Genomic DNA, 57,671 nt, shown 5'->3' with positions numbered 1-57,671 from the left:
GAGCGCGAGCTTGCCCGACTCGCGGTCCCGCGCGTCACACCACACGAGCGGCACCCGCTCGTCGAGCTCCAGCGCTCCACGGACCTCGTCCTCGGTGTACGCGCACTCGCCGAAGAACCGGTTGACCGCGGTGATGAACGGGATGCCCCGCCGCTCGAAGTAGTCGACGGCGGGGAAGCTGGAGTCGAGCCGCCGGGTGTCGACCAGCACGATGGCCCCGACCGCGCCCTGGGCCAGCTCGTCCCACATGAACCAGAAGCGGTCCTGCCCCGGCGTGCCGAACAGATAGAGCACCACGTCCGGGCTGATCGTGATGCGCCCGAAGTCCAGGGCCACGGTGGTGGTTGTCTTGCCCTCCACCCCCGTGGTGTCGTCCACCCCGAGACTCGCCTCGGTCAGGATCTCCTCCGTGGTCAGCGGCGGGATCTCACTCACCGAGGCCACCAGCGTCGTCTTGCCGGTGCCGAAACCGCCGGCCACGACCACCTTGACCGATGTCCGGTCCACGTTGCGTCCCTTCCGTCCTACAGGCGTTCCAGGCCGGCGATCACCTGGTCGAGGAGGTGCTTGTCGATGATCTTCTGTTGGGCCGGAGTGCCCACGGCGAGATAGCCCTGCTCGACCAGCACGTCCACCATCACCTTGGCGATAGCGAGCGGAAGCCGCAGGTACGCGCCGATCTCGGCCACCGAGATCCAGCCCGAGCACCGCCGCACGATCTCGAGGTATTCCGGTTCCAGCCGGCGGGTGTCCACCGGCAGCGCCACCACCTGGGTGGCCAGGTCGAGCGTGGAGTCGCGCGGGGCCGTGCGGCCGTTCACCAGCACGTACAGGGGCACGAAGCGCCCCGCGGCCGACTCGTCGTCGCCGTCCCAGGTTTCCGGACTCACGAGTCGACCGGCGCCGCGGTTCTCGCTCCGGTGCCCAGGTAGTCACCGATGCGGGTCACGAGCCGGCTCACCTCGTACGCCACCAGGCCCATGTCGACGTCCTGCTCGCACAGCACGGCCAGGCGCGCGTTCTGTCCGGCGGCCGCGATGAACAGGGTGTGCTCGCCGTACTCGATGATGACCTGGTGCACCGGGCCGCTCTTGAAACGGCGGCCGGTGCCGGCGGCCACGCTGTACATCGAGGACGCGCCCGCGGCCAGGATCTCGGCCAGATCCTGAGCCATGAGCGACGACTTCTGGATGATCAGCCCGTCCGTCGAGAGCACCACGACGGAGACGACGTGGGGAACCTCGACGAGGTCGTCCAGCATCCAGGGAAGGTCGGTCGGGGTGGTCGGCTCGGTCACGCGTTCCCGCCTTGCTCAGCGTCGGTGGTGTTCTCGTCGTCGTTGCGGTCCGCCGCCGCGCCCTCGGCCCAGCCCCGCTGGTAGCGGGCGAACCGTTGGCGGGCCTCCTCGGGCGAGCGGACCGGGATGGCCGCCGTGTCCTCTTCCTCGTCGGCGTCCAGCAGCTCCGGTGCGAGGTGCTGCTGCGGGCGACGATGCGGCAGTGGGGGTTTGCCGGACGTCGGCTTCACGGGCTTCTCGGCCACCGGCTCCAACACGCCGACAGCGGCCCGGACGGGTTGCGCCTCCGGTTCGGCCGGGGCGGGGCGGGCGGGCTCGGCGCGCTGGGCGGCGGGCACGATCGGCATGTCGCGGGGGTCGCCCGAGCTGTCGTTGTCGGCGCCGACCAGGATGCGCTCCGGCAGCAGCACGATGGCCAGCAGACCGCCGTACGCCGAACGCCGCAGGCTGATCTGGACGCCCTCCCGCTTGGCGAGCTCGGCCACCACGTGCAGACCGATCTGGGCGCCGTCCCGCAACTCGGTCACGTCCGGCGTCGGAGCGGTCGCGAGCAGGGTGTTGGCCCGGTCGACGGCCTCGGCCGACATGCCCACGCCGGCGTCCTCGATCTCGATCGCCACCCCGTGCTGGACCCGGCTCGACGTCACCCAGACGGTCGTGTCCGGCGGCGAGAACGCCAGCGCGTTGTCGAGCAGCTCGGCCAGCAGGTGGATGACCTCGGCCACCGCGTGCCCGGCGAGCGACACGTCGTCGGCCCGGCGCAGCGTGATCCGCTGGTAGTTGCGGGCCTCGGCGAACGAGGCCAGCAGCACCCGGCGCAGCGCCACCGGCTTGGGGAACCGCCGGCCGATCTGACCGCCGGCCAGGATCACCAGGTTCTCCAGGAAGCGGCGGGTCTGGTTGAGCTGGTGGTGGATGTCGAACAGGTTGGTCAGCAGCTTCTCGTCGCCGACCTGGGCCTGCAGGTCCTCGACCACCTTGAGGCCGCGCTGCAGCGGGCGCTGCGGGCGGCGGGCGACGCCCATCAGCATCGCCGTGCCGGCCGTGCGGGCCTTGGCCTCGTCGACCGCGGCCCCGGCGGCTGCCTGCAACGACCGGTTGATGACCCGCGCCACCTGGCCGATCTCGTCGCCGCCGTAGTCGGCCGCGGCGAACTCGGTCGCCAGGTCCACCTGCTCGCGGCGGCGCAGCCGCTCCATGACGGCGGGCAGGCGCTGGTCGACCAGGGTGCCGGCGTCGCTGCCGAGGCGGGCCAGCCGGACCGACAGGGCCCGGTCGACCAGCACCCGCGACTGGCGGACGGCCCACAGGATCGCCCCCAGCGCGACGGCGAGCGCCAGCAGCGAGCCCAGCGTGGCCGTGAGCAGCTGGGTGTTGCCGGTGCGCAGGGTGCGGGCGGAGACCTGGTCAGCCTGCCGGACGGTCAGGTCGATCAGGTCGCCCGAGACGGCCGCGGTGAGCTGTGACCACCGGTCCACGCCGACGCCGAGGCTGGGCGACACCCGCTTGGCCCACGGGCCTCCGGCGGTGATGCCGCCCTCGAGCTGGGTCAGCTGCTTCCACTCGGGGCTCGCCTCGATCTCGGCGTACCGGGTCCGGACGGCGGGTTCGACATGCGGGGCGTTGCTGGTGAGTGCGAAGTGGTAAGCGCCGACGAGCCGGACGAACTCGAGGTGGTCGGCCCGGCTGAGCGGGCCCGAGGCGAGCGCGCCGTCGATGAGCGAGCCGGCCCGCGACATCAGGTCGCTGGCCCGGAACACCTCGGTGGCGGCGATGCCGCCCTGGGTGGCGGTCACGTCGGGCACGACGCGGGCCTGGTTGTCGAACAGGTCGGTGGCGGCGTCGAGCAGGCTGTTGTAGAAGGCGTACGCCTCCCGGCCGGTCATCGTCCGGGCGTCGATGGCGCTGCGCGTGGTGGCCAGCCGGTCGAGGTAGCCGGTCAGCTCGGTCCAGCGGTCCTTGATGGATTGCGGGGCCTGCCCGAGCGCGCCGTCGGCCGCCCGGCGCAGGGTGTCCACCTGCTGGTCGGTCTGCCGGCGGCGGTCCAGCAGGGCGGTCAGGCCGTTCGAGGGACGGGCCAGGTACGCCACACTCAGCCGGCGCTCCTGCTGCACGGAGGAGAGCGCGACCACGGCCGGGATGGACACCTGCCGTACCGAGTTGGCCACGGCGCGGTTGTAGAAGCCCTGGAAGACCAGGTAGCCGGAGGCGGCGAACCAGATCAGCAGGGCCACCACACTGGGCACCAGCACGAGCCGGACCACCCGCCGGGCGATGGACTGCTGCCGCGGGTTGACCGCCGCCTGACCAGCCGATGGGGACGTCAAAGGTCGATCCAATCCGGGTTGGAAGGGGTGGCGCGCGGCGCCCCGAGGCCGGCGGAATGTCCGCGCCGGCCCGCCGTCGATCAAGCGGTCCAAACCCTAGCGCCGCATGATCGGCGGCACCAGTCGTCAGACGTATCGGCGGATCCAAAGTAGATCACAATATGATCGACACCCCGGCGACCTGGGCCGTTGCGGTCATCGACCTGGCGCCGGATGTGGCGGAGGATGGGTAGCCGTGAGCATCGGGTTGCTCGTCGTCCTGGCCGTCGGGCTCGCGGTGGTGTTCCAGCGGGTGGTGCGGCCCCGGCTGCGCCCGGCCGACTGGAATTGGCGGGTCCGCCCCGAGCCGCTGCCCGAGCAGATCGACGAGGCGCACGAGCGGGAGGCCTGGCGCGTGAGGTACGACGCCGTCTGGTCGCGCAACACCCTCGAGAGAAGGTGCTGCTGCTCGGCCTGGTCTGCGCCATCTTCGGCGAGATGCTGCCCGACTACACCGGCTCGGTGAGCAACCTGTTCGCCGGTGTGGCCCTCGTCGTCCTCAACACCATGACGTCGCTGGCCATCGCCCGCCGGGCCTGGACCATCAAGACGATCGCCGCCACGTTCGCCGCCCGGCTGGCGCTGAACATCGCCTTCGCCACCGTCGCCAACTGGATCCTCGACAACCAGATCGACGGCTGGGACACGCTGTTCTTCCTGACCATGATCTCGCTGATCACCACGCTGCACGACCGCTGGCGGCCGATCCACGAGTTCCGTACCCGTGAACCGGCCGCCGGCCGCTTGGCCTAGGGTCGTCAGCGCTGCCGGGTCAGCAGGCCGGGACGGTAGGGCAGCAGGCCGTAGTCTCCGCCCGAGCTGGGGGAACGGCCCTGGTAGAGCAGTTGCAGGTTGCATGGGTCGATCGTGTTGGTCTGATCAGCGCTGGTGCGCAGCAGCTCGCCGTGGCTGATGTCGTTGGTCCAGGTGGCCCCGCTGTTGGCCTTGCCCGCGAACGGGTTGTTGTAGGTCGCCGCGTTCGGGGTCCAGGTGCCGCTCAGGCTGGTCGCCGTGAACGAGCGGAAGTAGCGCTCCCAGGAGCTGGTCCTGGCCTCGACGATCATCAGGTACTGGTTGCTGCCCTGCACCTTGTAGACCTGCGGCCCCTCGAACAGGTTCTCCGAGGTGTCGCTCATGATCGTCGTGTAGTTGGAGCCGAAGCTGCCCGGGAAGTTCCCGATCGGCATGATCTGGCGGTAGATCTTGCCGTTGTCACCGGCGAAGAACAGGTACATGTTCTGGTCGTCGCCGATGATCGTCTGGTCGATCACGCCGGTGCTGGAGCCGGTGATCGTCGCGGTCGACAAGGTCTGCGGGGCGGACCAGCCGTTGGCGTTGGCCGGATTGGTGGAGGTCCGGTAGGAGAACGCGGGGCCACCCCACTGGTGGGCGAGGACCCAGATGTTCTTCGGTGCGAAGTAGAACAGCGACGGCGCGACGGTGCTCTGGTTCATGGTGTTCTGGCTGGCCGAGCCGAGCTGGCTGAGGTTGTCGACCAGACCGAAGTTCATCGAACCCCAGCCGCCGGTGGCGCTGCTGCTGTGGGTGGTGGCGTACACCAGTTGCTTGCCCTGATAGGGGGCGATGGTGAAGTCCTTGAGGGACGCCCACCCGGACTTCGGCTGGGCCAGCGGGCCGGTTGACGACCAGCGGTACGACGACGGCAGGGAGCAGGATCCGCCCGGTGGCGTCGTCGGCGGTGTGGTCGGGGTGCTGCCGACCCGGGCCAGCTGCCACTGCTGGTTCGTCCCGCCCCAGTCGTCGTACTGCACGACGTTGGCGCCGTCGTTGGTGGCGGCGCCCTGCACCTCGACCGCCTTGTTGCTGTGGCGAGCGATCAGGCGGACGTAGCCGCCGTCCGAGTCGGCCAGCCGGAACTGCTGATTGGTCCCGTTGGCGTCGCTCCACTGGTGGATGGCGGCGCCGTTGGCGGTGGACGCGCCGGCGACGTCGAGGACCTTGCCGCTGAGCCGGGATTTGAGGCGGTAGTAGCCGCCGCCGGAGTCGACGAACTGCCACTGCTGCTGGCTGCCGTCGTTGCGGGCCCATTGGGTGATCCGGGCGCCGTCGGTGGTGGCCAGGTTGTAGACGTCGAGGGCCTTGCCGCTGTTGCGGTTGACCAGCACGTACGACGCGCTGGTGTCGACGGTCGCGGCCGAGGCGGCCGGGGCGGTGACGACGGCGGCGACACCGCCGGCGAGGGCGGTGACCGCGACGACCAGCGCCGAGATCAATCGGCGTCGGGGCATGACGTACTCCTTCGATCAGGGGGAGGGACATTCTCTGTGAGCGTTAACATTCAGCGCCGACCGGAACAGAAAATGGGTCGAGGGGATGTCGCGAATGCTGCCAGAACATTTCGGCTGGTTCAAGATGCTTTGCCGGGACCATTTATGCCGTACCGGCGTAACACTTTTTCATCTTCTTGAATGCGTCGATCCCCTCTCTTACGATCCGGTCGCGGGTTGGTGAGCGCTCACCCCGCCCGGCGCAGGAAGGAGGGCACCCGATGGCTGTACCTCGGCCCGTCCGCGACGACGAGGTGGTGCTCGCGGCCCGGGCCGGCGACCGCGAGGCGCTGAACGAGCTCTCCCGTCGTCATCTGCCGCTGGTCTACAACCTCGTCCGCCGGGTGCTGCACGACGACGCGCAGGTCGACGACGTGGTGCAGGACGTCATGGTGCGCGCGCTGCGGCAGCTGGGGGACCTGCGATCGCCGGGCAGCTTCCGGTCGTGGCTCACGGCCATCGCCGTCCACCAGGTCGGCACCCACGTGGCCCGCGAGAACGCGGTGGCCGGGCGGGCCGCCCCCCTGGAGGCGGCGGACGACCGCGAGGACGCCGCCGCCGAGGTGGAGGGGCCGGCCGTCCTGCGAGCGGCGCTGTCCGGTCAGCGTCGTCAGGTGCGGCTCGCGACCGCCTGGCTCGGCGCGGAGGAGCGCACGGTCTTCTCGTTGTGGTGGCTCGAGCTGGCCGGCGAGCTCACCCGGGCCGAGGTCGCGGACGCCCTGGACGTCAGCGTGGCTCATGCCGGCGTACGAATCCAGCGCATGCGCGAACAGCTGGGGACCAGCCGCGGCATCGTCGCGGCACTCGAGGCCGTGCCCGGCTGCGAGGTGCTCGGCGCGGCCGTGGCCGGCTGGGACGGGACGGCGAGCCCGTACTGGCGCAAACGGCTCGGCCGGCACGTGCGGTCGTGCCCCGTGTGTGCCCGCGCGACCGGCGAACTGGTGCCCGACGACCGGCTGTTGCTGACCCTCGCGCTGCTCCCCGTGCCGATCGCGCTCACCGGGGCCGCCCTGGTCAATGCCGCTGCCTACGGCGAAGCAGCGACGGCGGCCCTGGCCAAGACGCTGACCGCGGCCTCGTGGGCGGGCCGCGCAGCGCATGCGGCCGCCGCGCATCCGCTGGTGGCCGTGGTCGGCGCGGGTGTCCTGGCCGTCGGTGTCACGGTGCCCGCGACGGGCTGGGCTACCGGGACGCAACCCCCTCCGGGTGCTGCCGTGGGGTCGCCGCAGCCCCGGACGTCCGCGGGACCGTTGGCCCCCGGGTCGGTGTCGCTCGAGTCGGCTGCCGCGCCGGGTCGCTTCGTGGCCGTCTCCGGCGACGAGGGCGTGCTCGAAAAGGTCGGCCCGGCCGACGCACCCGCCGACCGGCAGCGAGCAACCCTCCAGGTGGTGCCGGGCCTGGCCGACCCGTTGTGCGTGTCCTTGCGTAGTTCCGGTGGCCGCTACCTCCGCCACCAGAACTTCCGCCTGCGGTTGAGCGGGGACGACGGCACCGTCCTGTTCCGGCGCGATGCCACCTTCTGCAGCCAGGCCGGCTACGTCCCGGGCGGCATCTCGCTCGAGTCGTACAACTTCCGCGGCTTCTTCGTCCGCCGGGTCGGCGGCCAGCTGGGGATCGACCAGTTCGACGGCAGCGCCGAGTTCCGGGCCGACAGCTCGCTGTTCGTGCGGCCGGGCTTGATCTGACGTTTTCTTCAGCTCGACGGGTTCCCGGCCGATTGTGCCGGGGTCGAGAGCTGAGTGGGAGGTCGGGTGAAGTCGCTGCGGCGGGATGCGGTCCTGATGGCGCTGGTGGCCGTGACCGTCACCGGGTTCGTGCTGTTCGCGCTGTTCGAGGGCGACCCGCACCGCCAGTCGCAGGTCTTCTGGTGCGCGCAGGTGCCGATGGACGCGGCCCTGGCGTACGGGGCCTGGCGCCTGCGCGCTCTCGTGCCGCACTACCGCAGGTTCTGGACGGCGATCGCCTTCGCCGGTTCCTCGTTCACCGTCGGCGACGGCTTCCAGGCCGGGTACGTCCTGCTGCATCCGGCCATCGCGTCGACCAGCGGCACCGCCGTGCAGTCGGCGTTCTTCATCGTCGGCATGCTGAGCAACGTCCTCGCCTGCCTGCTCTTCCCGCACGGTCTGCGCTCGGCCCGCGAGCGGCTCGTGTTCTGGCTGGACGCGACGACCGTGCTGGTCGGCGGCGGCGCCATGGCCTGGGTCTTCGCGGTCTACCCGGTCACCGCGCCGGCCGACCGGGTCACCGCCAGCATCACGGCCGCCCTGGTCGTGGTGGGCGCGTTCGCGGCGACGAAGGCGGCGCTGGTGCCCCGGCCGCCGATGGCCCGGATCGCGGCCTGGCCGATGGTCGCGGCGCCGGTCGTCCAGGGCCTCGTGGCGTTCCTGCCCGGCCCGTTCCAGGCTCAGGACCGGTCGTACGTCTTCATGGTGCTGCTGCTGCCGTCCCTGCTCATCGCGATCGGCCCCCGCATCCAGGAGCGGGTGGTGCGCGCCGACGGCCCGGCGCCTGCGGTCAAGCGCAAGCCCTACAGCCTTCTTCCGTACGGAATGATCGCCGTGACCTTCGCGGTGTTCCTGATATCGCTGCCGGACGACGTGTCGACCCGCTTCTGGGGCGCCACCGCCGGTGTCGTCGTCATCACCGCGCTGGTCGCGGCGCGGCAGCTGATCGCCTTCCAGGACAACGTGCGCCTGATCCGGCGCCTCGACGTCGCGCTCGACCACCTCACCGACCAGGAGGTGCTGCTGCGCGAGCAGGCGTCGACCGACGGGCTCACCGGGCTGGCCAACCGGACCCACTTCACCGACCAGCTCCAGCAGCACCTGGAAGCCGGCCGGTCGCCGTCCGTCCTGCTGATCGACCTGGACGACTTCAAGACGGTCAACGACACGATGGGGCACGCCGCCGGCGACGCTCTGCTGGTCGAGGTGGCCGAGCGGCTGCGGGCCACGGTCCGCGCCGACGACCTGGTCTCCCGCCTCGGCGGCGACGAGTTCACCATCCTGCTGCCGGGCACCGGGTCCGAGGACGCGCGCCGGATCGCCGACGAGCTCCAGTCCGTACTGGCCGGGCACACCCGGGCCAGCATCGGCGTGGCCTGGGCCCGGCCCGGCGACGAGCCGGCCACCCTGCTCAGCAACGCCGACATCGCGATGTACGAGGCGAAGCGGCGCGGCAAGGGCACCTCGGTCAGCTTCAGCGACGAGATGGGCGCCCGTACGGCGGCCGACGCCGAGATCACGCGAGACCTCGCCACGGCGGTCGACGCCGGCGAGTTCACGCTCGTCTACCAGCCGATCGTGTCGCTCGACGACCTGCGGATGACCGGCGTCGAGGCGCTGATCCGCTGGAACCACCCGACCCGCGGCCTGGTCTCGCCGGCCGAGTTCATCCCGCTCGCCGAACGCTCCGGGCACATCGTGGCGATCGGCGCCTGGGCCCTGCGCGAGGCCTGCCGGCAGGTCGCCCGGTGGCGGGCCGACTTCCCGGGCGCCTACGACCTGACCGTCGGCGTTAACGTGGCCGGCCGCCAGCTGCGCAGCCCCGGCTTCGTCGACGAGGTGGCCGCGGTGCTGCGCGACACCGGCCTGCCCCCGAACCAGTTGAGCATCGAGGTCACCGAGACGGCGGTGCTCGACGACGAGGAGTCGTCCGCCGCGCTGCTGGGCCTGCGCGCCCTTGGCCTGCGGCTCGCCCTGGACGACTTCGGCACCGCCGCGTCCTCGCTCGGCCTGCTGCTGACCGTCCCGGTGACCACCCTCAAGCTGGACCGGTCCTTCGTCGAGTCGATCACCACCGTCGGCCGGCAGGCGGCCGTGGCCAACGCGGTCAGCCAGATGGCGACCGCGCTCGACTTCTCCTCGGTCGCCGAGGGCATCGAGACCGAGGAGCAGCGCGAGCTGATCCGGAGCCTGGGTTACGAGTACGGCCAGGGCTACCTGTTCGGCCGCCCCCTGCCCCCGAGCCAGGTCGTGGCCCGCCTGGAGGCGCTCGACGGCGTCGTGGTGTGAGCGCCGAGGCTGGTTCGCGCCTCGCGCAGGGCTCCGCCGGGGAGTGACGTCGGGCCGGTATCCGGTGAAGGCGGGCCGCGTGGTCGTTACGGTGACCACTGTGAAGTCCGCTGACCTGCCCCACGGCACAACCGCCCACGACACCACCCTCGACCGCTGGTACGTCAAGAAACTCGCCGGGATGTTCCCCTGGCGGGCGGCCAACGGAGAGAAGCTGACCGAGTACGAGGTTGACAATTTTCTGCGATCTGGTCGAATTGCCGTCATGTTGCCGGACCAAGACCCCATGACCCGCGCCCACAGCCTCAGGTGATGACGTCTCTTGACCTGCAGGGCCTTCGATCAGGCGACCTCGAGAGCCGCGAAGCGCACGTACATCAGCTGCTCGACCGGGCCCGCGAACACGGCGACGAGTCAGCCATCGCGGCGCTGCACGCCCTCGTCCGCGACTACCGGGACTATCACCGGTCGCTGTACTCGCGGGCGATGAACCAGGCCGCCGTCTTCGCCGACCCCGGACTGGAAGAACCGTTGCTGGCCGCGCTCGGCGACACCCGCTACAACTGCCAGGCCTGGGCCGCGATGGGTTGCGCCGCCATGGACGTCCGAGCCGCGGTGCCCCAGCTCGTCAAGCTGCTCGACCACCCGCAGTGGATCGTCCGCGACGAGTCGGTGACCGCGCTCGGCCGGCTCGGCGACGCCTCCGCCGTCCCCGCCCTGCAACCGCTGCTGGCCGACGAGGCCGACTGGATGCGCCAGCGAACCGCCGACGCCCTGGCCCGCATCGGCGGCGACGCGGCGCTGGAGGCGCTCTGGCACGAGTTCGAGCACCGGCGTTTCCCCCGCATCGGCTACCTCGCGAGCACACTGGCCCTGTTCACCCCGGCGGTGATACCCCGCCTGCTGGCCGCAACCGAGAGCGCCGACCCGGACCAGCGGTACTGGGCCGCCGTCGCCCTCGGCTCAACCGGCGACGACCGCGCCGTACCGACGCTGGAGCGGCTGATGGCCGAAGACCGAGGCACGACGGTGTTCGACGGCGAGGTGCGCGTCGCGGCGAAGAAAGCCTTGCGCACGCTCCGGCGCATCCAGACGGCAATCGCGGAACGGTCGGTAGCCGGAGGGTCGATTGACCCACCGTGATCCAGACCAGGCTCGATCTCGACCGGATCCGCGCGGCCCGCGAGGTGATCGACCCGGTCTTCCTGAACTCGCCGCTGTAAGCGCCGATCGTCGACCGCGGCAGATCAATGCGCCTGATCGGGCACGTCCTGTACTGCTGTGTCAGTGACGGGAGCCACCAGGTCGAGCAGATAGCTGCTGGCATCGCGGGTGTGACGGATCGCCTCTACCTCTTGCGGACGGGTGTGCTGCATGCCGTTCCGGTAGCCGGTCGGCACCAACCGTACGATGCGATGCACCCGCCAGAGCCGTTGCACACTCCGTTGCAACGCCTGCTCCACCTCATCAACCACGTAGCCGTCGGCGACGCTGACGTTACCTCGCACCCGCACCCAGGCGCCTCGGTCCGGAATTGGCTCTTCCGGGTCGGAAGCGGGATCGCGGTCGTTGATGCCGGCGATGACACCCGGCCCGGCTGTGGCCGAGGCTTCGGTGACGTGTACGGGGATGCCGGCAACCTGCAGCACCCATCCGCCGAGCCGGCACGGGCCCTCGAACGGAACTGCGACGCCGGTGAGGATCAGCTCGTCGGTCGATCCAACGTCGGCAGAGCGGCTTACCGACGCTTGGTGGCCGCCTTGGTCCGAAACATGCACTCGGTGGCGGCAATAGATTTCCAGCGCCAGAAGCACTTCAGCGTCCAGTTTCGTGCGGAAGTCAGAGCTTCCGACCAACCCGGGCCCGACAAGGACCCTGGGCACAATCAATGACATCCGCACATTCTCCGGCAGCGAAATGCGTATCGACGCGTCAGACACGTTCGGCGACCAGCTGGTACACCTCCTTCAGGAAAACATGACTCTCGAACGGCTTGCGGATCAGCGGGGCGTCGGCCGGTAGTTCCTGACCGCCCGGCGCCGGGCCGCTGGTGTAGCCGGACATGAAGAGCACCGGCAAACCGGGGCGGTCTCGTCGTAGCTCGGCGAACAGCTGTGTGCCCGACATGCCGGGCATGATCACGTCGGTGACCAGCACGTCGAAGGCCAGCGCACCGTCGCGGCACATGCGGAGAGCTTCGGCGGGATGCTGAGCGGCGAAGACCTTGTAGCCGCCTTTCACGAGCAGCCGGCAGACGATGTCGCGGACCGCTTCCTCGTCCTCGACGACCAGGATCCGCTGGCCGTTGCCGGTCAGGGCGGATGCCTCCGATACGGCCGGGCTGACGGTGGGCGCCTCCTCGTCGCTGGCGGGCAGGCGGACCCGCAGAGTTGTGCCACCGCCCACCTTCGACTCCAGGCTGATCGTGCCGCCCGCTTCGGTGACCACGCCGTACGTGGTGGCGAGCCCCAGGCCGGTGCCGCTGCCGCGGCCCTTGGTGGTGAAAAACGGCTCGAAGGCGCGGGCCAGGACCTCCGGCGTCATCCCGCTGCCGGTGTCGGCCACCGCCAGGCCGACCAGCTTGCCGCCTTCACCGCCGTGTTCGAGGCTGGTGCTGATCGTCAGCCGGCCTCCGGACGTCATCGCGGCACGGGCGTTGAGCACCGCGTTCATCAGGACCTGCTCGAACTTGCTGCGGTCCATGACCACCGGGGGAAGATCCGGGGCCAGCACCGTGGAAAGCTCGATGTCCTCGCCGAGTGTCCGGTCGAGCAGCAACAGCATTTCGGCCGTGACGGTGTTGAGGTCCAGCAGTTCCGCTTTCGACGGTTCGGAGTGGCTGAACAGGAGCAGTTGGCGGGTCAACGCGGTGCCCCGGTCCGCAGCCTGTTTGATACTGGCCGCGTCCGGCCGGCTGGGATGGTTGTCGCCGAGCTCATCGACGAGCATGTCAGCGTATCCGGAGATCACCGCGAGGATGTTGTTGAAGTCGTGGGCGACTCCGCCGGCGAGTTGTCCGAGGGAGTCGAGCCGTTCCGCTTGGCGCAGCTGTTGCTCGAGTTGGGAGCGTTCCTGTTCGGCGGCCATCCGTTCGGTGACGTCGCGCAGAATTCCCTCGACGGCGACGAGTTCGCCGGCCTCATCGGTGACCGCGCTGGCTCGCTGCTCCATCCAGACCACCTCGCCGTCGCGGCGGCGCAGGCGAAAGGTGGTGGTCCCGGAACGGGGTGCCTGCCAGGACTGCTCGAACATCAGCTGGTCCTCGGGCTCGATCCGGCTCACGAGCAGCTGGGGATCGGCGTAGAAGTCCTCGGCCGCGAAGCCGGTGATCGACTCGACGGCTCGGCTCAGGTACTCCATCGACGGATCTGAACCCAGCCGGTACCGGAAGATGATGTCCTGGGCGTGTTCGGCGAGCAGGCGGAACCGTTCCTCGCTGTCGCGCAGTGCGGCCTCGGCCCGGCTGCGTTCGGTGATGTCGGTGGAGATGCCGGCTACCGCGTACGGGATGCCGTGCTCGTCGATCAGAGGGAACTTGACAGTCAGGTAGGTCCGCACGCCGTCGTCGCCGGGCACGAACTCCTCCAGCTGGATCGGAACACCTCCGGCCAGCGCCTGCCGATCATTCTCACGAAACGCGTCAGCGACCTCGCGGGGGAACAGGTCGTGGTCGGTCAGGCCCACGATTTCCTCGCGACGCAGGTCGAACAGCCGTTCGTATTCCCGGTTCACCAGCAGATAGCGCCCGTCGGATCTTCGCATGTAGATCACTGCCGACGTGTGATCGATCAGCGCCATCAACTGGTCGTGGCCGACCTCAGGCGTCGACTGACGCGCGCTCTGGTCTCCTCCGGCTCTGGTCGGTGCTTGCACTCGGCTGCCGTCTCCTTCGTCCGTTGCGCTCATCCGGTCAGCTCCAGCACGACCGGCGCGGCGTCTGCTTGTCCGCGACCCATCTGCGCGAGGGGTGTCCTTGCCCGGCCATCAGAGGTCAACACCGGGCGAAGCGCGGCCAGGCTGTGCCGCTGGCGGGCTCGCGTGAGGCGCTCCAGGAACGACTCGGTCATGCCGGTGGTGCCGGCTCGGTTCGACACCAGACGCCGGTCACCGAGTCCGGCCTCGTCGCGCATGCGCTGAGGATGAAAGAGGAAACGCTTGCTCAGCATCAGGTGCGCGCCGGAGACCTGGGCATGCATGGCGAGCAGCCGGTACCAGTCGATCAGCGCCGGATACTGGGCGACGAGCCGCCGTAGCTCCGCGTCGCCGGCAAGTCTCAATGCGGACTCGTCCCACCCGATCTCGTCGAGCAGTCTCTGCGGCAGCGTCGGAGCGCACATCAGGCCGCCGATGTCGGCGCGTTCCTGTTCGAGCAACGCCGGGAACAGCCGCTGGGCCAACCGGTCGTAGCCGGGCTCGGCGATTCCCAGCAGGAAGTCACGTTTCAGCGCTTCCGGGTCCAGAGCGCCGCTGGGCGGGATGTCATCCGGTGTCCAATGCGCGGCGAACTGGCGGAACACGTCCATGAACATCTCGGCGGCCATGGTCTGGTCGGGCGGCGACGCCGCGAAGTCGACGAGTAAGCGGCGCAAGGCGCCGAGCAGAATTGTGGCTTCCCGGACCCGGTGACGGGCATTCTCGCCGGTCAGGTCGGCGTCGTCGCGCATGAGGGGCAACAGGGTGCAGTTGACCGCGAGCTCGATAGCCTCTCCCTGCTTGACCAGAAGGAAGAAACGGTGCTCACCGGGCGTGCCGGTATAGCTGCGGATATGCCCGTCGTCGAAAACGCCGGGCAGTTCAGCCACGACCTCACCGTATCGGCGCACCAGCACGGTGCCGACATTCCACCGCACCAGTGAGGCGTAACTGTCGCGCACGTAGTGACCGGCGCCGGTCTGATCCGCCAGGGCCGCGAAATAGCGCCGGAACGGAAGCTGATCACGGCCGACGGCAAGCCCGGTGAACGCGCGTTCCGGATGCTCCGTGCCGCCGGGACTGCGTTCCTGGTAGTGACGAGCAACCGAGGCGCCGACAAACCCCAGATGCACCACCAGCCGCTGAGCCTCCACCGGCGTCAGCCGGTTGACATCGGGCAGATGGTGCAGGACGTGCTGGCGTGACTCGGCGACCAGTACCTCGAGCGGCGCGTGATCCTGCAGAATCGCCTCGTTGAGCCGGGGCAGTTCGTGCAGCACCCAGTCACCAACCTGTTGCGGAACCATCCGGACCATCACCTCCGCGAACGCCTCCCCTTTCTGTTCGGCCCGGAACGGTCGGAGCTAAGGCGGTCTTCAACGACACGTCCGGGGAGCCGGCGCGTCAGCGCTGTCCAGATCGACGGCCGAGCGCGCGCTCGGCGGCTGGAAGAGGACGCACATGCAGGTCAGGCATGCAGCGGATACAGAACGGGTCTGGGACGCAAGGGAGTGGCGTTCGTAGCGTCGACCCCATGTTCTCCCCGTTCAGGTCTGGTACGTCGCTGACAGCGGATCCGGTCCGCAAGGCCGTTGATCCTCGGGCACGAAGGGGCCGGCGAGCGGGCGGGCCTGAACGTCGTCCAGTGCTTCCTGCCGCCGGGCCTCAATGAACACGAGCCGCTGACCGGGCCGGAGGGCTCGAATCCGTGGCTGGACCGGGAGGGGCCGTGCAGCGGTCAGGCGGCTCGATGGCGGCCGTAGTCGGCCAGGGCGTGGAAGGCGGCCTTCGGGGTCCACGAACCGTCCGGCTGTACGCGGACGATGCCGCGGGCGGCCAGGTCGTAGTCGTGGTCCGGGTCGTCGGTGGTGGGCAGGTGGCGGTTGGCGAACGTGTAGACGAAGGCCGCTTCCACACCGCCGGCCTCGTAGTCGCGCAGCAGGTTCAGGATGTAGCGGGCCTGGCCCTCCTCGTCGCGCGAAAGGTCGGCGGTGAGCTTCGCTGCGCGGCCGTTGTTGTCGAAGGCGACCGGTTCGGTGGCGCCGGCTACTTCGGCTGCGCCGTGGAAGGTGCAGCAGCCGAATTCGGTTACGGCGTACGGCTTGCCCTGGCTCACCGCTGCGGCCAATGTCTGGGGGAACGTGGCGGCGTTGCTCGCGTCGCGGTAGCCGGCGTCGCCGGCGATGATGTCGAACAACGTCCAGTCGACATCCTCCAGCGGGATCGAGGCATAGCTGATCGGACCGCCGAAGCGCTTCCGCACGACGGGCACCAGCTCGGCGAAGAAGTCACGTACGGCGGCTCGCGCGGCGGGGACTGCCTCGCGCATGCGCATCGGGTCGGTGAACAGCGCCATGCGTTCGGGTAGGTCCCGGCCCGGCAGGAAGCCGTCGGTGAACAGGGAGATCTCGGAACCCGTCAGGTAGACGACCGAGGCGCCGCCGCGGCGCAGGCGTTCGGCTCGGTCGGCGCCGTCCAGCACGAACGCGCGCAGTCCTTCGCGGTCGAGGCCGTTGGTGAATGGGCAGTACCAGACCTCCAGGCCGGCTTCGGCGGCGTAGCGTGCGGCGAGTTCGAGTCTCTCCTGCACGCCGCCGGTGATCCGTACGGCGTCGCAGCGTAGTTCGTCGCGGATGACGTGGAGGTCGCGCCGCACCGTCGCGGCGTCGAACGGCTCGTGGGTCGTGGATCCGGCGCTCACGAAGCCGGTGTCGTAGTTCATGCCGAAGACGCGCATGGGGCCTTCTCTCGCTCGTAGGGTACGTCGCGTACCCTATAGCGCGTGGGTGCGCGACGGCGAGGCGAGGAACTGGAACAGGCGATCCTGCGCGCGGCGGCCGAGGAACTGCGCGAATCCGGTTACGCCGGCCTGACCATGGACAAGGTGGCTGTCCGAGCCGGCACCAACAAGAACGCCATCTACCGCCGGTGGCCGCATCGGGCGGCGCTGGGCATCGCCGCCTACCGCCACCTGACCGACGCCGCCATGCCCGACCCCGACACGGGCACGCTGCGCGGCGACGCGCTCGAGATGTTGCGGGCGGCCAACGAGACGTGGTCCTCCCCGTACGGCGCGGTCCTGCGCAGTCTGCTGGCGGCTGCAGCCGACGAACCGGAATTGCTCGATCTCATGCGCGAACGCTCAGGCGCCGACACGATGGACCGGGCGTGGCTGACGATGCTCGAACGAGCAGTCGCCCGCGGCGAGGCGCCGGCCGCGGCCGTCCACCCGCTGGTCGCCGCGATGCCGATGATGCTGCTGCGAGCCGAGTACGCGACGCGTGGCAGCCCCACCGTCCCCGACCGGACGCTGGTCGACATCGTCGACGAGCTTTTCGTCCCGCTCGTGCGCGGACGCGGGGCGCCGCCGGGCTGATCAGACGGTGGGGGCCGGCGCGGGCCGGCAGGTCAAGGCCAGCATGGTGGGGATGGTCGCGAACCAGCGCTCGTAGTCGGTCCACTGGGCGAGCCGCCGATAGAACGAGTCGCTGGTTCCGTTCACGTGCTCGGCGTACCGGTCGGCGGCACTGTCCCAGAGGTGGATATCGCGTCGGCCCGACATGGCGGCCATGCTCGCACATTCAGCGAAGAGCGGCGGCGGACAGAGTCCACAGGCGGTCCGCGCCGCGAGAAGTCGGCCGGTCAGGTGCTGATCGTCTGTCACGTCGGGTCGGCAGCCCGACGGCGCAGGCTCGATCTGCTGGGCAGCATCGCGGTCACCTTGGACGAGCGAGGATTCTTCGCCGTACGCTGGCGGCGTGGTCCAGCGTCAGGTACCCAAGCCCGCCGAAATCCTCGAGCTCATGCAGTTCAAGAGGCCTCAGCTCAACGGCCGTAAGCGGCGTCTGGAAGCCGCGCTCACGATCGAGGATCTGCGGCTGATCGCCAAGCGCCGCACGCCCCGGGCCGCCTTCGACTACACCGACGGCGCTGCCGAGGGTGAGTTGTCGCTGGCGCGGGCCCGGCAGGCCTTCCAGGACGTCGAGTTCCACCCGTCGGTGCTGCGGGACGTCGCGAACGTCGACACGTCGACCACCGTGTCCGGCGGCCCCTCGGCGCTGCCGTTCGGCATCGCGCCGACCGGGTTCACCCGCCTCATGCAGACCGAGGGCGAGACGGCCGGCGCCGGTGCGGCCGCCGCCGCGGGCATCCCGTTCTGCCTCTCCACGCTGGGCACCACCAGCATCGAGACGGTCAAGGAGGTGAATCCGGCCGGCCGCAACTGGTTCCAGCTCTACGTGATGAAACAGCGCGAGATCTCGTACGCCCTGGTCGAGCGCGCCGCCAAGGCCGGCTTCGACACCCTGTTCTTCACCGTCGACACCCCGGTCGCCGGGGCCCGGCTGCGCGACAAGCGCAACGGCTTCTCCATCCCGCCCCAGCTGGGCCTGCGCACCATCGCCAACGCGGTGCCGCGCCCGTGGTGGTGGTACGACTTCCTGACCACCCCGAAGCTCGAGTTCGCCTCGCTGTCGGCCACCGGCGGCACGGTCGGCGAGCTGCTCGACGCGGCCATGGACCCGACCATCAGCTACGAGGACCTGCGGATCATCCGCGAGATGTGGCCCGGCAAGCTGGCGGTCAAGGGCGTGCAGACGGTGGAGGACGCGAAGAAGCTGGCCGGCCTGGGCGTCGACGGCATCGTGCTCTCCAACCACGGCGGCCGCCAGCTCGACCGCGCGCCGATCCCCTTCCACCTGCTGCCCCGGGTCGTACGCGAGGTCGGCGCCGACGTCGAGATCACCGTCGACACCGGCATCATGAACGGCGCCGACATCGTCGCCTGCATCGCCCTGGGCGCCCGGTTCACCCTGATCGGCCGGGCCTACCTGTACGGCCTGATGGCCGGCGGACGCCCCGGCGTCGACCGGGTCATCCAGATCCTCACCGAGCAGATCGTCCGCACCATGAAGCTGCTCGGCGCTCACAGCCTGCGGGAGCTGACCCCGGCCCACGTCACCCAGCTGGCCCGGCTGGTGCCGATCAGTCGCTGAGCAACCCGCCCGGCGGAGGTGCGGGCCGCGGCGGGCGCTCGACGTCACCCGCGATCCCCGCGACGACTGACACTCGGTCGGGGCCGCGACTTCAGCCTGCGCCCTGCGTTCGCCGCGATGGCGGGCGGCAGCACCGACCGTCCGGAGGAGAGTCGTTGATAGACGGTGGACGGTAGGGTGGCGTGCTGTGGCGGACGAGAAGCTTCTGGTGTTTCTGAGCCACACGTCCGAGCTCAGGGCCCATCCGGCGGGGCGCAGCTTTGTCGACGCGGCTGAGTCCGCTGTGCTCAAGGTCGGCTGGCTGCCGGTCGACATGAAGCATTTCGCCGCCCAGGACCAGAATGCCGCGGCGGCGTCCATCGAGGCGGTCGAGAAGGCGGACATCCTGGTCGGGCTGGTCGGTTTCCGCTGGGGCAGCGCGGTCAGCGACGAGCCCGACAAGTCGTACACCGAACTCGAGTTCGATGCGGCCAGCCGCCGCCGGCCGCCGTTGACCCGGCTGATGTTCCTTCTCGCCGGTGACCGGGCGTTGCCGATCCCGTTCGACCAGATGCGCGACGCGAACAGCACCAGGCAGGACGCCTTCCGGAAGCGGGTCATGCAGGAGGGTCTGATCGTCAGCACGGTGGCCGGCCCGGACGAGCTCGAAGTGGCGCTCCTCCACGCGCTCACCGAGGAGAAGGCGCGGCGGCGGTCCAAGGCCGAGGCCGAGCGCACCAGGAGTGGACCGGCCACTTCCGCCGGCGCCTTGCGGCTGCTCACGCACCCGGCCGACATCGAGCGGCGGGCGTGGCTGGCCGGTGTGCTCAATCAGGCCGGGTTCGCCGTGTCCGCCGGCGACGACGACGGCGACGGCCCGCTGGTTGTGGGGGCGACGTACAAGGCGGTGGCCACCGGCCTGCTCGGCGGCTCGCAGCTCGAACCGGGACCGCTCATCGTCGTCGAGCTGGACGAGGATCTGGCCATCGCCGCCGATACGACGCGCGTGCGGGCCTATGACGGCACGCCGGAGACGGTCGCCGGACGGCTGCGGGAGGCTCTGGCGCCCTACCTACCGCCGGAACCGGCCGAGCCGATCACACCGGTCGCGGCGGCGTCGGAGCCGGTCACCGGGCCCGACGCCCTCGACCAGCTGACCGACGAGCTGGACTTCGACACCGGGCACATCGCGTCCTTCCGGGCAGACCTGCGGCCGGAACGGCTCAGCGCGCTCCCGGCCGTCCTGTCCGACCGGCAGTTCCTGGAGAGCTGCGCCCTGATGAGCGGCGGTCGGCTGACCCGGGCAGGCGTCTTGTTGTTCGGCCGCCAGCCGGAGCGTGTGCTGCCCACGGCGCTGGTGCAGTGCACGCACTACTTCGGTACCGAACGGGCGGCCGCCCGCGAGTCCGAGCACATGCACGGGCCGATCGCGCATCAGATCGAACGGGCCCGGCAGTTCGTCGCCGACCGCACGGGCGAGGGCACGGCAGCCGCCTATCCGATGATCGCGGTGCGGGAGGTGCTCGCCAACGCCCTGGTGCACCGCGACTACGAGGATCGCGAGCGGACCGTCCACGTGCGGCTGTTCGCCGACCGTTTGGAGATCAGCAGCCCCGGCGCGTGGGCCGGGCGCACCCTCCCCGACGAACAAGCGCAGGATCTGCGTGCGCTGGCGGGCGAGTCACGCAAGCGGAACTTCCGGCTCGCCAGCGCCCTCACCTGGGTGAAACTGGTCGAGGGGGAGGGGAGTGGCATCCCGACCGCTGTCGCCGACTGCGCGGAACTGGACGCTCCGGAGCCGGTTGTCGTGCGGCAGGACGGCTTCGTCAAGGTCGTGTTGCGGCCGAGCCGGAGCGGCGCGCCGGGCGGGCGCTCGGGCCCGGTGTGGAACATCCCCGCCCGTACGGCGAACTTCGTCGGCCGCGGCGACCTGCTGGACAGGATCGGGCAGGCGTTCGCCTCGGCCGCCTCGTCCGTCCTGGTGCTGCACGGCGACCAGGGCACCGGCAAGACGACGACAGCCAAGGAGTTCGCGCACCGGCACGCCGGCGACTACGACGTGGCCTGGTGGGTCAGCGCCAACGATCCGGCGCCGGTCGACGACCAGCTGGCCGCGCTGGCCCGGACCATCCGCCCGGAGTCCGCGGAGACCCGCCCCGACCTCGGCGAAGCACTGAGCGGGCAGCGTTCGCTGCTGGTGCTCGACGACATCGAGAATCCGGCCGAGGTGCTGTCGCGGTTGCCGGCCGAGGCGGGACACGTGCTGATCACCTCACAGCACGGCGGCCGGGTCGGCGCCGCCGCGGCGATCACCGTCGGCCGGTTCGGCCGGGCCGAGTCGATCGCCTTGCTGAGGAGCCGCGATCCCGAGCTGACCGTCGGCCAGGCCGATCGGATCGCCGCCGCCAAGGGCGACCTTCCGCGCGAGGTGGAATCGGTGGTCGACTTCCTGGGCTACACCGGGCTCAGCGCCGACGACTATCTCGCCCAGGCCGCGCGCGCCGCCCTCGACGAGATGCCGGGGCCGGGCCAACCCGGCCCGGTAGATTGACCTGCTGTGTCGGACCGTCCCTTGCGGGTCTTCCTGAGCTACGACCCGGAGCTGCTCGAGCACCCGGCCGGCCGGGACCTCGTGTCCGCCGCCGAGGCAGCCGTCCGCCGGGCCGGCTGCGTGTTCACCCACCCGGAGAGCCACGGCGTCCGGCGTACGGCCGATGTGGTCAAGGACGTTCACGGAGCCGACATCTACGTGGGCATCGTGGGCTCCCACTACGGTCCGGTGGTCCACGACGACCCGAGCCGGTCCTATCCCGACCTGGAGTTCGAGGCCGCCGGCGTGCGGGAGCCGCCGCTCACCCGCCTGGTCTTCCTGCTCACCGGCACCGACCGCGACGCGAGGCAGACCGACTTCCGGCGGCGACTGCGTCATGCGGGTCTGGTCGTCGCCGAGATCGACGGCTCGCCCCAGCTCGAGACGCGCCTCTTCGAGGCCCTGACCGAGGAACACGACCGGCGCCGGGCCAAAGCTGCGGCCGGGCTCCCCGCTGCTCCGGGCCGGCCGGTCCGGCAACGGGGAGTCCGCCTGCTGGCCCACCCGAAGGACGTCGAGCCGGCCGCCGAGCTGTCCCGCTGGTTGCAGGCGGGCGGGTTCGCGCCGGGGACCGAGCCGGGGGCGCTCGAGGTAGTGTGCGCGACGTACCGCGCGGTCGCCACCGGGTGGCTCGACGAGGTGCGGCTGGATCCGCGGGCGGTGCTGGTGGAGATGGACGAGGATCTCGACCTCGGGCCGCTCACCGGCCGGCTCAGCGTCCCGGCGTACGGCTTGAACAGCGAACGTGCGATGGCAGGCCTCCGTTCCCTGCTCGATCCGTACTTCCCGCCGGAGCCGCCGGGCGAGGAGCCGGCCGAGGTGCTGTCCGATCCCGGGCACGGTGAGCTCGACTATCTGGAGCAGCTGACCGACGCCACCACCTTCGACTTGGAACAGCTCGAAGAGTTCCGGGGGCGGCTGCGGCGGGATGTCCTCGACCGGCTGCCGGAGAGCCTCTCGGCGTGGCAGTTCCTGGAGCGCTGCGGGCTGATGCGCGAGCGCCGATTGACCAAGGCCGGCGTGCTGCTGTTCGGCCACGATCCGGCTGTTGTGCTGCCGACCGCCGTGGTGCAGTGCGTCCAGTACTTCGGCGACGACCTGACCGCCCACCGTGAGCGGGTCGACCTGTACGGCCCCCTGCCCCGGCAGATCGAGCAGGCGTGGCGGTTCGTCGCCGACCGGGTACGGCAGGGGGAAGCGCCCTCGGCGTCCAGCGCGCGGTCCGAGCCGGTGTACCGCTATCCGATGGTCGCGGTCCGCGAGGTGCTGGCGAACGCGCTCGTGCACCGGAACTACGAGGACCGCGGGCGTTCGGTGCACGTACGGCTCTTCGGCGACCGCCTCGAGATCAGCAGCCCGGGCGACTGGGAGGGGCGTGATCTGCCACCCGGCACCGAACAGAGCCTGTCGGCGCTGGCCGGGGAGTCCCGGCACCGCAATTTCCGGGTGGCCGGCACGCTCAGCTGGACCGGGCTGGTCGAGGGTGAGGGCAGCGGCATCCCCAGCACGATCGCCGACTGCGCCAGGCTCGGCGCCCCGGAACCTGTGGTGACCCACGCCGATGGGTTCGTCCGGGTCGTGCTCCGCCCAGCCGGCACACGAGGGGAGCCGGGCCCGGGGGAGAAGGTGTGGAACATTCCGGCCCGGACGGCGGCCTTCACCGGCCGCGAGGGCGAGCTGGCCAACCTGGCGCAGAAGCTGGAGCGCGGCGGCCCGACGGTGGTTCAGGCCATCTTCGGCATGGGTGGGGTCGGAAAGTCCGCGGTCGCCATCGAGTACGCCCATCGGCACAGCGCCGACTACGACGTCGCCTGGTGGGTGAACGCCGACGACCCGGCGCTGATCCCCGACCAGTTGGCCGGGCTCGCCCGGGCGCTGGGCGTAGCCGACTCCACCGCCCCGGCCGAGAGCGCGGTGGCCCGCCTCGGCGGTGCCCTGCGCGACCGCGACCGGTGGCTGCTCGTATTCGACAACGCCGAGGACCCGGCGTCGCTGATCCGGTTCCTGCCGAGCGGACGCGGCCACGTGATCATCACCTCCCGGACGTCGGACTGGCGGGAGGTGGCCCGGACCCAGCATGTGGACGTCTTCTCGCGGGAAGAATCGGTGCGGCTGTTGCGATCCGGCGTGCCGGCTCTCAGCGATCGGGACGCGGCGCTGGTGGCCGAGGCGCTCGGCGACCTGCCGCTGGCGGTCACCGTGAGCGCCGCCTTCCTGGCCGAGACCGGCATCGAGGTCGACGAGTATCTGCGCAGCATCACCGCACACGAGCTGCTCGGGCGCCCGGCCAATCGCTTCCCGGAGTCCGTGGCCGTGTCGTCGCAACTGGCCTTCGACCGCCTCGACGACCGGAACCCCGCGGCGCTGCAACTGCTGACGATGCTGGCCTGGATGGCTTCGGAGCCGGTGCCCCGCACACTGTTCGCCGAATACCCGGACCTGCTGCCCTCACCGCTTGCCGAGACGGCACGCCGCCCGTTGGCGTTCGCCGAGGCAGTCGGCCTCCTGAGCCGTCTCAGCCTGGCCCGGGTCGCACCGGACACTCTGCAGCTGCACCGCCTGACGGCGGCCCTCATGCGCGAGCGGACCACGGAACAGAACCCGGACAACGACTGGGGACTCCGGACGGCCCGGCTGCTCACCGCGGCGACCGGGAATCTGCCGGCCGAGGAGCCGGGGAGCTGGTCGCAGTGGTCGCGACTTCTTCCGCACGTGCTGGCGGCCGCCGACGCGGTCGACGACCCACGGCTGCTGAACCGGGCCGCCGGCTATCTGCACGCCCGGGGGCAGGTGTCCGCTGCGCTTCCGCTGCGCGAGCGTGTCCTTCGGATCGACCGGGACGACCTCGGCGAAAGCCATCCCACGTTCCTGGTGTCCGCGGCCAACCTGGCGGTCGAGTTGTCGGTCCACGGCCGCATCGCCGACGCTCGCGACCTGTTGGAGGACACGGTGCTCCGGCAGCGGCGGGTGCTGGGCGAGGACGACGCCGGCACCTTGACCGCGACCGAGAACCTGGCCAATACGCTACGCGCTCTGGGCGAGCTGAGGCGCGCCCGCGAGCTGTCGGAGGACGTCTTCACCCGGCGTCGCCGGATCCTGGGCCCGGAACACCCGGTCACCCTGACCAGCGCCGGCAATCTGGGAAACAGCCTGTTGGCCCTGAATGAGCTGGAGGCCGCCCGCGACCTGTTCGAGCACATCCTCGGGCTGCAGCGCCGGGTCATCGGCCCGGACCATCCGGACACGCTCACCACGGTCAGCAACCTCGCCGCCGTGCTGCGCCGGTCCGGGCGCTACCAGGAAGCACGGGACCTGGACGAGGACAACCTGGCTCGCCGTACGCGCGTCCTCGGCAGCGACCACCCGGCCACGCTCACGTCGACCTACAACCTGACCGTCGACCACGCGGGGCTGGGCGATGTCGCCGCCGCGCAGCACCTCGCCGATTCGATCGTGGAGCAGACGTCGCAGGCGGGAGACGACGTTCCGGCCCAGCATCTGGCGCTCCTGGCCGCCCTCATCGGCCGGGGCCTGATTCGCGCCGGGGAGTTCGACAAGCTTCGGCAAGGGGCGTTGCTGAAGGTCATGGGCGAGCGTCGCGACGTGGAGGTCCCCCCGGCCGAAGACCTTTACCGTCTGGGCGAGCGCGAGTAACGACCGGGCGATCAGTCCTTCAGGAGACACCGAGAGACGCACGGGCCGGGGCAGTGATCGAGGTCAGGATGTCGCCCGAGCGGACGGCCGAGGTGGAGAGCAGCGAGGCCGTGATGCCGTGCGTGTGCTCGGTGCCGCCCTGCAGGTAGACGCCCGCGGTCATGCTGCCGTCGGTGCGCATGCGATAGTCGCGGTCGACCAGCGGGCGGCCGAACTCGTCCCGGGCGCAGCGGTCGGCCACGTCGCCGAGTAGCGGGAACGGGTCGACCGGGGCGTAGCCGGTGGCGCAGATCAGCACGTCGGCGTCGAGGGTGGTCAGCTCGCCGGTGGTGAGCATCTCGACGTTGACCGCCACACGGTCGCCCTCCTCGTGGGCGCCGGCCAGGCGGGACATGTTGAGCAGGCGCAGGCGGCTGGCGCCGGCCACCCGCTCGCGGTACACGCGGCGGTAGAGGTCCTCGATCAGGTCGTTGTCGACCACGGAGTAGTTCGTGTTGCTGTGGTAGTTCATCAGCATCGTCTTGACCTCGGCCGGGGCGTCGAAGTAGTCGTCGACGGCCGCGGGATCGAAAATGCGGTTGGCGAAAGAACTGTCATCGGCCGGGCTGTAGCCGTAGCGCGAGAAGACCCCGCACACCTCGGCCGTGGGGAACTTCTCATGCAGGTACGCCGTGATCTCCGCCGCACTCTGGCCGGCGCCGACCACCACGAAGCGGTCCGCCTTCTCGACCCGGCCGACATTCGTCAGCAGGTCACGGCTGTGCCAGACGCGCTCGCCGAGCCGCACCCCGGACGGCAGGATGGGCCGCAGGCCGGTGGCCACCACCAGATTGCGGGCCCGGCACGAGGTGACCAGGCCGTCGGCGGTGCGCGCGAGCACGTCGAACGCCTCGATCACGCCGTCGCGGACGACCGGGACGACCTCGGTGACCTCGCTGCCGTAGTGCACCACGTCGCCGACCTTGGCCGCCGCCCACTCGAGGTAGTCGTGGAACTCGACCCGCAGCGGGAAGAACGTCTTGTGGTTGATGAAGTCGATCAGCCGGCCGCGGTCCTGCAGGTAGCACAGGAAGCTGTACCGGCTGGCCGGGTTGCGCAGCGTGACCAGGTCCTTGAGGAACGACACCTGCATGGTGGCGTCCTCCAGCAGCATGCCGCGATGCCAGCCGAAAGAGGCCTGCCGCTCGAAGAAGACGGCCGTGACGGGGTCGGCGGGGGCGTCGTCGTTGTGCTCCTGGACAGCGATGGCCAGAGCCAGATTGGACGGACCGAAACCCACTCCCACCAGGTCGTAGACCGGGATATCGCGCTGCGGGACATTCGGTGACATCGGCAGTCCTCGTGGTCGGTGTCGAGTGTGTCGACACGGCGTCAAGGGGGGTCGGCTTCCCCTCCTCATTCGGCGGAAGCGAGGTTAGACTAACCTAACTTTTGCCGACCTCGATGGGTCAGCCGAAGGGTCAGGAGGAGCCGTGCGGGTTGTCATGTTCGGGTACCAGACGTGGGGTCATCGCACCCTGCGAGCGCTGCTGGACTCGGAGCACGAGGTCACACTGGTCGTCACCCACCCGAAGAGCGATCACGCCTACGAGCGCATCTGGAGCGATTCGGTCGCCGATCTGGCTGCCGAGCACGGCATCCCGGTCGAGACCCGGGACCGGCCCGATGACGACCTGCTGCTGCCGCTCAAGGAGGCCGCGCCGGACGTCATCGTCGCCACCAACTGGCGTACGTGGATCCCGCCCCAGGTCTTCGCACTGCCCCGGCTGGGCACGCTGAACGTGCACGACTCGCTGCTGCCCAAGTACGCGGGCTTCTCGCCCCTGATCTGGGCGCTCATCAACGGTGAGCGTGAGGTCGGCGTGACCGCGCACATGATGGACGGCGAGCTCGACGCGGGCGACATCGTGCTGCAGCGGTCCGTTCCGGTGGGCCCGCGGGACACGACCACCGACCTGTTCCACAAGACGCTCGAGCTGTTCGGCCCGATCACCGTCGACGGGCTGGCGCTGATCGAGTCCGGCCGCACCGACTGGACGCCGCAGGACAGGTCACAGGCCAGCTTCTTCCACAAGCGGTCGGACGAGGACAACCGGATCGACTGGACGTGGACGGCCGAGGAGCTGGACCGGCTGGTCCGGGCGCAGTCCGACCCGTACCCGAACGCCTATACCTACCACCGGGGGCAGCGCCTGCGGATCGTCGCGGCGCACGTCTCGAAGGGCATCTACGGCGGCACGCCCGGCCGCATCTTCTATCGCGAGGACGACGCCGTCGTGATCGTGGCGGGCGCCGAGGCCCGCCGCGGCACGAGCCACGGCCTGGCCGTCGAGCGGATCCGTCTGGACGACGGCGCCGAGCTCGGCGCCGGCGAGTACTTCCGCTCGATGGGCGGATACCTCACCCGCCACCCCTGACCTCAGATCCACGACAGGCCGGTGGCGGGCGCCACCCGGCCCGCTTCTTCCTGACCGGGAGTGACTCTTCATGCAGATCCTCGGCGAGAACTACACCGGCGGCGGCCCGCTGACCGTCGCGCCGGCCACCTTCCCCGACGTGTTCGCGACCGTCGTGCGCCGCGACCCCGACGCGGTGGCCGTCGTGTTCGAGGACACCGAGGTCAGCTACGCCGAGCTGGACGCGCGGGCCAACCGGCTGGCGCACGCCCTGCAGGCGCGCGGGGTGGGGCCGGACAAGGTGGTCGGCCTCGCGGTGCCACGCTCGGTCGACATGATCGTGGCCGAGCTGGCCGTGATGAAGGCGGGCGGCGCCTACCTGCCGCTCGACCCGGCCGACCCCGCCGAGCGCCTCGCCTATCTGGTCGGGGACGCCCAGCCGATCTGCCTGGTGACGACCGCCGAGTTGGAAAGCCGGCTGCCGGCCGGGCCGCGGCTGCTGATCGACGAGGCGGCCGATTTCCCGGACACCGACCCGGCACGGCCGCGGCTCAGGGTGGAGAACGCCGCGTACGTCATCTACACGTCCGGCTCGACCGGGCGCCCCAAGGGCGTGCTGCTCACCCACACCGGGGTGGCCAAGCTGATGTCCACCGGCTACGAGCGCTTCGGGCTCACCACCGACGTACGCGTCCTGCACTTCGCCTCGCCCAGCTTCGACGTCGCGTTCTTCGACTTGTGCCTGGCCCTGCTCACCGGTGGCCGGCTGGTGATCGTGCCGACCGAGCGGCGGGTGGCCGGCACGGCACTCACCGAGTACGCCATGAAGCACCGCACCAATTTCATGATCCTGCCGCCGGCGCTGCTGGCCGCCCTGCCCGCCGAGTGCGAGCTGCCGCCGGGCATCCTGCTCGCCGGCACCGAGCGCGTCTCGCCCGAGCTGGTCGCACGCTGGGCCCGCGGCCGGCGCATGTTCAACGCGTACGGCCCGACCGAGGCGACCGTGAACTCGACGCTGGGCGAGTGCGACCCCGAGCGGATCGACGGCGGGTCGGTGCCGATCGGCCTGCCCGACCCGGCGACCGACGCCTACATCCTCGACGACGCGCTGCGGCCGGTCGGCCCGGGCGTCACGGGCGAGCTCTATCTGGCCGGGCCCGGCCTGGCCCGCTGCTACGTCAACCGGCCCGACCTGACCGCCGAGCGGTTCCTGGCCGACCCGTTCGGCCCGGCCGGCGGCCGCATGTACCGCACCGGCGATCTGGCCGGCCGCCGCGAGGACGGCCGGATCGATTTCCTGGGCCGGGTCGACGACCAGGTCAAGGTGCGCGGCTACCGGATCGAGCTCGGCGAGATCGAGTCGGTGCTGGCCCGCCACCCCGGCGTGGGGCAGGTGGCCGTCGTCGTCCGCGACCAGCGGCTGGCCGCGTACGTCGTGCCGGCGACCGACGTCGCGCCCGAGGAGCAGGCCAAGACCCAGGTCGCGGAGTGGAAGGAGCTGCACGAGCTGCTCTACCAGGCCGGCCGGGTGGAACGCTTCGACGAGAACTTCACCGGCTGGAACTCCAGCTACGACGGCTCGCCGATCCCGCTCGACGAGATGCGCGAGTGGCGCGACGGCACGGTCGCCCGGATCCGGGAGCTCGAACCGCGCCGGATCCTCGAGATCGGCGTCGGCAGCGGCCTGCTGCTGTCCCGGCTCGCGCCCGGCGTCGAGAGCTACTGGGGTCTCGACCTCTCCGAGGAGGCCATCGAGACCCTGCGCGGGGCGGTGGCCGGCCTGCCGGGGGTCGAGCTGCGCGCGCAGCCGGCCCACGACTTGAGCGGCGTGCCCGACGGCTTCTTCGACACCGTCGTCATCAACTCGGTCGCGCAGTACTTCCCGAGCGCCGGCTACCTGGCCGGAGTGCTGCGCTCGGCCGCGGCGAAGCTCGCGCCCGGCGGCCGCGTCTTCGTCGGCGACGTCCGGAATCTACGGCTGCACCGCCAGTTGCTGGCAGGCGTCCACGGGCCCGAGGGTGTCGAGGCGGCCGAGAAGGCCGAGAAGGAACTGCTGCTCGACCCCGACTTCTTCACGGCGCGGCCCGAGTTCCCCTCGGCCGAGGTGCTGGTCAAGCGGGGCGCCTACGACAACGAGCTCAGCCGTTTCCGGTACGACGTCACGCTGTCCACAGTGGCCCCGGAGCCCCCGCCGCCCGAACGCGCCGGCAGCCTCGACCTGCTCGCCGAGCGCCCGCAACGGCTCCGCGTGACCGGCGTTCCCCACCGGCGCGAGGACGTCGAGAATTTCCACGCCCTCGCCGCCGAGCACGGATACCACGTGGCCGTGACCTATGACGGCGCCTCGGAGCGGGGCGACCTCGACGTCGTGTTCCAGCTGGACGGGCGACCCACCGGCGCCTATCGCCCGGGCGGCTTCCCGCACGCCAACAGCCCCGCGGCGTTCACCGACCCGGCCGCCCTGACCAAGGCGCTGCGCCTGCACGCCGAGTCGTGGCTGCCGGCCTACATGGTGCCCACCGGCTGGGTGCTGCTCGACGCGCTGCCCGTGCTGACCAGCGGCAAGCTCGACCGGGCGGCCCTGCCCGCTCCCGATTTCGCCGCGCTGGCCACCGGAACCGCCGCGCGCACCCCTCGCGAACAGGTGCTGTGCGACCTCTACGCGGACGTGCTGGGCGTGCCCGGCGTCGGCATCGACGACGACTTCTTCGCGCTCGGCGGCGACAGCATCGTCTCGATCCAGCTCGTGCTGCGGGCCCGCGCCGCCGGTCTGGTCTGCACGTCGCGGCTGGTGTTCGAGCACCGTACGCCGGCCGCGCTGGCCGAGGTCGTCACCGAGCTCGACACCGCACCGCGCGAGCGTCCCGACGACGGCGTCGGCGACGTGCCGTTCACGCCGATCCTGCACTGGCTCGACCGGACCGGCGGCGCGATCGAGGCGTTCAGCCAGTCGATCGTGCTCACCACCCCGGCCGGCGCCACCGCCGAACGCCTGCGCTCGGTGCTCGGCCTGCTCGCCGACCGGCACGACCTGTTGCGCTCGCGGTGGGTGCGCGACGAGCGGGTGCTGCGGGTCGCGCCGCGGGGCGAGCACGCCGACTGGCTCACTCTGGCCGCGCCGGGCGTGTCGATCGACGCGGAGGAGCAGGCCGCGGCGGGGCGTCTCGACCCGTTCGGCGGCGTCATGGCCCAGGCCGTGTGGTTCGAGACCGAGCGCCGGCTGCTGCTCGTGCTGCACCACAGCATCGTGGACGGCGTGTCCTTGCGTGTGCTTCCGGCCGATCTGGCCACAGCCTGGGCCTCCGGGGCGCTGGATCGTACGGGCACCTCGTTCCGCCGCTGGGCGCTCGACCTGCACGAGGCGGCCGGGTCGCGTACGGCCGAGGTCCCGCTCTGGGAGGGCATCCTCACCGGGCCCGATCCGTTGCTGTCGGCGCGTCCGCTGCGGCCTGTCGACGACCTGAAATCGGTGGCCCGGCACACCGTACGGCTGAAGGCCGCCACCACGGAGCCGGTCCTCACCACCGTCCCCGCCGCCTTCCACGCCGGCGTCAACGACGTGCTGCTCACCGCCCTCGCCCTGGCCGTGGCCGAGTGGCGCGAGGGCGGCGAGTCCTCGGTGCTGATCGCCCTGGAGGGGCACGGCCGCGAGGAACAGGTCGTTCCCGGCGCCGACCTGAGCTCCGCGCTGGGTTGGTTCACCACCGTCTTCCCGGTGCGGCTCGACCCGGGCGACGTCGACCGAGCCGAGGCCCTGGCGGGCGGGCCGGCCGCGGGCCTAGCGCTCAAGCGGGTCAAGGAGCAGCTCCGCGCGATCCCCGATCATGGCATCGGCTACGGCATGCTGCGCTATCTCCACCCGTCCCTGAAGGACTCCGCGGCGCCGCAGATCAGCTTCAACTACCTCGGCCGTTTCACCGCGACCGACGGCTCCGGCGCCGACTGGGCGCCGGTCGCCGGGCACGGCATCCTCGCCGGCGGCTTCGACCTCGGCATGCCGGTCGCCCCGTACACCCTGGAAATCAACGCGTACGTCCAGGACGCCGCGGCCGGTCCCGAACTCGGCGTCACGTGGGCCTATCCCCGCGACCTGATCGGCGACGCCTCGGTCGCCCGGTTGGCCGCCGGCTGGTTCACCGCGCTGGAAGCGTTGGTGGCGCACGCCCGCGGCCCGGCCGCCGGTGGGCTCACCCCGTCCGACCTCACGCTCGCGCTGAGTCAGGACGAGATCGACGAGTTCGAATCCGAATGGGAGCTTCCGTGACCGCGCCCGCCGGGCTCGCCGACGTCCTGCCGCTCACCCCGCTCCAGGAAGGCCTGCTGTTCCACACCCAGCTGGCCGCGGACGGGCCCGACGTCTACACCGGGCAGCTCACGCTCGACCTGCGGGGCCCGCTCGACGCCGACCGGCTGCGGGCGGCCGGGCAGGCGCTGCTCGACCGGCGGCCCAACCTGCGGGTCGCGTTCCGGCGGCGCAAGAACGGCCAGGCCGCCGCGCTCGTGCCGCGGCAGCTCGCACTGCCCTGGGCCGAGGTGGAGCTGACCGAGGCCGAACTTCAGCCGTTCCTCGACGAGGATCTGCGCCACCGCTTCGACCCGGCCCAGGCGCCGCTGCTGCGGATGACGCTCGTCCGACTCGGCCCCGACCGGCACCGGTTGGTCCTCACCCACCACCACCTGCTTCTCGACGGCTGGTCGGTGCCGCTGGTGCTCGACGAGCTGATAGCCCTCTACCGCGGCGACGAGCTGCCCGAGCCGGCCGACTTCCGCGCGTACCTGGCCTGGACCGCGGCCCAGGACCGCCCGGCCGCCGAGTCGGCCTGGCGCGACGCCCTGGCCGGGCTGGACGGGCCGACCCTGGTCGCCGGGCAGCCGCCGGCCCGGGCCGTGGTGCCCGACCGGATCCTGCGCGACCTGCCCGCCGCCCTGACCGCCCGCCTGGTCGCCCTGGGACGGTCGCGCGGGCTCACCCTGAACACGATCGTGCAGGGCGCCTGGGGGATCGTGGCCGGGGCGCTGACCGGCCGCGACGACGTGGTGGTGGGCGCGACCGTGGCCGGGCGCCCGCCCGATCTGGACGGCTCGGACACGATGATCGGCCTGTTCATCAACACCGTCCCGGTGCGGATGGCGCTCGACCCGGCCCAGCCCGCGGTGGCTGCCCTGCGCCGGCTGCAGGACGGTCAGGCGCGGCTCATGGACCACCAGCACCTCGGGCTGGCCGAGATCCAGCGGCTGGCCGGGCACGGCGAGCTGTTCGACACGTTGACCGTCTTCGAGAACTACCCGCTGGGCGCCGCGCTGCCCGCCGCGGGTGACCTGCGCGTGGCCGGCGCCGCGATCCGGGACTGCGCCCACTATCCGCTCACGCTGACCGCGCGGCCGGGGGAGCGCCTGCACCTCGACCTCGAATACCGGGGCGACCTGTTCGACGCGGCCGGCGCGGGCACGCTGCTCGACCGGCTGACGACCGTGCTGACCGCGCTCAGCGACGCGCCGGACGCGCCGCTGGCCACGATCGGCGTGCTCTCGGCCGGCGAGCGGCAGACGATCCTGCGCGGCTGGAACGACACCGCCGGCCCGGTCGCGGACACGACGATCAGCGGGCTGCTGGGTGATCTGGCCGCGCGTGCCGCCGATCAGGTCGCGCTCGTCACGTCCGGTCGGGAGTGGACGTACGCGGAACTGGAGACCTGGGCGGCCGGGCTGGCCGGGGTGCTGCGTTCGGCAGGGGTGGGCCGGGGTGACCGGGTCGCGCTGGCCCTGCCGCGGGCGCTGACTGTGCCGGCCATCTTCGGAGTGCTGCGGGCCGGGGCCGCCTACCTGCCGCTCGACCCGGAACAGCCGGCCGAGCGGATCGCCGGGATGCTGGCCGATGCCGATCCGGCGCTGTTGCTGACCGCGGGCGACGATCCCGCGCCCGGCTGGACCGGCAGTCGGCTCACCGTCGACGCGGAAGCGCCTGCGGGTACGCCCGTCGAGCGCGAGACGGCCGGGCCGGACGATCCGGCGTACGTCATCTTCACCTCCGGGTCGACCGGGCGCCCCAAGGGGGTCGTCGTGCCGCACCGGGGCATCGTGAACCTGCTCGGCGGCCACCGCGCGCATCTCATGGCCGGCCCGCGCCGGAAGGCCGCGCACACCACGTCGTTCACCTTCGACGCGTCGTGGGAGCCGCTGCTCTGGATGCTGGCCGGGCACACGGTGCACGTGCTCGACGCGGACGTCTACCGCGACGCAACGGCCACGGTCGCCCAGCTGCGCGAGCACGGCCTCGACGTGCTCGACGTGACGCCGACCTATCTGCGCGAACTGGTTCCGGCCGGGGTGCTCGACGTGGGCCTGGCCGTGCTGGTCGTCGGCGGCGAGGCGATCGACCCGCAGCTGTGGGCACAGGTGTGCGCCGTGCCGGGTCTGACCTGTCACGACCTGTACGGGCCGACCGAGGCCTCGATGGACGCGTACGGCTGGCACGGGCCGTCCCGTACGCCGTATCGGCTGACCAACGTCCGGACCTATCTGCTCGACGCGGCCCTGCGGCCGGTGCCGCCGGGAGTGCTCGGCGAGCTGTACGTCGCGGGGGAGGGACTGGCTCACGGCTACCTCAACCGGGCCGGTCTGACGGCCGAACGGTTTGTGGCCGATCCGTTCGGGCCTGCGGGCGCGCGAATGTACCGGACAGGCGACCTCGCCCGGTGGACCGCCGAGGGTGTGCTGGAGTTCGCGGGCCGGGCCGACGGTCAGGTGAAGGTGCGCGGCTTCCGCATCGAGCTGGGGGAGGTCGAGGCCGCGCTGGGCGGTCAGGCTGCCGTGATCGTGCGTGACGGCCGGCTCGTGGCCTATACCGTGGGCGCGCCGAAAGATGTGCGAGGCGTTCTGCCGGACTACATGGTCCCGGTGGCCTTCGTCGAGGTCGACGCGTTGCCGCGCACCGTGGCCGGGAAGCTCGACGTAGCCGCCCTCCCGGATCCCGACTTCTCCCTCCTGTCGACCGGGCGGGCTGCCCGGAACACCCGTGAGCAGCGGCTCTGTGACCTGTTCGCCGAGGTGCTGGGCCTGCCGGCGGTCGGCATCGACGACGACTTCTTCGCCCTCGGCGGGCACTCGCTGCTGGTCATGCGGCTCGCCGGCCGCGTCCGCGCGGTGCTCGGCGTCGACCTGCCGGTGCGCGCGGTCTTCGACACGCCGACGGTGGCGGGGTTGTTGCCGAAGCTGACGGAATCGACCCGTGCGCCGCTGGTCGCCCGGGAGCGGCCGGACCGGTTGCCGCTTTCCTTCGCGCAGCAGCGGCTCTGGTTCCTCTACAAGCTCGAAGGGCCGAACCCGACCTACAACATCCCGATCGCCTGGCGGCTGCGCGGCGCCCTGGATCGCGGCGCCCTGGTGGCCGCCGTGGGCGACGTGGTGGCCCGGCACGAGACGCTACGTACCGTCTTCGCCGCGGACGACGAGGGCGCTCACCAGCGGATTCTGCCCATCACGCCGCCGGCGCTCCCGATCGAGGAGATCGCCGAGGAGGAGCTGGCCGGGCGGCTCGCGGCCATCGGGGAGTACGGCTTCCGCCTCGACGAGGAGCCACCGTTGCAGGCCCGGCTCTTCCGGCTCGGGCCGGACGAGCACGTGCTTCTGCTGCTGATGCACCACATCGCGGGCGACGAGTGGTCGGACGTGCCGCTGCGCCGCGATCTGGTCGCCGCCTACACGTCGCGCTGCGCGGGTCATGCCCCCGCGCTGGCGCCGCTGCCGGTGCAGTACGCCGATTTCGCGCTGTGGCAACGGGATCTCGTGCTGGACGACCAGGTCGAGGGCTGGCGCGCGGCCCTGGCCGGGCTGCCTGAGGAGCTGGAGCTGCCGGCCGACCGGCCGCGCCCGGCCGAGGCCGGCTATCACGGCGACGTCGTGGGCTTCGACCTGCCGGCCGAGGTGACCGCGCGGCTGCGCGACCTGGCCCGGTCGACCGGCACGTCCATGTTCATGGTCGTGCAGGCCGCGGTGGCCGTGCTGCTGACCAAACTGGGCGGAGGCACGGACATCCCGCTCGGCTCGCCGGTCGCGGGGCGGCCTGACGAGGCCGTGGACGATCTGGTCGGGTTCTTCGTGAACACGCTCGTGCTGCGGACGGACACGTCGGGCGACCCGTCGTTCCGCGAGCTGCTCGGGCGGGTGCGGGAGACCGATCTGGCGGCTTTCGACCGGCAGGACGTGCCGTTCGAGCACCTGGTCGAGGCGATCAACCCGCGGCGGTCGCTGGGCCGGCACCCGCTGTTCCAGACGATGGTGTCGTACCTCGGCGAGGCCGACCGTGCCTGGCACCTCGGGCGGCTGCGGGTCGAGACCGAGCACGTCCGCCAGCAGGTCGCCATGTTCGACCTGTCCTTCGACTTCTTCGAGACGCGCGACGGGGTGCGGGGCGAGCTCGAGTACGCCACCGACCGCTGGGACCGCGACTCGGCCGAGACACTGGTCGCGCGGCTCGCGCGGGTGCTCGCCGCGATGGCCGCCGACCCCCACGCGCCGATCGGGCGTACGGACCTGCTGGATCCGGACGAGCGGGCCCGCCTCCTCGCGTTCGAAGGCGTCGCGCGGCCCGCCGAGACCGTCGTCGACCTGTTCGCGGCGCAGGTGGCAGCGACACCGCACGCCACCGCCCTCGTGTCGGGCGGCCGCACGTGGACCTTCGCCGAGCTCGACGACTGGACGTCACGGCTGGCCGGCGCGCTGGCCGCGCACGGCATCGGGCCGGGCCACCTGGTCGCGCTGGCCACCGCGCGGCCGTTCACCGTCCCGGCGCTGCTCGGCGTGCTCAAGGCCGGCGCCGCCTACCTGCCGCTCGACTCGTACCAGCCGCCGGCCCGGATCGGGGCGATGCTCGACGACGCCCGTCCCGCGATGCTCGTGACGACGGCTGGTTCCGACCTGTCGTGGAGCGGGCCGCGGGTGATGGTCGGCGCGACCGCTCCGGCTGCCGAACCGTTGCCGCCCCGCACGATCGACCCGCTCGACGCGTCGTACGTCATCTACACCTCCGGCTCGACCGGCCGGCCCAAGGGCGTGGTGGTGCCGCATCGGGGCATCGCCAACCTGTTCGCCAGTCACCGGCGCACGCTCATGCCGGGGCCGAAGCGGCGGGTCGCGCACGTGGCGTCGTTCACCTTCGACGGGTCCTGGGAGCCGCTGATCTGGCTGCTCGACGGGCACGCGCTGCACGTGCTGGACGACGACGAGTACCGCGACGCCGGTGTGCTCGTGCCGCGGCTGCGCGCGCAGCGGGTCGACGTGCTCGACGTGACGCCGACCTATCTGCGGGAGCTGATCCCGGCCGGAGTGCTCGATGTGGGCCTGGCCGTGCTGCTGGTCGGCGGCGAGGCGATCGACCCGCAGCTGTGGGCGCAGGTCTGTGCGGTGCCCGGGCTGACCTGTCACGACCTGTACGGGCCGACCGAGGCCTCGGTGGACGCCTACGGCTGGCACGGGCCGTCCCGTACGCCCTACCGGCTCGGCAACGTCCGCACCTACCTGCTGGACGACGCGCTGCGGCCGGTGCCGCCGGGGGTGCTCGGTGAGCTGTACGTGGCCGGGGACGGGCTGGCCCAGGGCTATCTGAACCGGGCCGCGGTGACGGCCGAACGCTTCGTGGCCGATCCCCACGGCCCGGCGGGCAGCCGTATGTACCGCACCGGCGACCTCGCGCGGTGGAACCGTGACGGCGCCCTGGAGTTCGCGGGCCGCGCGGACGGTCAGGTCAAGGTTCGCGGCTTCCGGATCGAGCTCGGGGAGATCGAGGCCGCGCTGGGCGGCCGGGCGGCCGTGGTCGTGCGCGATGGCCGTCTGGTGGCCTACACCGTCGGCGAGCCGCGGGACGTGCGTGGCGTGCTGCCCGACTACATGATTCCGGCGGCATTCGTTCGCGTGGAGTCGCTTCCGAGGACGGTGGCGGGCAAGCTCGATGTCGCCGCCCTGCCCGATCCTGACTTCTCCGGGCTGTCGAGCGGGCGTGCCGCGCGGAACACCCGCGAACAGCAGCTGTGCGATCTGTTCGCCGAGGTGCTCGGTTTGCCGGCGGTCGGCATCGACGACGACTTCTTCGCCCTCGGCGGTCATTCGCTCCTGGTCATGCGGCTGGCGGGACGCGTCCGCGCGGTGCTCGGCGTCGACCTGCCGGTGCGGGCCGTGTTCGATACCCCCACCGTGGCGGCGCTGCTGTCCAAGCTGACCGAGTCGACCCGGGCGCCGCTGGTGCGGCAGGACCGACCGCTCCGGGTGCCGCTTTCCTTCGCCCAGCAACGGCTCTGGTTCCTCTACAAGCTCGAAGGGCCCAACCCGACCTACAACATCCCGATCGCGTGGCGGCTGCGCGGCGCCCTCGATCGGGACGCTCTGGTCGCGGCCGTCCGCGACGTGGCCGCCCGGCACGAAACGCTTCGGACTGTCTTCCCCGAGGTGGACGGGACGCCGTACCAGCACCTGCTCGAGCCGTCGGCGGTGCCGGTCGCCTTCCACGACGTGCCGTTCGACGACAGCGCGGCCGAGCACGCCTTCGAGCTCGACCGGGAGGCGCCCTTGCGGGTCGACGTGTACGCCGTCGCGCCCGGCGAGCACGTCCTGCTTCTGCTGCTGCACCACGTCGCAGGCGACGAGTGGTCGGAGGAGCCGTTGCGGGCCGAACTGGGTCAGGCCTACGAGGCCCGCCGGGCCGGCCGCGCGCCCCAGTTCCCGCCGCTGCCCGTGCAGTACGCCGATTTCGCGCTGTGGCAACGGGATCTCGTGCTGGACGACCAGGTCGAGGGCTGGCGCACGGCCCTGGCCGGGCTGCCCGAGGAGCTGGAGCTGCCGTTCGACCGGCCGCGCCCGGCCGAGGCCGGTCACCGGGGCGAGGTCGTCGCATTCGCCGTGCCCGCCGCGGTTTCCGAGCGGCTGCGCGACCTGTCGCGGGGCACCGGAACGAGCCTGTTCATGGTCGTGCAGGCCGCGGTCGCGGTGCTGCTGACCAAACTGGGCGCGGGCACCGACATCCCGCTCGGCTCGCCGGTCGCCGGCCGTCCCGACACGGCCGTCGACAACCTCGTCGGGTTCTTCGTCAACACGCTCGTGCTGCGCACCGACACGTCGGGCGACCCGTCGTTCCGGGAGCTGCTGGGCCGGGTACGGGAGACCGATCTGGCGGCTTTCGACCGGCAGGACGTGCCCTTCGAACACCTGGTCGAGGCGATCAACCCCCAGCGGTCGCTGGGGCGGCACCCGCTGTTCCAGACCATGGTGTCCTACCTGCCCGGCGGTGGTGACACGTGGCGGCTGGGCGATCTGGACGGGCGGCCGGAGCCGGTCGGGCACCGGGCGGCCATGTTCGACCTGTCCTTCGACTTCACCGACGGTCCCGGCGGCGGCATCGAGGGCACCCTCGAGTTCGCCACCGACCTTTTCGACGCCGGCACGGCCCGCCTCCTCGTGGAGCGCCTCCAACGTGTGCTGGCGGCTGATCCGGCGCTGCCACTCAGCCGCATCGACGTGCTCGCTCCGGACGAGCGGGCCCGGCTTCTCGCCGCGCCGGCTGCGGGGCCGTCGCCCGCGACGATCGTGGACGTCTGGCGTGCGCAGGCGGACCGGGACGGACGTGCCCTGGTGTCCGGCGGCCGGGAGTGGACGTTCACGGAGCTGGACGACTGGTCCGACCGGCTCGCCGCCGTCCTGGCCGGGCGCGGCATCGGCCGGGGTGACCTGGTCGCGCTGGCCACGCCCCGTCCGCTCACTGTGCCTTCCATTCTGGCCGTGCTGAAGACCGGCGCGGCCTACCTGCCCGTGGACGACGCCCACCAGCCGCCCGAGCGCATCGCCACGATGTTCGACGACGCCCGGCCCGCTCTCGTGCTGACCACGAGCGATCGCACGGTGCCGGACGGCCCGGATCGGTTGTGGCTGGACGTTCCCACGCTGTTCGACGCTCCGGCGGCCGACCCCGCCGGGCCGCGGCCGGACGATCCGGCGTACGTCATCTACACCTCCGGCTCGACCGGCCGTCCCAAGGGCGTGGTCGTGCCGCACCGGGGCATCGTCAACCTGCTCACCACCCACCGCGAGCGGTTCATGAAGGGCAGCAACCGCAACGTCGCCCACGTCGCGTCGTTCACGTTCGACGGCTCGTGGGAGCCGATGATCTGGATGCTGGCCGGGCACACGCTGCACGTGCTGGACGACGACGAGTACCGCGACGACGCCGCGCTGGTCGGCTACGTCCGGCGGCACGGCGTGGACGTCCTCGACGTGACCCCGACCTACCTGCGCCAGCTCGTGCCGGCCGGGGTGCTCGACGCCGGGCTGAGCACGCTGCTGGTCGGCGGCGAGGCGATCGATCCACAGCTGTGGGCGCAGATCTGTGCCGCGCCCGGTCTGGACTGCTACGACCTGTACGGCCCGACCGAGGCTTCGGTCGACGCCTACGGCTGGCACGGCCCTTCCCGTTCGCCGTATCAGCTGACCAACGTCCGGACCTACCTGCTCGATGCCACGCTCCAGCCGGTGCCGCCGGGTGTTGCCGGCGAGCTCTACGTGGCCGGGGAAGGGCTCGCGCACGGCTACCTCAACCGGGCTGCCCTGAGCGCGGAGCGGTTCGTCGCCGACCCCTACGGTCCGGCCGGCAGCCGCATGTACCGGACGGGTGACCTGGCCCGGTGGAACCGGAATCACGCGCTGGAATTCGCCGGACGGGCCGACGGTCAGGTCAAGGTGCGCGGCTTCCGCATCGAGCTCGGCGAGATCGAGGCCGCGCTGGGTGGGCAGTCCGCGGTGGTCGTGCGCGACGGCCGGCTGGTGGCCTACACCGTGGGGGAACCGCGGGACGTGCGGGGTGTTCTCCCGGACTACATGGTGCCCGCGGCCTTCGTTCGGCTCGACTCCTTGCCGCGGACGGTGGCGGGCAAGCTCGACGTGGCCGCGCTGCCCGACCCGGACTTCTCGGCGCTGAGCACCGGCCGCGAGGCCCGTGACAACCGGGAGCAGCGGCTGTGCGACCTCTTCGCCGAGGTGCTCGGCCTGCCCCGGGTCGGCGCCGACGACGACTTCTTCGCATTGGGCGGCGACAGCATCGTCTCCATCCAGCTCGTCAGCCGGGCCCGCGCGGCCGGTCTCGCGATCAGCCCCCGGGACGTGTTCCGGCACAAGACACCGGAGGCACTGGCCCGCGAGGTCGCCGACGAGCCGGTCGTCGCCGAGGATCCCCGGGATGCCTGGGGGAGCGCGCCGCTCACCCCGGTCATGCGCTCGCTGTTCGAAGTGGACGGGCCGATTCGCGGCTACAGCCAGTCGATGCTGCTGCGCGCCCCCGACGGCCTCAACGCCGCGCGGCTCACCGAGGTGCTCCAGGCCGTCGTCGACCGGCACGACGTGCTGCGCGCCCGCGTCACCGCCGACGGCCTCGACATCCCCGAGCCGGGCGCGCCGATCGATGTGGTCACCGAGCAGGCGTACGACGAGAAGGCCCTGCCCGCGATCGCCGAGGCCGCCCGTGACCGGCTCGATCCGGCCGCCGGGGTGCTGCTCCAGGCGGTGCTGCTGCACCCCGGGCACGTGCTGCTCGTCGTGCACCACCTCGCGATTGACGGCGTCTCGTGGCGCATCCTGCTGCCCGACCTCGAAACGGCCTGGACCGGAAAGCCGCTCGAACGTGGTGGCACGTCGTTCCGGCGCTGGGCCCGCGAGCTCGACCGGCTGGCCGGTGATCCGCGGACCACCGCGCAGGCCCCGTACTGGGCCGAGGTGCTCGACGGGCCCGCGAAGCTCTTCACCGAGCGGCCGCTGGACCCGGCCCGCGACACAGTCGGCACCAGCGAGGAATTCACGCTGGAGCTGCCGCCCGAGGAGACCGCGCCGCTGCTCACCAGCGTGCCCGTCGCGTTCCACGCCACCGTCAACGACGTGCTGCTGACCGGCCTCGCCCTCGCCCTGCGCGACTGGAACGGCGGCGGGCTCATCATGCTGGAGGGCCACGGCCGCGAGGAGCACCTCGTCGCGGGGTCCGACCTCTCCCGCACGGTCGGCTGGTTCACCACCGAGTATCCGGTGCGGCTCGACCTCGGCGACGAGAACGCGGGCGACGCTCTGAAGACCGTGAAGGAGCGGCTGCGGGCCGTGCCCGACAACGGGATCGGCTTCGGGCTGCTGCGGCCGGACGGCGTACGGGACAAGCAGTTGATCGGCTTCAACTACCTCGGCCGGTTCGCCGCCGGCGACGCCGGGGACGCGCCGTGGCAGCCGGCCGGCGAGGGCTGGGGCGGCGGGGCCGACGACGCGATGCCCGCCGACCACCCGCTCGAGATCAATGCCACCGCCGAGGACCACGCCGACGGTCCCCGGCTCAGCGCGACCTTCACCTGGCCGCGCGGCCTGCTCAGCGGCGAGCGGGTGCACGAGCTGGCCGACCGCTGGCGGGCCGCGCTGCGGTTGCTCGCGGCCGGCCGGGACGCGGGCGGGCACACCCCGTCCGACCTCGATCTGGTCTCGCTCAGCCAGGACGACATCGACAGTTTCGAGGCCGAGTTCGCCGACCTCGACGCCGAGTGGGAGACGCAGTGACCGTCAAGAAGTCCGGGCTCGAGGACGTCCTGCCGCTGACGCCGCTCCAGGAGGGCCTGCTGTTCCACGCCCTCTTCGACGCCGACGCGCCCGACGTCTACAACGTCTCGATGACGCTGGAGCTCACCGGCCCGCTCGACCGGGACCGGCTGCGCGAGGCCGGGCAGGCGCTGCTCGACCGGCACGCCAACCTGCGCGCCGGTTTTCGCCGCACGGCCAAGGGCGCCACGGTCGCCGCCGTTCCGACCCGGGCCCGGCTGCCGTGGACCGAGCACGAGGTCAACTCGGCCGCCGAGGCCGAGCGGCTGGTGGCGGAGGACCGGGGGCGGCGCTTCGACATGGCCCGGCCGCCGCTGCTGCGCATGATGCTCGTGCGCCTCGGGCCCGACCAGCACCGGCTCACCATTGCCCACCACCACATCCTGCTCGACGGATGGTCGGCGCCGCTGCTGGTCAAGGGGCTGCTCGACCTGTACGCGCGGCCCGGTTCGCTGCCTCCGGCGACGCCCTACAAGGCCTACCTGGCGTGGCTGTCCAAATGGGACAAAGCCGCGGCCATGGAGGCGTGGCGCCAGGCTCTCGCCGGGCTGGACGGACCGTCTCGTCTCGCCGGGGCCGGCACGTCCGCCGGGGCCGTGGTGCCCGAGCCGGTCGGGACTGTGCTCGATGAGAACCTGAGCGCCCGCCTCACCGGCTTGGCCCGCGCGCACGGCCTCACCCTCAACACCCTGGTACAGGCGGCCTGGGGCCTGCTGCTGGCCCGCACGACCGGCCGCGACGACGTGGTCTTCGGAGCCACCGTCTCGGGCCGCCCGCCGCAGCTGCCCGGCGTCGAGTCGATGATCGGCCTGTTCATCAACACCATTCCCGTACGCGTCCGGCTGCGCCCCGACGAGGCCGTGCGCGACCTGCTGGCCCGCCTGCAGGACGAGCAGGCCGCACTCATCGAGCACCAGTACCTCGGCCTGGCCGACATCCAGCGCCTGGCCGGGCACGGCGAGCTGTTCGACACCCTGACTGTCTTCGAGAGCTACCCGGCCGACGACGGCGACCCGGTGCCGGGGCTGCGCGTCACCCAGATCGACGACCAGGACGCCACGCACTACCCGCTCGTGCTGATCGCCGAGCCCGGCGACCGGATCGGCCTCGAGCTGCGGCACCGCGCCGACGTCGTCGCGTCCGGGACCGCGAAGGCGTTGCTGGCCCGGCTGACCCGCATCCTCGAAGCCTTCGCCGCCGATCCGGCGGCCCCGGTCGGCCGGATCAGCCTGCTCGACGACGCCGAGCGCGCGACCGTTCTGGGCGACTGGGCCGGCACCGTCGACGGCATCCCGCTCACCACGTTCCCGCAGCGCTTCGCCGAGATGGCCGCCACGTTCCCGGGCAACGCGGCCGTGGTGCTCGGCGACGAGCAGGTCAGCTACGCCGAACTGGACGCGCGCTCGGCCCGGCTCGCGTCGGCGCTGGCGGCCCGCGGCGTGGGCCCGGGCGACGTCGTGGCCATCGCCCTGCCTCGCTCGACCGACCTGGTCACCGCGCTGGTCGGCGTGCTGCGCTCGGGCGCGGCCTATCTCGCGCTCGACCTCGACTATCCGGCCGACCGGCTCGCCTACATGATCGACGACGCCCGGCCGGCCTGCGTCGTGACCCGGTCCGCGGTCCCCGGCGGGTTGCCCGTGGTCGATGTGGCTTCGGCCGGAGACGCAGTTCCGCGGGAACCGGACCTGCACGACGCCGCGTACGTCATCTACACCTCCGGTTCGACCGGGCGGCCCAAGGGTGTCGTGGTGACCCACGAGGGCGCGGCCAAGCTCCTGGCCACCCAGCAGCGGCGGCTCGGCCTCGACGAGACCACCCGCAGCACGCTGTTCGCCTCGCCCAGCTTCGACCTCGCGTACTGGGAGCTGTGCTGGGCGCTGCTCTCCGGCGGCACGCTGGTCGTCGTGCCGGCCGAGCTGCGGGCGCCCGGCGCCCCGCTCGTCGACTACCTGACCAAGCAGGAGATCACCCAGGTCGCGCTGCCGCCGTCGGTGCTGGGCGCCCTGCCGGCCGGCGTGCAGCTGCCGCTCGGCATCACGCTGATGGTCGGCACCGAGGAGGTGCCGGCCCGGCTGGTCGAGCGGTTCGCGGCCGGGCGGCGCATGTTCAACGCGTACGGGCCGACCGAGACCAGCGTCAACGCCACCCTCTACGAGGTGCCGGCGGTCGTCACCGGCAGCGTGCCGATCGGCTTCCCCGATCCGGGGCAGACGGCGTACGTGCTCGACAGCGGCCTCAACCCGGTGCCGCCGGGCACCGTGGGCGAGCTGTATCTGGGCGGGCTCGGCCTGGCGCGCGGCTATCTCAACCGGCCGGCGCTGACCGCCGAGCGGTTCCTGGCCGACCCGTTCGCCGCGCCCGGCCGCCGGATGTATCGCACGGGCGACCTGGCGCGCTGGAACGACGAGGGCGCGCTGGAATTCGTCGGACGGGCCGACCACCAGGTGAAGATCCGTGGCTTCCGGGTCGAGCTGGGCGAGATCGAGGCGGTCGTGGCCGCACAACCCGGCGTGCGGCAGGCCGCGGTGGTGCTGCGCACCGACAGCGGGGTCAAGCGGATCGTCGCGTACGTCGTGGGGCCGGACGACCTGCGCGCCGGGGTGGCCGCGGTGTTGCCCGACTACATGGTGCCCTCGGCGTTCGTGCGGCTCGACGCGCTGCCCGTGTCGGTCAACGGGAAGCTCGACCGGAACGCCTTGCCGGCGCCCGAATTCGGGGCCGGGGCGGGCGGCCGGCAACCGCGCACGCCGCGTGAGAAGCTGCTGTGCGACGTGTTCGCCGACGTGCTCGGTGTGCCCTCGCTCGGGATCGACGACGACTTCTTCGCGCTCGGCGGCGACAGCATCATGTCGATGCAGCTGGTCGGCCGGGCCCGCGCGGCCGGCCTGGTGCTGACGCCGCGGCAGGTGTTCCAGCAGCGCACGCCGGCCCGGCTGGTGGCGGTTGCGGGCACAGTGTCCGGCGCCGAGGCGGTGCCCGCGGCCCTGTCGCTGGTGACGCTGACCGACGCCGACCGGCGCGAGCTCGCCGCGCTGGCCGGGGATGTGCGGGAGGTGCTGCCGCTGTCGCCGCTGCAGAGCGGCCTGCTGTTCCACACGCTGCTCGACGACGCCGGCCCTGACGTCTACACGGTTCGCATGGTGCTGAACCTTTCCGGCCCCGTCGACGGCCCGCGGCTGCGTGCGGCCGCGCAGGCGCTCCTCGACCGGCACGGCAACCTGGCTGCTTCCTTCCACCACCTCTCCTCCGGTACGGCGGTGAGCGTCGTCCCCACCTCGGCCGCCCTCACCTGGAGCGAAGTCGACGCCTCGTCCGGCGCGGCATGGGAGGCGCTGCTCGTCGAGCAGGGGCGGCGGTTCGATCCGGCTGCCGGGCCGCTCGTGCGGTTCGCGCTGGCCCGCACCGGGCCCTCGGCGCACCGGCTCGTGATCACCCTGCACCACCTGCTGCTGGACGGCTGGTCGCGCGGACCGCTGATGGCCGAGTTGTCGGCGCTGTACCGCTCGCCGGATGCCGCGTCGGCGATCCGGCCGTACCGCGACTACCTGGCCTGGCTGGCCGGGCAGGACCGCCGGGTTGCCGAACAGGCCTGGGCGGCCGCGCTGCAGGGCCTCACCGAGCCGACACGGGTCGCGCCGGGGGAGGGCCAGCGCGCGGCGCTCGTGCCCTCGGTCGTCGAGGCCACGCTGAGCGAGGACCGGACGGCGGCGCTGACCGCCCTGGCCCGCTCGCGCGGACTCACGCTGAACACGGTGGTGCAGGCCGCGTGGGCGCTGCTGCTGGCCCGGCTGACCGGCCGGGACGACGTGGTGTTCGGGGCGACCGTTTCCGGGCGTCCGGCTCAGCTGCCCGGCGTCGAGGAGATGATCGGCCTCTTCATCAACACCATTCCCGTACGCGTTCGGCTGCGGCCCGACGAGGCGGTGAACACGCTGCTGGACCGCCTCCAGGACGAGCAGTCCGCGCTCATGGAGCACCAGTACCTCAGCCTGACCGACATCCAGCGGGCCGCGGGCGGCGGCGAGCTCTTCGACACGCTGCTGGTGTTCGAGAACTACCCCGACAACGAGGACACCGCCGACAACGAGGACACTGCCGACGACGGTGGCCTGCCCATCACCGGCACCGACGGCCACGACGCCACGCACTATCCGCTCACGCTGATCGCTGAGCCCGGCGCCACCCTGCGACTGGCCCTCGAATACCGCTCCGACCTCTTCGACGCCGGTCACGCCACCCGCCTGGCCGACGCGCTGAGGAACATCGTCGACGCTCTCGCATCCGGCCTGGACGTGCCGGTCGGCCGGATCGGGTTGCTCCCCGCTCTGCCCGAGGGCGGCCAAGGCCCTCCGGTCGACCTGCCCCCCGCCACACTGCCGGCGTTGCTGATCGCGCAGGCGGCCGCGACACCGGACGCCACCGCGGTGATCGGGCCGGACGGGATCGCGCTGACCTATCGCGAGCTGGACGAGCGCTCCTACCGGCTCGCCCGCGTGCTGGCGGCCTCGGGCGCGGGCCCGGAAACGGTCGTGGCCATCGCCCTGCCGCGCTCGGCCGACCTGGTCGTGGCGATCCACGCCGTGGAGAAGGCCGGTGCCGCCTACCTGCCGCTCGACCTCGACCACCCACGTGCCCGCCTCGGCTCCATGCTCGCCGACGCGCAGCCGGTCGCCGTGATCGCCACCGACCCCACCCTCTTCGACGTCCCGGTCATCGACCCGGCCGCCTCCGACGGCTCGGGTCGCGGGCCCACCCCACCGGGGCCGCGGAACCCCGCGTACGTCATCTACACCTCGGGCTCGACCGGCAAGCCCAAGGGCGTGGCCGTCGAGCACGCCGGCATCGTGAACCGGCTGCGCTGGATGCAGCACGAGTACGGCCTCACCGCCGGCGACCGGGTGCTGCAGAAGACCCCGGCCGGGTTCGACGTGTCGGTGTGGGAGTTCTTCTGGCCGCTCGTCACCGGCGCCTCGCTCGTCGTGGCCCGGCCCGACGGGCACCGCGACCCGGCCTACCTGGCCGAGCTGATCCAGCGCGAAGCCGTCACGACCGTCCACTTCGTACCCTCGATGCTCGCCGCCTTCCTGGCCGAACCGGCCGCCGCGGCGTGCATCTCGCTGCGCCGGGTCATCTGCAGCGGCGAAGCCTTGCCGACCGCGCTTGCCGAGCGGTTCCACGAGCTGCTGCCGCAGGCCGGGCTGCACAACCTCTACGGCCCCACCGAGGCGTCGGTCGACGTCACCTCCTGGCCCGCGGCGCGCGGCAGAGGCCGCGGCACTGTGCCGATCGGCGGGCCGGTCTGGAGCACCCGGGTCAGCGTTCTCGACGCGTTCCTGCGCCCGGTTCCCGTCGGCGTGCCCGGCGAGCTCTACCTCTCGGGCGTGCAGCTGGCCCGGGGCTACCGCGGTCGCCCCGGCCTGACCGCGGACCGGTTCGTGGCCGACCCGTTCGGTGCGCCGGGAGAGCGGATGTACCGCACGGGCGACCAGGTGCGCTGGCTCGAGCCGGGCGTGCTGGAGTTTCTCGGGCGCGGCGACGGGCAGGTGAAGATCCGCGGGTTGCGGGTGGAACTGGGCGAGATCGAGGCGGCCCTCACGGCGCAGCCCGGCGTCGACACCGCGGTGGTGCTGCTGCGGGAGGACCGCCCGGGTGTCGCGCACCTGGTCGCGTACGTCATCGGCAGCGACCCCGTGGACGAGGGCGCGCTCCGCCGGGTGTTGCCCGACCACATGGTGCCGGCCGCGTTCGTGCGCCTCGGCGCGCTGCCGGTGTCGGTCAACGGCAAGCTGGACCGGGCCGCGCTGCCCGCCCCCGATTTCGCGGCCGCCTCGACCGGCGCGGCCGCGGGCAGCCTGCGCGAGCAGCTGCTGTGCGACCTCTTCGGCGAGGTGCTCGGGCTGTCGTCGGTCGGGGTCGACGACGACTTCTTCCGGCTCGGCGGGGACAGCATCGTCTCGATCCAGCTCGCCGGCCGGGCCCGCGCGGCCGGGCTGTCGCTCACGCTGCGGCAGATCTTCCAGCTTCGTACGCCCGCCGCGCTGGCCGCCGCGGCCGGCGCCGCCTTCACGACCGCGGCCGGCGAAGGCGTCCTGGTCGAGCTGACCGACGCCGAGACCGCCGAGATCGCGGGTCTGGGCCTCGACGTGGCCGAGGTGCTGCCGCTGTCGCCGCTGCAGTCGGGACTGCTGTTCCACGCCGCCTTCGACGACGGCGGGCTCGACCTCTACACCGTGCAGATGGTCTTCGACCTGCCGGCGACGGTCGACCCGGCCCGGCTGCGGGCCGCCGCGCAGGCGTTGCTGCAGCGGCACGCCAACCTGCGGGCGTCGTTCCACCAACTCGGCTCCGGCCGCCCGGTGGCTGTGGTCGCCCGCACCGCCGTACTGCCGTGGGCCGCAGCGGATCTGTCCGAACTGGATGGACCGAAGCTCGACGAAGCTTGGCAGCAGTGCCTGGCCGAGGAGGGCCGCCGTTTCGACCCGGCGGTCGCGCCGCTGCTGCGGATGATGCTGGTGCGGACCCGCGAGGGCTTCCGCCTCGTGCTCACCCACCAGCACATGCTGCTCGACGGCTGGTCGCGCGGCCCGCTCATGGACGAGCTGGCCGCCCTGTACGCCGGCACTGCCGAGCGGGAGCCGGTTCCCTACCGGGACTTCCTCGCTTGGCTGTCGGCGCAGGACCACGGCGCCGCCGAGGAAGCCTGGCGCGACGCGCTGGCCGGAGTGGCCGACGCGACGAGGCTCGCCCCGGCCGACGCCCAGCGCGAGCCGATCGTCCCCGCGCTGATCGAGCACGAGCTGCCGCTCGACGTGACCGCGGCTCTGACCGGCCTGGCCCGGTCGCGTGGCCTGACCCTGAACACGGTGGTGCAGGCGGCCTGGAGTCTCGTGCTGGGCCGGCTCACCGGCCGCGACGACGTGGTGTTCGGCGCGACCGTCTCGGGTCGCCCGGCGCAGCTGCCCGGCGTCGAGCGGATGATCGGGCTGTTCATCAACACCGTTCCCGTCCGCGTGCGGATCGACCCCGCCGAGCCGGCGCAGGCGCTGCTCGCCCGGGTCCAGGACGAACAGTCGGCCCTGCTCGACCACCAGCACCTGGGCCTGGCCGACATCCAGCGCCTGGCCGGTGCGGGCGAGCTGTTCGACACGCTGCTGATCGTCGAGAACTACCCGGACCGCGACGAGGACGGGCCCGAGACCCTGCTCAGCGCGGCCGAGGCGGGCGGGCGGGACGCCACCCACTATCCGCTGACCTGGGTCGTCGACCCGGGGGAGCGGCTGCGGATCGGTCTCGAACACCGCACCGACCTGTTCCCGGCCCCGGTCGCCGGTCGGCTCGTGGCGGCGGTGACCGCGGTGCTGACGTCGTTCGCCACCGACCCGTCGCGCCCGGTGGGCCGGCTCGACCTGGTGGTGGAGGAGGACCGTACGGGTTGGAACCCGCCGCCGCCCGGGGCCGACGGCGACCCGACCGTCGCGCAGATCTTCGAGCGGCAGGCGGCCGAGTCGCCGGACGAGCTCGCGGTCGTCTGCGGCGACGTGCGCTGGACGTTCGCCGAGCTGAACGCCCGCGCCAACCGGCTGGCCCGGCTGCTCGTGGCCCGCGGCGCCGGCCCGGAGGACGTGGTCGCCCTGGCGATGCCCCGCACGGCCGACGCCATCACGGCGATCCTGGCCGTCCTCAAGACGGGGGCCGCCTATCTGCCGATCGATCCCGCGTACCCGAAGGCCCGTCGCCGAGCCATGCTCGAGGATGCCCGGCCGCTGCTGGTGGTCGGCGTCGACGGCCTGCGGGTGGACGACGCGGCCGTCGTCACCCAGCCGGGCCACAACCTGGGCGACGACGAGCGCGTCCGGCCCGCGCGGGCGCAACACCCGGCGTACGTCATCTACACCTCCGGCTCGACCGGGCGCCCCAAGGGTGTGGTGGTGACCCACCGCAACCTGGTCAACCTGTTCCGCAGTCATCGCGACCAGCTGCACCGGCCCGCCCAGGCCCGCACCGGCCGCCGCCACCTGCGGGTCGGGCACGCGTGGTCGTTCGCCTTCGACGCCTCCTGGCAGCCGCAGCTGTGGCTGCTCGACGGCCACGCCCTGCACATCGTCACCGAGCAGACGCAGCGCGACCCCGAGCTGCTGGCCCGGCAGATCCGCCACGAGGGCATCGACTTCATCGAGCTCACCCCGTCCCACTTCGCGCAGGTGGCCGACGCGGGACTGATCCGCGACGGCCGCTGCCCGCTGGCCGTGGTCGGCGTCGGCGGCGAGGCGATCCCGCCCGTTCTGTGGGCCCTGCTCGGCAGCCTGCCCGGCACGGACGCTTTCAACCTCTACGGCCCGACCGAGGCCACAGTGGACGCGCTCTCGGCCCGGATCGCCGACGCCCCCGTGCCGGTGATCGGCCGAGCCGTGGCCGGCGCCCGCGCCTACGTGCTCGACAACGGCCTGCGGCATGTGCCGACCGGTATCGCGGGTGAGCTCTACGTGGCCGGCGAGGGCCTGGCCCGCGGCTATCTCGGTCGCCCGGGGCAGACCGCCGAACGGTTCGTCCCCGACCCGTACGGCCCGGCCGGCAGCCGCATGTACCGCACCGGCGACCTGGTGCGCTGGACCGAACAGGGCCGGGTCGAATACCTGGGCCGGGTCGACGAGCAGGTGAAGATCCGCGGCTACCGGGTCGAGCTGGGCGAGATCGAATCGGTGCTGGCCGCCCAGCCCGGCGTGGCCGAGGCCGTCGTCCTGGCCCGGGCCGACCGTCCCGGCGTGCACCTGCTGGCCGGCTACGTCGTCGGGCCTGAGAGCCTCGATCTCGACGCGCTGCGCGTCGCCATCGGTGCGGAGCTGCCCGACTACATGGTGCCCTCGGCGCTGATCCGCCTCGACCGGCTGCCCACCCTGGCCAACGGCAAGATGAACCGAGCTGCCCTGCCCGCGCCCGCGCTCGCGGCGGCCGGCGCGGGACGCGCGCCCGAGACCGAGCGGGAGCGGACCCTGAGCGAGGTCTTCGCCACCGCGCTGGGCCTGCCGTCGGTCGACGCCGAGACGGACTTCTTCCTGCTCGGCGGGGACAGCATCGTGGCCATGCGGCTGGTCGGGCTGGCCCGCGCGGCTGGGCTGCGGCTCACTCCGCGGCAGATCTTCGCCGAGCGCACGGTCGAGCGGCTGGCTGTCGTGGCCACGGTCGCCGTGCCGGCCGAGGACCGGGCGGGCGACGGCGTGGGCGCCTTCCCGCTGACGCCGGTGATGCGCTGGCTCAGCGAGGTCGACGGGCCGACCGCCGGTTTCAACCAGTCAGCGGTCGTGCAGGTGCCGGCCGACCTGGGCTGGGAGCCGCTGCTGGCCGCGCTGCAGGCCCTCGCCGACAAGCACGACATGCTGCGCGCCCGCGTGAACCCGGACTGGACCATCGAGGTGCCCCCCGTGGGCTCGTCGCGGGCCGTCGACTGGACGACCCGGATCGACGTGGCCGGGCGCAACCTGTGGGAGGCCGTCGCCGCGCAGGCGACGATCGCCCAGGCCGCGCTGGATCCGGCCACCGGAACCATGATCCGGGCCGTCTGGCTCGACGCGGGCCCGTCCGCGCCGGGCCGGTTGCTGCTGCTGGTGCACCACCTGGCCGTCGACGGGGTCTCGTGGCGGGTGCTGCTGCCCGAACTGGGCGCGTTCTGGCGCGACGCGGCGGCCGGGCGTAGGCCCGACATCACGCCGACAGCGACCTCGTTCCGTCGCTGGGCGACCGGGCTCGCGGCCCAGGCCCTCGATCCGGCCCGGGCGACCGAGCTGCCGATGTGGACCGAGATCGTGGGCAAGGGCCAGCCCCTGCCCGTACGCCGTCCGCTCGACCCCGCGGTCGATGTGGCGGCCACGTTGCTCGACGTGTCGCTGGCGCTGCCCGTCGACGTCACCGAGGCGCTGCTGACGCGGGTCCCCGCGGCTCTGGGCGCGACCGTCAACGACGTGCTGCTAGGCGCGCTCGGGGTGGCCGTCACCCGCTGGCGCGGCGGGGACGCCGTCCTCGTGGCCCTGGAAGGACACGGCCGCGAGGAGCACCTGGTCGCCGGGGCCGACCTGTCGGGCACGGTCGGCTGGTTCACCAACATCTTCCCGGTCTGCCTGGACACGGCCGGCATCGACGTCGAGGCTGGGGGAGCGGCCGTGGCGGAGGCTGTGGGCCGCGTACGCGAGCATCTGGCGTCGCTGCCGGACAGCGGCATGGGGTACGGATTGCTGCGCTACCTCAACCCTTCGACGGCGCCGGCGCTGGCGGCCCTGCCCCACCCGCCGATCCAGTTCAACTACATGGGCCGCTTCGACTTCCCCGAGGCCGGCGACTGGGAGTACGCGCCCGAGGCGGAGGCGGCCGAGAACGGCGCCGACGACGCCATGCCCGAGACCTACGAGCTGGTCGTCAACGCCCAGACCGAGGACCGCGCCGGCGGTCCGCAACTGACTGCCACCTGGGCCTGGCCGTCGGCCGTCCTGACCGCGGAATCGGTCGGCGCCCTGGCCCGCGGCTGGTTCGACGCCCTGCAAGCGCTGGCGGCCCACGTCAGCGACAACCACGAGGAGAACCGATGAGCACCAACCCGTTCGACAACGCCGAGGGCACGTTCCTCGTGCTGGTCAACGACGAGAACCAGCACAGCCTGTGGCCGGCCTTCGCCGAGGTCCCGGCCGGCTGGCGCACCGCCCACGGCCCGGCCCCGCGGCCGGAGTGCGTCGACTACGTCAACGCCAACTGGACCGACATGCGGCCGCAGAGCCTGATCGACGCCGACCGCTGACGGCGGCCGTCAGGCCGGGGTCAGCAGGCGGGCGAACTGGTTCGCCAGCAGGGCGCCGCTGTGGCCGACGGCCGAGAACGTGCGGTCGTGACCGTCCGCCTGATGCAGGGTGACGGTCACCTCGCCGTTGTCGGCCCGGCTGGCGGCGCTCAGCACGGAGGCCGGCGCGATCGTCCGCACCGGGCCCAGGCCGCGGTCGCGGGCGATCGTGACCAGCCACCAGGCCAGGCCGCCGACCGCGCCCACCGCGAAGACCGCGCCGCACACGACCCACAGCGCGACGTCGAGCCAGGAGGGGCCGCGGTCGGCCGCGGTGGTGGCGACCAGGGCCAGGCCGACCGCCAGCAGCAGCCCGCCGGCGCTCGCCTTCGCGGCCTGCTGGCGGGCCGGCCGCACCTCGTGCACCTCGACCTCGTCCGGGGTGAAGCGCAGAATCACGAGCTGGCCGGTCTCGGTGCGCACGCGCGGAACTCTCACCCGCGAAGCCTAGACGGCGGGCAACGTATAGTGGAGTACGCATATCAACATGGATTGGGGTGGCGGTTTCGATGGGGCATGACCACGGTGTGACAGCAACCGGCCGGCACCGGGGGATCCTCGCGGCCGTGCTGGGCATCTCGGTGGTCATCTTCGCCGTCGAGGTCGTCGGCGCCATCCGCACCGGCAGCCTCGCGCTGCTGGCTGACGCCGGCCACGTGCTGGCCGACGCGGGCGGGGTCGCGCTGGCGCTGGGCGCCACCCTGCTTGCCGCCCGGCCCGCCTCGGGCCGGCGCACCTTCGGCTGGGCCCGGGCCGAGATCCTGGCCGCCGCGCTCAACGGCCTGATCCTGAGCGGCATCGGCGTCTACGTGTTCATCGAGGGCATCCGCCGGCTGGTCGACCCGGCCGACGTCGAGCCGGGCGGCATGGCCCTGTTCGGCGTGATCGGCCTGGTCGGCAACCTGGCCGGGGTGGCGCTGCTCTACCGGGCCCGCACGGCCAGCCTGAACATGAAGGGCGCCTTCCTCGAGGTCGCCACCGACACCGCGACCTCGGTCGGCGTGCTCCTCGCGGCCGGCGTGATCGCCCTGACCGGGTTCACCCGGGCTGATCCGATCGTCTCGGTGCTGATCGGCGTCGTCATCGTGCCGCGGGCCGGGAAACTGTTGCGCGAGTCGCTCAGCATCCTGCTCGAGACCGCCCCGGCCCACGTCGACCTCGACCGGATCCGCGATCACCTCACCGGGCTCGACCACGTGCTCGACGTGCACGACCTGCACGTGCTCACCGTCACCTCGGGCCTGCCGGTGCTCAGCGCGCACGTGGTCGTCGACGACTCCTGCTTCCACGACGGCCACGCCCCGCAACTGCTCGACGCCATGCAGACCTGCCTGACCGGCCACTTCGACGTCGAGCACTCCACGTTCCAGCTCGAACCGGCCGGCCACGCCGACCACGAACACCCCACCCACCGCTGACCCGGGCGCGTCGGGGGCCCTGTCCAACGGGACGACCGGCATCTCCGGTTTCACCGGCTTCAGCCAGCCCTTGTAAGTGATCCAGGACCAGGCCCCCAGCTTCCTCTACGTGACCGGACTGGGCGCCTCGCGCATCACGCTGCTGAAGCCCCGGCCCTGACCGGGCGTCGCAGCGACACAGATCCTCCTGCGGCTGGACGCCTTTCGGGTCGGTCTACCTTCACGGTTCTGGTGGCGTCGCGAGGGCGTCGCGCACGCTGGGCCAGTTCTGCAGAACGTGGCATACGTCGGCTCGGTCCTCGGCGCGGATCGCGTCCGCGTGCGCCCGGGTGAGGACGGCGTCGATCCGGGCGGGCCGGCCGATTCTGGCCGACTGCACGGCCGCTTCGACCATCGCCAGGCTCATCACGTTCTCGTGCACCTCGCCGGAGGGCCGCTGCCCGGTACGCAGGGCCTGGACGAACACGTGCAGGGCACCGTCGATCCCGGAGTAGTGCGACGTGTCCGGGATCGTGGATTCCGTCGCGGTGTGCAGGGTCGGGGCGTCGTCGCCGTTCCACAGAGCGGTGCCGTTCTGCCCGCTGACCCGCCACCGGCCGTTCCAGGAGGTTTCCGCGCCGGCGCTGCACCAGCTGCCGTTGTACACGTAACGGGTTCCGGATTCCATCTCGAATACGGCGGTCGCGTTGGCGTGCCCCGCATACCAGCTCCATTCCGGGTTGTAGGACTGGCAGTAGACGGACACCGGCTCGCAGCCCAGCAGGAACCGCACCGCATCGAAAGCGTGGATGGCCATGTCGATGAGCAGCGGCTGGGCCATGTGCTCGCGGAAGCCGCCGAAGTGCGGAGCCCGGAAGAAGTCCGTGGTGATCGTGCCGATGGGTCCGAGTTGCCCGGCCATGGCGCGCAACCGGGCCAGCTGCGGGTTCCACCGTCGGGACTGGCTGACCATGAACAATTCGCCGGTGATCTCGGTGGCCGCCACCAACGAGAGCGCGCGGCTCACCGACTCCGCGACCGGCTTCTCACCGAGCACCGGCAGGCCGGCGAACAACGCCGCGGTGGTCACCGCATGATGGGCCTCCGGGATGGTCACGTTGATCAGCGCCTGTGCGCCGGTCTGCCGGGCCAGCTCGACGGCGTCGCTGCCGATCGGCAGGCCGGACCGGCCGGCCGCGGCGATGGCGTCCTGGGCCGCGGTCAGATTCAGGTCGGCGACGCCGGCCAGCTCCACGTCGGGCGCCGCGATGACGGCGGCCAGCCAGGCCCGGCCCATGTTGCCGGCGCCGGCAACGACGACCCGCAGCGGTTGCGCCGGACTGCTCTCGATGGTCCGGAAGCTCACTGGTGCGGTCCCCGGTAGCCCTGGCCGTTGAAGAAGTCGCCGGTGTCGTAGCGCAGCAGCGTCGGATGGTCGCGTGCCTGCCGATCGCTGCGGGCCCAGCTGACCCCGTTCGCGATCACCTTTCGCACGTCCCGGTGATGGTAGGTGGGATAGTCCTGGTCCCCGGGGCGGAAGTAGAAGATCTTGCCGTGGCCGCGGCGGAAGGTGCAGCCGCTACGGAAGACCTCCCCGCCGGTGAACGAGCTGATGAAGACGAGCTCGTCGGGCGTCGGGATATCGAAGAACTCCCCGTACATCTCGTCCTCTTCGATGACGAGGGGGTGCGGAATGCCCCGCGCGATCGGGTGCGTGGGGTCCACCGTCCAGACCAGCTCGCGATCGTGCGCCGACCGCCAGCGCAGCGTGCAGGTGGTGCCCATCAGCGTGGTGAAGATCTTCGACCAATGTCCGGAGTGGAGTACGACCAGTCCCATCCCCGAGAGCACATGCCGGTGCACGCGCTCGACGACCTCGTCGGCCACGTCTGCGTGGGCCGCGTGTCCCCACCAGGTGAGTACGTCGGTCTGTGCGAGCACGTCCTCGGTCAGCCCGTGCTCGGGATCGTCCAATGTCGCGGTCCGTACGATGCACCCGTCGCCGAGATTCTCCCGGATTCCGTCCGCGATCGCCGCGTGCATGCCGTCCGGGTAGATCTTCGCCACGTGCGCTTCGCTCTGTTCGTGGCGGTTCTCCCCCCAGACCGTCACGCGCACAGGACCGGTCTCTGCCGATGTCACGGTTTGCTCCTTCTGATGTGGGCCTATTTGACTGCGCCGGCCGTGGTTCCCGCCGCGACGTAGCGCTGAGCCACGACGAGCAGCACAATGGCCGGAATGGACGCGAGCACGGCGGTCGCCATGACCGAGCTCCAGTCGTTGACGTACGTCCCGATGTAGGTGTAGAGGCCCAGCGTCACCGGCCGGACGTCCGCAGTGGTGGTGAGCGTGAGCGCGAAGAGGAAGTCCGCCCACGCGAACAGGAAACTGAACAGCGCCGCGGTGATCAGCGCATTGCGGCTCATCGGCAGGACGATCGAGACGAACGCCCGGAAGTGCCCGGCGCCGTCGACCCGGCCGGCCTCGATGACCGACTGCGGGATGTTGGTCATGAACGCTCGCACGATGAGAATCGCGAACGGAATACCCGCGGTCGAGTCGGCGAGGATGAGGCCGGGCACCGAGTTGAGCAGGCCCAGGTCGGTGTAGGCGGTGTAGAGCGCGTTCGCGATCACGATACCCGGAATCATCTGCGAGATGAGGACACCGAACAGGATGGCGCCCGCGAAGCGGAGCCGGAACTGCGCCAGGACGTACGCCGCCGGGGTGGCGATCAGCAGGCAGAAGACCACCGAACCGAGCGCCACGACGAGGCTGGTCACCAAGTTGCGGCCCTGTTGACCGATCGCCGTGGAGTAGCCCCGCAAACTCGGATGGATCGGTAGCCACGGCGTGCCGACCGCGGATCCGCTCGGCTGCAGCGACACATTGATCATCCAGTAGATCGGGAACAGCAGAACAGCCAGAATCGCGATACCGGCCACGGTGTTGGCCCAGCGTGGCCAGGTCCGCCGGGGGTGCCGGTTGCGGTGCGCGGTGATGGACATGACGACCTCACTCGTCCACGGCACGCCGGTTCGCGCGCAGATAGACGACGGCGAACAGCAGGGAGATGGCGATCAGGATGTTGCCCAGGGCGGCGCCCTGCCCGAAGTCGAACTGCACGAAGGACAGGTGGTACGACTGGGTGGCGATGGTTTGGCTCGCGTTGGCCGGCCCGCCGTTGGTCAGGCCCAGAATGACATCGAGCACCTTGATGGTGTAGACGACCCCGAGCACGAGCACCACGCTGACGACGGGGCGCAGCAGGGGCCACGTCACGTAGCGGAACCGTTGCCAGCCCGAGGCCCCGTCGAGCATGGCCGCCTCGTACAGCTCCTCCGGGATGTCCTGCAGTC

32 protein-coding genes (2 of these 32 only partly in view) are annotated in these 57,671 nt (G+C 71.8%); 16 read left to right on the top strand and 16 right to left on the bottom strand.

The window, feature by feature from the left end; genetic code table 11:
* The 4 genes in view from LXN57_RS03540 to LXN57_RS03525 are tightly spaced (at most 17 nt apart) and all read right to left on the bottom strand, a layout consistent with a single transcriptional unit that may run on beyond the window.
* Positions 1–507, bottom strand: partial view of a GTP-binding protein gene (locus tag LXN57_RS03540; RefSeq protein ID WP_251796535.1) — the 5' portion only. The gene continues 48 nt to the left of window position 1, outside the view; 507 of the gene's 555 nt are visible here — the first part of the coding sequence; its start codon is at positions 505–507; its stop codon lies off the left edge, out of view.
* A 17-nt stretch (positions 508–524) separates the two neighbouring features.
* Positions 525–890 (bottom strand): DUF742 domain-containing protein, encoded by a 366-nt coding sequence (locus LXN57_RS03535; RefSeq protein ID WP_251796534.1) that lies wholly within the window; start codon positions 888–890, stop codon positions 525–527.
* Positions 887–1,297: a roadblock/LC7 domain-containing protein gene (locus LXN57_RS03530; RefSeq protein WP_221375319.1), complete on the bottom strand. Its 411-nt coding sequence runs from the start codon at positions 1,295–1,297 to the stop codon at positions 887–889. The genes LXN57_RS03535 and LXN57_RS03530 overlap by 4 nt, the downstream gene beginning before the upstream one ends.
* Positions 1,294–3,624: a sensor histidine kinase gene (locus LXN57_RS03525; protein WP_251796533.1), complete on the bottom strand. Its 2,331-nt coding sequence runs from the start codon at positions 3,622–3,624 to the stop codon at positions 1,294–1,296. Before LXN57_RS03525 ends, LXN57_RS03530 begins: the two co-directional genes overlap by 4 nt.
* A 235-nt stretch (positions 3,625–3,859) precedes the next feature.
* Between LXN57_RS03525 and LXN57_RS03520 the strand changes: the two genes are divergently transcribed.
* Together LXN57_RS03520 and LXN57_RS03515 are read left to right on the top strand one after the other, a co-directional pair.
* Positions 3,860–4,129 (top strand): hypothetical protein, encoded by a 270-nt coding sequence (locus tag LXN57_RS03520; protein ID WP_251796532.1) that lies wholly within the window; start codon positions 3,860–3,862, stop codon positions 4,127–4,129.
* Positions 4,063–4,416 (top strand): hypothetical protein, encoded by a 354-nt coding sequence (locus LXN57_RS03515; protein ID WP_251796531.1) that lies wholly within the window; start codon positions 4,063–4,065, stop codon positions 4,414–4,416. The genes LXN57_RS03520 and LXN57_RS03515 overlap by 67 nt, the downstream gene beginning before the upstream one ends.
* 5 nt (positions 4,417–4,421) lie before the next feature.
* Here the strand turns inward: LXN57_RS03515 and LXN57_RS03510 are convergent, their stop codons facing one another.
* On the bottom strand, positions 4,422–5,912 hold the full coding sequence (locus LXN57_RS03510) for a non-reducing end alpha-L-arabinofuranosidase family hydrolase (protein ID WP_251796530.1): 1,491 nt from the start codon (positions 5,910–5,912) through the stop codon (positions 4,422–4,424).
* Positions 5,913–6,172: 260 nt separating this feature from the next.
* On the opposite strand from LXN57_RS03510, the gene LXN57_RS03505 reads away from it, so the two are divergent.
* The 4 genes from LXN57_RS03505 (at position 6,173) to LXN57_RS03490 (ending at position 11,107) form a co-directional block, all read left to right on the top strand.
* Positions 6,173–7,636 (top strand): sigma-70 family RNA polymerase sigma factor, encoded by a 1,464-nt coding sequence (locus tag LXN57_RS03505; RefSeq protein ID WP_251796529.1) that lies wholly within the window; start codon positions 6,173–6,175, stop codon positions 7,634–7,636.
* Between the two features lie 66 nt (positions 7,637–7,702).
* Positions 7,703–9,964, top strand: coding sequence for a putative bifunctional diguanylate cyclase/phosphodiesterase (locus LXN57_RS03500; RefSeq protein WP_251796528.1), 2,262 nt, complete (start codon positions 7,703–7,705; stop codon positions 9,962–9,964).
* A 100-nt stretch (positions 9,965–10,064) separates the two neighbouring features.
* Entirely contained in the window at positions 10,065–10,277 is a 213-nt protein-coding gene (locus tag LXN57_RS03495; protein ID WP_251796527.1) for a hypothetical protein, read from the top strand.
* Positions 10,277–11,107, top strand: a complete 831-nt coding sequence (locus LXN57_RS03490) for a HEAT repeat domain-containing protein (RefSeq protein ID WP_251796526.1) — start codon at positions 10,277–10,279, stop codon at positions 11,105–11,107. The genes LXN57_RS03495 and LXN57_RS03490 overlap by 1 nt, the downstream gene beginning before the upstream one ends.
* Before the next feature lie 104 nt (positions 11,108–11,211).
* Here LXN57_RS03490 and LXN57_RS03485 read toward each other — a convergent pair whose 3' ends face one another.
* The 4 genes from LXN57_RS03485 to LXN57_RS03470 form a co-directional block, all read right to left on the bottom strand.
* Positions 11,212–11,859 (bottom strand): hypothetical protein, encoded by a 648-nt coding sequence (locus LXN57_RS03485; protein ID WP_251796525.1) that lies wholly within the window; start codon positions 11,857–11,859, stop codon positions 11,212–11,214.
* A 37-nt stretch (positions 11,860–11,896) separates the two neighbouring features.
* The gene (locus tag LXN57_RS03480) at positions 11,897–13,762 is read right to left on the bottom strand and encodes a hybrid sensor histidine kinase/response regulator (protein ID WP_251796524.1); all 1,866 of its coding nucleotides are present in this window, start codon (positions 13,760–13,762) and stop codon (positions 11,897–11,899) included.
* A gap of 104 nt (positions 13,763–13,866) precedes the next feature.
* A complete protein-coding gene (locus LXN57_RS03475) occupies positions 13,867–15,183 on the bottom strand; it encodes a hypothetical protein (protein WP_251796523.1) in 1,317 nt (438 codons plus the stop codon).
* 431 nt (positions 15,184–15,614) lie between these two features.
* On the bottom strand, positions 15,615–16,613 hold the full coding sequence (locus tag LXN57_RS03470; protein ID WP_251796522.1) for a glycoside hydrolase family 113 protein: 999 nt from the start codon (positions 16,611–16,613) through the stop codon (positions 15,615–15,617).
* 45 nt (positions 16,614–16,658) lie between these two features.
* On the opposite strand from LXN57_RS03470, the gene LXN57_RS03465 reads away from it, so the two are divergent.
* Positions 16,659–17,252 (top strand): TetR/AcrR family transcriptional regulator, encoded by a 594-nt coding sequence (locus LXN57_RS03465; protein WP_251796521.1) that lies wholly within the window; start codon positions 16,659–16,661, stop codon positions 17,250–17,252.
* Here the strand turns inward: LXN57_RS03465 and LXN57_RS03460 are convergent, their stop codons facing one another.
* Positions 17,253–17,438 (bottom strand): hypothetical protein, encoded by a 186-nt coding sequence (locus LXN57_RS03460; protein WP_251796520.1) that lies wholly within the window; start codon positions 17,436–17,438, stop codon positions 17,253–17,255.
* A gap of 196 nt (positions 17,439–17,634) precedes the next feature.
* On the opposite strand from LXN57_RS03460, the gene LXN57_RS03455 reads away from it, so the two are divergent.
* The 3 genes from LXN57_RS03455 (at position 17,635) to fxsT (ending at position 25,093) form a co-directional block, all read left to right on the top strand.
* A complete protein-coding gene (locus tag LXN57_RS03455) occupies positions 17,635–18,870 on the top strand; it encodes an alpha-hydroxy acid oxidase (protein WP_251796519.1) in 1,236 nt (411 codons plus the stop codon).
* A gap of 187 nt (positions 18,871–19,057) precedes the next feature.
* On the top strand, positions 19,058–21,400 hold the full coding sequence (locus LXN57_RS03450) for a DUF4062 domain-containing protein (RefSeq protein ID WP_251796518.1): 2,343 nt from the start codon (positions 19,058–19,060) through the stop codon (positions 21,398–21,400).
* Between the two features lie 6 nt (positions 21,401–21,406).
* Positions 21,407–25,093, top strand: coding sequence for an FxSxx-COOH system tetratricopeptide repeat protein (gene fxsT / locus LXN57_RS03445; RefSeq protein ID WP_251796517.1), 3,687 nt, complete (start codon positions 21,407–21,409; stop codon positions 25,091–25,093).
* A 19-nt stretch (positions 25,094–25,112) separates the two neighbouring features.
* Here fxsT and LXN57_RS03440 read toward each other — a convergent pair whose 3' ends face one another.
* Complete coding sequence (locus LXN57_RS03440; protein WP_251796516.1) at positions 25,113–26,423, bottom strand: lysine N(6)-hydroxylase/L-ornithine N(5)-oxygenase family protein; 1,311 nt, start codon at positions 26,421–26,423, stop codon at positions 25,113–25,115.
* Between the two features lie 142 nt (positions 26,424–26,565).
* Here LXN57_RS03440 and LXN57_RS03435 point away from each other — a divergent pair, with 142 nt between their 5' ends.
* From LXN57_RS03435 to LXN57_RS03415, 5 genes are all read left to right on the top strand, one after another.
* Positions 26,566–27,510, top strand: a complete 945-nt coding sequence (locus LXN57_RS03435; RefSeq protein ID WP_251796515.1) for a methionyl-tRNA formyltransferase — start codon at positions 26,566–26,568, stop codon at positions 27,508–27,510.
* Positions 27,511–27,580: 70 nt separating this feature from the next.
* Positions 27,581–31,753: a non-ribosomal peptide synthetase gene (locus LXN57_RS03430; protein ID WP_251796514.1), complete on the top strand. Its 4,173-nt coding sequence runs from the start codon at positions 27,581–27,583 to the stop codon at positions 31,751–31,753.
* Complete coding sequence (locus tag LXN57_RS03425) at positions 31,750–42,054, top strand: non-ribosomal peptide synthetase (protein ID WP_251796513.1); 10,305 nt, start codon at positions 31,750–31,752, stop codon at positions 42,052–42,054. Before LXN57_RS03430 ends, LXN57_RS03425 begins: the two co-directional genes overlap by 4 nt.
* On the top strand, positions 42,051–52,670 hold the full coding sequence (locus LXN57_RS03420) for a non-ribosomal peptide synthetase (protein WP_251796512.1): 10,620 nt from the start codon (positions 42,051–42,053) through the stop codon (positions 52,668–52,670). Before LXN57_RS03425 ends, LXN57_RS03420 begins: the two co-directional genes overlap by 4 nt.
* Entirely contained in the window at positions 52,667–52,876 is a 210-nt protein-coding gene (locus tag LXN57_RS03415) for an MbtH family protein (RefSeq protein ID WP_251796511.1), read from the top strand. Before LXN57_RS03420 ends, LXN57_RS03415 begins: the two co-directional genes overlap by 4 nt.
* Before the next feature lie 9 nt (positions 52,877–52,885).
* On the opposite strand, the gene LXN57_RS03410 is transcribed toward LXN57_RS03415, so the two are convergent.
* Positions 52,886–53,353 (bottom strand): hypothetical protein, encoded by a 468-nt coding sequence (locus LXN57_RS03410; RefSeq protein ID WP_251796510.1) that lies wholly within the window; start codon positions 53,351–53,353, stop codon positions 52,886–52,888.
* Positions 53,354–53,424: 71 nt separating this feature from the next.
* On the opposite strand from LXN57_RS03410, the gene LXN57_RS03405 reads away from it, so the two are divergent.
* Positions 53,425–54,333, top strand: coding sequence for a cation diffusion facilitator family transporter (locus tag LXN57_RS03405; RefSeq protein ID WP_251796509.1), 909 nt, complete (start codon positions 53,425–53,427; stop codon positions 54,331–54,333).
* Positions 54,334–54,553: 220 nt separating this feature from the next.
* Here the strand turns inward: LXN57_RS03405 and LXN57_RS03400 are convergent, their stop codons facing one another.
* The 4 genes in view from LXN57_RS03400 to LXN57_RS03385 are tightly spaced (at most 23 nt apart) and all read right to left on the bottom strand, a layout consistent with a single transcriptional unit that may run on beyond the window.
* Entirely contained in the window at positions 54,554–55,678 is a 1,125-nt protein-coding gene (locus LXN57_RS03400) for a Gfo/Idh/MocA family protein (RefSeq protein WP_251796508.1), read from the bottom strand.
* Positions 55,675–56,454, bottom strand: a complete 780-nt coding sequence (locus tag LXN57_RS03395; protein ID WP_251796507.1) for a ThuA domain-containing protein — start codon at positions 56,452–56,454, stop codon at positions 55,675–55,677. The genes LXN57_RS03400 and LXN57_RS03395 overlap by 4 nt, the downstream gene beginning before the upstream one ends.
* A gap of 23 nt (positions 56,455–56,477) precedes the next feature.
* The gene (locus LXN57_RS03390; RefSeq protein ID WP_251796506.1) at positions 56,478–57,320 is read right to left on the bottom strand and encodes a carbohydrate ABC transporter permease; all 843 of its coding nucleotides are present in this window, start codon (positions 57,318–57,320) and stop codon (positions 56,478–56,480) included.
* A 7-nt stretch (positions 57,321–57,327) separates the two neighbouring features.
* Positions 57,328–57,671 carry the end of a carbohydrate ABC transporter permease gene (locus LXN57_RS03385; protein ID WP_251796505.1) on the bottom strand. The gene runs 685 nt beyond the window's last position, so only the last 344 of its 1,029 coding nucleotides appear in the window; the start codon falls outside the window, past its right edge — the gene reads right to left on this strand; it ends in the stop codon at positions 57,328–57,330.

Origin of the sequence: Paractinoplanes hotanensis (assembly GCF_023717965.1) — a bacterium.
Taxonomy (GTDB): domain Bacteria; phylum Actinomycetota; class Actinomycetes; order Mycobacteriales; family Micromonosporaceae; genus Actinoplanes; species Actinoplanes polyasparticus.
The sequence above is the reverse complement of the archived record's forward strand: the minus strand, read 5'-3'. Positions and strand labels throughout refer to the sequence as shown.

What these genes read in the sequence shown, in the direction of transcription:
- LXN57_RS03390 (WP_251796506.1), bottom strand. Translation starts at nt 57,320, where the DNA reads ATGTCCATCACCGCGCACCGCAACCGGCACCCCCGGCGGACCTGGCCA.
- LXN57_RS03470 (WP_251796522.1), bottom strand. Translation starts at nt 16,613, where the DNA reads ATGCGCGTCTTCGGCATGAACTACGACACCGGCTTCGTGAGCGCCGGA.
- LXN57_RS03490 (WP_251796526.1), top strand. Translation starts at nt 10,277, where the DNA reads ATGACGTCTCTTGACCTGCAGGGCCTTCGATCAGGCGACCTCGAGAGC.
- LXN57_RS03475 (WP_251796523.1), bottom strand. Translation starts at nt 15,183, where the DNA reads ATGGTTCCGCAACAGGTTGGTGACTGGGTGCTGCACGAACTGCCCCGG.
- LXN57_RS03480 (WP_251796524.1), bottom strand. Translation starts at nt 13,762, where the DNA reads ATGGCGCTGATCGATCACACGTCGGCAGTGATCTACATGCGAAGATCC.
- LXN57_RS03485 (WP_251796525.1), bottom strand. Translation starts at nt 11,859, where the DNA reads ATGTCATTGATTGTGCCCAGGGTCCTTGTCGGGCCCGGGTTGGTCGGA.
- LXN57_RS03510 (WP_251796530.1), bottom strand. Translation starts at nt 5,912, where the DNA reads ATGCCCCGACGCCGATTGATCTCGGCGCTGGTCGTCGCGGTCACCGCC.
- LXN57_RS03440 (WP_251796516.1), bottom strand. Translation starts at nt 26,423, where the DNA reads ATGTCACCGAATGTCCCGCAGCGCGATATCCCGGTCTACGACCTGGTG.
- LXN57_RS03405 (WP_251796509.1), top strand. Translation starts at nt 53,425, where the DNA reads ATGGGGCATGACCACGGTGTGACAGCAACCGGCCGGCACCGGGGGATC.
- LXN57_RS03505 (WP_251796529.1), top strand. Translation starts at nt 6,173, where the DNA reads ATGGCTGTACCTCGGCCCGTCCGCGACGACGAGGTGGTGCTCGCGGCC.
- LXN57_RS03415 (WP_251796511.1), top strand. Translation starts at nt 52,667, where the DNA reads ATGAGCACCAACCCGTTCGACAACGCCGAGGGCACGTTCCTCGTGCTG.
- LXN57_RS03430 (WP_251796514.1), top strand. Translation starts at nt 27,581, where the DNA reads ATGCAGATCCTCGGCGAGAACTACACCGGCGGCGGCCCGCTGACCGTC.
- LXN57_RS03460 (WP_251796520.1), bottom strand. Translation starts at nt 17,438, where the DNA reads ATGTCGGGCCGACGCGATATCCACCTCTGGGACAGTGCCGCCGACCGG.